Genomic DNA, 56762 nt, shown 5'->3' with positions numbered 1-56762 from the left:
CGCGCGGACCTGGTGCTGCTCGAGGATCCGGCCGATGCGGCGGGCGCCGGGCTCTTCGCCGACGTGCCGCGCGGCGCCGACGGGGTCTTCGTGGAGTCCGCGGCACGGGAGGCCGCCGCGCGTCTGCGGGAGGCGCGGCCGCTCGCGACCCTCGTCGACGGGCGGCTCGTCTTCTCGCGCTGAGCGCGGGGCGATCAGCGCCGGACGATCAGCGCGCGGCCCCTCCGTCGCCCCGTTCGAGAAGCGGCGCGAGCCGATCCACCGAGGCCTGCAGGCTCGCCTCGGTGGTGCGCCGGGCGCGCTCCTGGCGCACGGGGTCGTGCAGGTCGGTCCAGTCGTAGGTGTGGATGACGCGGGTGCGGCCCTCGCCCAGGGGTTCGAGGTCCCAGCGCCAGAGGTGGCCGGGCGGCTGCTCGCCCTCGGGCGCGGGGAGCCAGGCGATGCGCAGGCCCTCGTCGAAGTCGACCACGTGGTTCTCGCGCACGGCGCCCGTGGTCAGCGTCATCGCGAAGACGTCCCCGACGCCGCGCACGCGCTGGCCGGAGGCGGCCTCGGCAAGGTTGTCGTTGCCGTCCCATGCTGTCTGGAGCGCCGGGTCGGCGATGTGCTCGAAGATCTCGCCGGGAGCGGCCGCGATCACGCGGCTCGCGCTCACCACGCGCGGGGCCGCGTCGGCGGCATCGTTCTGGGTCTCGTCCATGGCGCTCATTCTGCCCTCCGGTTCTGCCCTCCGGGCGGCCCGTCGTCCCGTCGTGGTCTCCCCTGGGGAGTCTGCGTGTCCACTGTGCACACCATGTCGGCATCTTCCGGGCAAGGGGTCTACAGTGCCGCACTGTGACCCGGGTCGCCCTCCGCGGCGGCCCGCCCGCACCACAGCCACGACCGGAAGGAGTGTGCCCCATGGACACCACGACGGGCGCCAGCACATCGACGCAGCCCCTCACCCTCGAGCTGTCGAGGCTCCGGGGCTACCGGGTGCGCGAGATCGGGTTCGTGCTGGGGCGCCTGCGGATCCGCTTCGAGTCCCCCACGGGCTCGAGCGAGCAGCCGCTCCTGGAGTGCCTGGTGATGCCCACCGTGCTGAAGGAGCACTCGATCGTCTCCTCCGATGACGAGCGCTGGGCGGGCGCCCTGCGCGAACTCATCGGACAGGACGTCACCGAGACCTATGAGGAGCAGGGCATCGGGCTGCGGCTCGAGCTGACCTACGGCTCCCTGCGCATCCACCCGCGTCCCTCCCAGCGCGACGGCACCGCCGTCGCCCGTCTGAGCGACTTCGGGGACGGCGCGCGCAGGGAATGGACCTCGGGCGTCGACTGCTTCGCGGACCTGCACCGCGAGCTGCGCTGACCTCAGCGGCCCTGGGCCCCGGGACCGGCCCTCGGGGCTAGGTCGCCGGTGCTAGGTCGCCGGGGCTCGCTCGCCGCGGGGCGCGGTCCTGCCGAGCGTCCTGTCGGCCACCGAGAGCACGAGCAGGAGCACGGCCGCCGCGAGCATCACCAGTCCGAGGTCGTGCATGCCCCTGGTGTCGGCCTGTCGGCCGAAGAGCACACCGCTCGCCGAGGACGAGCCGATCGCGCCGAGGTACATGAAGGTGCGCAGCAGTCCCGCCGCCGCCCCCATCTGCTCGCTGCGCGCCTGCCGGTAGACGGCGTTCTGGTTGGCGAGGTTCAGCAGCCCCTGCGGGATGCCGAGCACGACGGCGATCCCGACCAGCAGCACGAGGGGCGAGCGGTCCCCGAGCGCGAGCACCATGGCGCACGCGAGGATCTGGGCGAGCGAGCCGACGATCAGCTTCCCGCGCAGCGCCTCGCGCCGTCCCGTGAGGGCGACGACCGCGATGCCGACGGCGAAGGTGGGCAGCAGCACGAGACCGGAGAGCGAGGGACTGAGCCCGCGCGCCTCCTGCATCCACTGCGTGAAGCCGTAGATGTACCCGTAGCTCACGAGCGCCGCGAGCACCGAGCGCAGGTAGGTGCGCACGAGGGCGGGACTCGCCCGCAGCATCCGCACGTCGATGAAGGGGTCGACCCGACGCAGCTCGCAGATCCAGAAGCCGGCGCCCGCCGCGAGGACGGGCACGAGCAGCCAGAGCCGGCCGACGGACGGGTCCATGACCAGGAGCAGAAGGCTCACCAGGGCGATCGTGAAGAGTACGATCCCGACCACGTCGATGCGCGCGCGGCCGACGGGCCGGCGGCTCGGCGGCAGATAGAGGCGGCCCAGCACGAGGCCCGCGGCGCCCAGCAGCACGTTGATCGCGAGCGTGCTGCGCCATCCGCCCACGTCGATGAGCACTCCCCCGAGCACCGGCCCGATCACCGAGATGGTCTGGGTGGTGATGCTGAGCGCGCTCAGCACGGCGGCGGGGCTGTCCACGCCGGTGCGATCGCCCTCGTCACGGATCAGGCGCATCGCCGAGGGATAGCCCGCGCAGGTCCCGAAGCCCAGCACGACGCGCGCCGCGACGAGCACCCAGATGTTCGGGGCGAAGGTGCCGATCACGCCGGCGAGCAGAGTCAGCGCGGAGCCGACGAGGAACATGCGGCGCGCGCCGTAGGCGTCGACGAGGCGCCCCATCAGCGGCTGGCCGACGGCAGTGGCGAGATACAGGCCCGTGATCAGCCAGGTCGTCTCCCACGCGGGAGCGCCGAGCGCGACGCCGATGGGCACCAGCGCGACGGCGATGATCGAGGAGTTGATCGGGTTCAGGATCGACCCGAGCATCATCGGGGAGAGCAGCCGGCGATCGAAGCGATCCGGTGGCGAGGGGCGGCGGGCGATCGCCGTCATCGCTGCAGCAGGCGCTCGAGGAGGGCGGCCGCGGCGATCAGCTGCGCGCGCTCGTCCTCCGTGAACTCCTCGGTGAGGCCCTGCTCGAGCCAGGCCTGGCGCATCCCGCGAGCCCCCTGCACGTAGTCGAGGCCCGCCTCGGTGACGGCGATGATCTGGCGACGGCCGTCGGCGGGATCGGCCGTGCGCTCGATGAGGCCGGCCTTCGCGAGAGCCGCCACCGTGACCGCAGCGGCCTGGGGCGAGATCCGCTCGGCCTGGGCGAGGGAGGCGCCGGAATCGGCGTCGCCGCGCACGAAGAGGGTTAGGGCGGAGGCCTGCGCGGGCGTGAGGACATCGCTGCCGGAGACCGCGAGGAGGCGACGCCGCAGCCGACCGACGACCCCGCGCAGGGCGTGCGCGGCCTCCGCCGAGGAGGCCGGACGATTTGCTGGATCCATACCGTCAACGTACATTGATCAATATTCGTTGAGCAAACGTGGGTCGTGCCCGTCACGACCACCGTGCCCACCACGACCGCCACGACCGCTGATCGCACAGACCGAGGAGCACTCCCCCATGACCGCACCCGCCACCGAATCCCGCGAGACCACGGGCTGCGCGGCGCGCACCGTCCTGCTCGCCATGGACTTCCAGCACGGCATCGCCGACCGCTTCGCCGGCACCGGCGTCCTCGAGCGCGCCCGAGCGGCCGTCGAGGCGGCGCGGGACTCCGGCATCCCCGTGGTGTGGGTGCGCGTGGCCTTCCGGCCCTGCTACCCCGAGATCGCGCCGACCTCGGGCTTCGCCGGCATCTCGGCCCGCGCGGGCGAGACGGGGATGACCGAGGACTCCCCCGCCACGGCGCTCCACGAGGCGCTCGCCCCGCGCCCGGAGGAGCCGGTCGTGATCAAGCGCCGGATCAGCGCGTTCACCGGCAGCGACCTCGAGGTGCTGCTGCGGGGCCCGCAGGCCGAGTCGCTCGTGCTCGCCGGGATCTCCACGAGCGGCGTCGTGCTCTCGACGCTGCGCCAGGCCGCGGATCTGGACTTCCGCCTCACCGTGCTCGCCGACGCCTGCGCCGACCCCGACGAGGAGGTGCACCGCGTGCTCACGCAGAAGGTGTTCCCGCGTCAGGCGACGGTGACCACCGTCGACGAGTGGGCCGAGGGGCTCACCGGGGCCTGAGCTCGCGCGCTCACACCTCGCCCAGGAGCGTCTCGGCGTTGCGTGTGGTCAGGCGCCGCCAGCTGGTCGCGCCGAGGGGAGGCTCCGCGCGGTCGATGCTCTCGATCTGCGCGTCGACCGCGGGCGCCGGGGTCCAGCAGGAGTCGCTGCCGTAGAGCACGCGATGGGATCCGGCGACGTCCACGAGCAGCGGCGCGGCGTGCGGGAAGGGCGTCCCTGCGAGGTCGAACCAGAAGCCGCGCAGCGCGTCGGCGAAGGGCGCGCCGCCCAGTCCGAAACCGTCCTGGAAGAGGGCGACACGGTCGGACAGCAGGGCCAGGGAGGCCCCGGAGTGCGGGACGATCACGCGCAGACCGGGATGGCGGTCCAGGGCGCCAGCGAGCACGAGGTCGACGATGCTGCGGGTCGAGTCGGCCATGAACTCGAGCATCGGGCGCGGACGGCCGAGGGCCGTCCCGTCGGCCCCGACGGGAGAGGTCGGATGCACGAACACGATCGCGCCCGCCGCCTCGAGCTCCGCCCAGAGCGGCTCGAGCACCTGGTCGCCGAGGTACTGGCCGCGCGCGTTCGACTCGAGGATCACGCCGCGCGCCCCGGGCAGCGCGAAGGCCCGACGTGCCTCGACGCGGGCCGCGTCGACATCGGGCAGGGGCAGGGAGGCAAAGAAGGAGAGGCGCTGCGGATGCTCGGCGACGAACGCGGCCGCGGCGTCGTTCACCGCGCGGGCGAGCGAGGCCGCGGACACGTCGTCGCCGAAGTGGACGCCGGGCGAGGATACCGAGAGCACCGCGTGCTCGATGCCGCGGCGGTCCATGTCCTCGATCTGCGCGGCGAGGTCCCACTGCGGCCATCCGGGCATGCCGTCGGGGTGCTCGATCCCCGCGGCGCGCGCGGCGTCGACGTAGTCGTCGGTGACAAAGTGGGCGTGGACGTCGATGAGGCGGTCTGGGGCTGTGGTCATGGCGGGCAGGGTACGCCCGCCATGACCACGGCCGCCGGGCGCCTCAGGCGGTGCGCGCGAAGAGGTCGAAGAACTCGTCGGCGAGCACGACCTCGACGTCCTCCGGGAGGCTCTCGACGAGCTCCTTCACGTCCGACGGTGTCCAGCTCCAGGCGTTGATGAGCCCCGCGATGAACAGCGGCCCGCCCTTCTCGTCGGCCCCTCCCGCGCCGCGCTCCTCCTCGATCTTCGCGAGCAGCTGCTCGCGGTAGGTCTCGACGCCGCCGGCGGGATAGAAGGTGCCCAGCAGCGGGACGGCGGCACCGGGGTCGCTGATCGCGCCCTTCTCGTCGGTCTGCATGATCCCGCGCAGCTCGACGTTCTTCGCATAGGACTCGAGGACCCAGTCGGGCAGGGTCGGCGAGGGCTTCCCGGACTCGGGCGTCGAGTACGCGTAGACCACGTCGAGCCCGGTGCGGGACTGGTAGCGGCCGGAGGCCTTCGTGAAGACGTCCAGCTGGTCCTTCGGCCAGGAGTCGCCGTAGGTATAGCCCGCGCCGGAGGGGCCGCACACCAGGAAGTCGTTCTCGGTGGCGGTGTGCTGGAAGTGGTGGAGCAGAGCGGGGCCGATGTCCTCGAGGAGAGGGGTGATGGTCCAGTTCATGGGCACGGCCCCGCGGGCGGGATCGTCCCAGAGCTCGCGCATGTGCCGCTCGCAGAACTGGATGTTGTCGCCCTCTCCGAAGGTGAGCGTGAGGTACGTGCGGTCCTTCACGCGGCCGCGCGAGGGCTTGGTGGGCCGGGCCCAGGTCGCGGCGGGGATGCCGGAGAGCACGCTGGCGTTCATGAAGTAGTCGGCGGCGACGACGATGACGCCGTGGGTGCTGCACAGCTCCACACCCGACCATTCGCCGTCCACGTCGTTCGCGAACCAGCCGGCGTAGACCGTTCCCGGGTCGACCTTCGCGAGCAGCTCGGAGAACTGGCTGCCGCTGTCGCCCGAGGGCGGGAGCCAGGTGATCAGTGCGCTCGTGGCGATCGCGAAGTCCCGGAAGGAGGAGAACGGCTCGACGCGGGTGGGCGCGGTCCCGGTCGCCGAGACCAGGTACTCGTTCTCGAGCTCGAGGTCGACGCTCACGTCGCCCGCTCCGTCCGGCACCTCGAAGCGGTAGATGAAGGAGGAGCCGCCGTCGGCGAAGCGCAGGCCGTCCTTGGTCTGGGAGCCGCTGCCGTCGAAGAGGAACTCGGCCTCCGCGTCGGTGCCGGGCACGAAGTCGGCGGCCTGCTCGCCGTCGACCGTGAGCGTCGCGTGGTGGAGGGCAGGGCCCCAGCCGTCCTCGGGGAAGGAGTCGGACAGGCGCACGAACACCTCGCCGTCGCCGACCTGACCGGCGAGGTCCACGGTCTGCGTGCCGAGGTTCGAGGAGTCGGTGACGCGCTCCTTCTCGCGCAGCAGCTCGGTCCATTCCACGCCGTCGACCTCGACCGTGTGGGTCGGCGGGAGGCCGACGAGGACCTTGTGGGTGCTCTTCCCCCAGAGGTGGTCGGTCGCGTACGCGTAGATGGCGGCGGGGTCGTCGTCGAAGCGTCCGCGCAGGTCCTCGACGACCCTGAGGCGGTGCTCGGAGGCCTGCTCGGCGGTGGCGACGACGGCGCCGCGCTGGGCGGCGATCGTGGTGGCGAGGTTGATGGTGTCCGGGGCGTCCATGTCGTAGACGACGGCGCCCACGATGCGGCGGCGGTAGCGGCCGACGAGATCGAGCGGGTGCTCCTCGTACCGGGTGCGCGCGGGCAGGTCGGGGATCCAGGTCTCGTCGACGTCGTCGGCGATGAGGTACAGCTCGGGGCGCTCGCGGTTCACCAGGCCCTGCAGGGTGATCAGCAGCAGACGGTCGAAGCCGTCGAGCTTCCGCATGTCTCCCACGCGCACCGTGCTCGCGGCGCGGTCGAAGGTCGGGAAGAGGTGCCCGCGCTCCCAGTGCACGGCAGGGGCCCCGCCGCCGGGGTGGCCGCCGTGGTGCCCGCCGGCAGGGGTGGGGCCCGCCGCGTCGGCCGACGGGGCGCTGATCGAGAGGGCAGCGGCGGCGCCCGCGGCACCGATGCCGCCGGCCAGCGCCGTGCGGCGGGTGAACGCGCGGGACGCCGAGCGCATCGGTGCTGTCGGCTCAGGGCGGGAGGAGAGGGCAGGGCGGGGCAGATCCACGGTCATCATCGACTCCTGTGGCGGTTGGGGATCTGCACTGTAACCGCGCGATGCTCACGTGGGAAGGGCGGGTCGGGGGCACGAGACGACAGGTGGGGCGGTTCGTCGGGAAGGTCCGTGTCGGCGGGCCGCGGACTCGCTCACCCCTTCATGCCCGAGTGGGCGAGGCCCTCCACGACGCGGCGCTGGAGGACGATGAACAGGATCATCAGCGGCAGCATCGCCATGAAGCTCGCGGCCATCATCACCGGGTAGTCCGTCGTGAACTGGCCCTGCAGGGACGTCAGTCCCACGGCGAGGGTGGTCTTCTCGTCGTAGGTGGCGGCGATCAGCGGCCACATGAGGTCGTTCCAGGAGGCGAGCGCGGTGAGGATCGCGACCGCGCTGAGGGCGGGCCCCGAGAGCGGGAACATGATCCGCCAGAACGTCTGCCACGGGTTCGCCCCGTCCAGGCGCGCCGCCTCCTCGAGGGAGGCGGGCATCGACAGGAAGTGCTGGCGCATGAGGAACGTGCCGAAGGCGCTGAAGACCCCCGGCGCGGCGATGCCGGCGATCGTGTTGAGCAGCCCCAGGTTCTGGATCACCCCGTACTGCGGGATGAGATAGATCTGGTACGGGACCATGAGGATCGAGAGCACCAGGGCGAACACGAGGTTCTTCCCGCGGAACGTCATCCGCGCGAAGGCGTAGCCGGCCAGGGCGCACAGCAGCAGCTGTCCGATGACGCGGGCGATCGTCACCAGCGCCGTGTTCACGAACTGGTGCAGGAAGGGAACCTGCTCGAAGACCGCGGGATAGTTCTTCCACTGCGGCGACGCGGGCAGCCAGCTGGGCGGGACCGAGGTGACCTCCGCCTGCGTGGACAGCGACATGTTGATCTGCCACAGGAACGGGAACACCATCAGGATCCCGCCGATCAGCAGCACCGCATGCGTCGCCCATCGGGGCCGACGCGCTCGGGTCCCGGAGCGGGCCCGATCGGCCGCCGTCGAGCGCGCACTCGTGCGTGCCGTCGTGCACTGGGTCGTGCGTGCGGACGTCTCACTCATAGTGGACCCACCTCCTCTGCAGGCGGAACTGCAGCAGCGTGAACGCTCCGATGATCGCGAGGATGAGCAGGGCGATCACGGAGGCGTAGCCCTGGTTGTTCTGGCGGAACGCCTCGGAGTAGAAGAGGTACACGAGCGACTGGGTGTCGGCCATCGCGGGGTTCGCCTGGCCCATCATCGCGAAGAGCAGGTCGAACAGCTGGAAGCCGTTGATGGCGGTGATGATGGACAGGAAGAAGATGCTGGGCGTCAGCAGCGGCACGGTCACCGAGAAGAACTGGCGCACGGTGCCGGCGCCGTCGAGCTGCGCGGCCTCGTACAGCTCGGCGGGGATGCCGCGCAGTCCCGCGCCCAGGATGATGATCGCGAGCGGCAGGCTCGACCACAGGCCCACGATCGAGATCGCCAGCAGCGACCACCAGGGAGCGGTCACCCAGTAGGGGCCGTCGATGCCCACGAGGGAGAGCGCCCAGTTGACCAGGCCGAACTCCTTGTTGAAGATCATCCGCCACACGAGCGAGACGGCGACGGGCATCGAGACGGCGGGCAGGAAGAACAGCACCTGGTAGAAGCGCGCGAAGCGCAGGCCCTTCTGGTTCAGCAGCGAGGCGATGCACACCGCGAGCGGGATGCCGCACAGCACGATCACCGTGTAGATGAGGGTGTTGAGGACGGCGCGCGAGATGAAGGAGTCCTGGAGCAGCTGCGCGTAGTTCTCGAGTCCGTTGAAGGTGCGCCCGCCGAATGGTCCGAACACCGTGAAGGAGTTGATGACCGTCGCGAGGATCGGCCAGAAGTAGAAGACGGCGATGCCGATCAGCAGGGGGCCGAGGAACACGAGCGGCCACCAGCCGTCGGCCCTTCGGCGCCTCCTGCGCGGCGCTGCCGCGGCGGTCTCATGACTCATCGGCGAGCACTCCGTCCATCCGATCGGCGAGGTCCTTAGCGGTCTCCGCCACGTCGCCGGGGCCGCCGACGATCTTGGGGAGCAGGAGCTCCTCGAGCTGGTTCCAGGCCGAGGTGTTCTGGGAGACCGGGTAGGGCAGGGCGGTCTCGGCGGCGTCGACGAAGAGTTCGAGGTCGAAGCCCGGGAGGGCGTCGAAGAAGCTGTCGTTGGTGCCGATGAACGCGGGGTTCGCGGCGCCCGCGGCGCCTTGGATGCGGGCCGCCTTCTCGGACCCCAGGAACGACAGGAACGCCGAGGCGGCGGGCTTGTGCGTTCCGTGCGCGCTCATCGCATAGCCGATGCCGTGGATGACGTTGCCCTCCTGCTTCCCGTGGATGAGCGGGGCGGCATCGATCTGCTCCTTGACCACGGAGTCCTGCAGCACGGCCGCCTGCCAGTTGCCGGAGGTCATGAGCGCCGCACGGCCGTCGCTGAAGAGGTCCTGCGGAGGGTTCTCGGTGGTGTACCGGACGTCGGGGGCGATGCCGTCGTCGATCATCCCGCGTAGGAAGTCGAAGGCCTCGAGCGTCCCGGGGTCGTCGTACCCGGAGGTCCTCTTGTCCTCGGAGACGATGAAGCCGCCGGCCTGCAGCGCGAGCGGGTAGATGTAGGCCTGGGTCTCGATGCCGCCGGGATTGCCCCAGATGCGGTCGGAGCGGAGCTTCCGGGTCACCTGCTCGGAGGCATCGCGGTACTGCTGCCAGCTCCAGGAGCCGTCGGGTGCGTCGACGCCCGCCCGATGGAGCAGCTCCCGGTTGTACCAGAGGCCGATCGTGTCGAAGTCCTTGGGGATCGCGCAGGGCTTCGCGTCGTAGGTGTAGAGGGCGATGAGGTTCTCGGGATAGTTCTTCGGGTCGAACCCCTCGAGATCGCTGAGGTCCTGGAGGAGTCCGTGGGAGGCGTAGAGCTCGAAGTTCGGGCCGTTGATCCAGAACACGTCGGGCAGGTCGTCGCCCGTGGCCTGGATGCGCAGGCGCTCGAAGTAGCTCGCATAGGCGGCGATCGACATCGTCACCTCGATGCCCGGGTAGTCCTCGTGGAAGGCGTCGATGATCTGCCGCATCGCGGGCGCCTGGGCGGCGTCCCAGATCTGGAAGCTGATCGAGTCCTTCGCGTTCTTCGCGGCCATCGCGCCGAGCTCCGGGGAGGCTCCGCCGCCTCCCGAGGAGCATCCGGAGAGCGCGAGCGCTCCCCCGGCCGCGGCGACGCCTGCGGCTCCTAGCAGGGTGCGTCTGCTGGTCACGCCCACTCCTTCGTGCTCATGGTCCGGCGCTCGCGAGGACGGCGCCGACGACGGATCCACCGTAGGGCATCACCGGAGTCCGCGTGAATCGCTTCACCTGTGGTGATACGGCCGGCTCCCAATAAATCTCTCGACCACGCTCCCCCGCCCGCCGTACGGTGCTGCTGAGCGTCGGCCGCCATGCGCCGACCCCGAGGGGAGGAGGACCCGATGGTTGTCACCGTGCTGACCCCTGCCGTCCTCCGCTCCACCTCGACCTGCTGACCCCGCAAAACCCCGCGCACGATGCGCTGCTCCGCGGTGAACCCCGCGCCGCCGGGCCGCAGGTCCCCACCTCGGGAGAACCCCACATGGCACCGTCCTTCGACTGGGACACCTTCTATACGACCTCTCTGGTCACCGCCGGCGTGACCGACGACGACCTTCCCTGCGACCCCGAGGGGCCCGGGCCCGACCAGCGCTGGTCCACCTGGCCCGAGACGGCCCACACCCTGGACCGCGGCCCGCAGCCGTTCCCCGCCTGGGTGGTCCAGCACGAGGGCGCGGTCGACACCGAGCTCGGCGTGCTGAAGACCGGCAAGGAGGCCGACGCCTTCCTGCTCGAGCGCGCCCTGCCGCCTGCCCTCCGCACGGGAGCGCCCGGCGAGGCCGCACTCATGGTCGCCAAGCGCTACCGCACCGACGAGCACACCTCCTTCCACCGCTCCGCGCAGTACACCGAGGGCAGGCGGGTGACCGATTCCCGCGAGGGCCGTGCGATCGCCCGCGGCAGCGCCTTCGGCAAGCGCGCGGCCGCCGGACAGTGGGCGCGCGCCGAGTTCGACACCCTCTCCCGGCTGCACGCCGCCGGCCTCACCGTCCCCTATCCCGTGCAGATCCAGGGCACCGAGGTCTGCATGGAGTTCATCGGGCTCGGCGGGGCGACCGGCCAGCCGGTCACGCCCGTCGCCGGTCCCCGCCTGCACGAGCGCCGACCGTCGGCCGAGCGCGCCGCGCAATGGGCCCGGGAGCTGCGCGACTTCGTGCTGCGCCTCGCGGAGCTGGGGCTCGTCCACGGCGACCTCTCGGCGTACAACGTGCTGGTCGATCCGCGCAGCGAGGACGAGCGCCTGGTGGTGATCGACGTGCCCCAGGTGATCGACCTGATCGCGAACCCCAACGGACCGGATTTCCTGCGCCGGGACTGCGAGAACGTGTGCACCTGGCTGCGCGCCCACGGAGCCGCCCCGCATGCCGCCGACGCCGAGGAGTGGTGGACCGGAGCGATGGAACGGCGCGGATGAGGCGCCGTGCCGGGGCGGCACCGACGGCACGCCGCGCCGCCGAGGCACGAGCAGAACGGAGACGAACATGCTGAAGGACGACGAACTGCACCGGATCGCGCAGCGGCTCCATGCTGTGGGCGGCGTCGAGGCCGTGGCGCTCGGGGGCAGCCGAGCCCGCGGAACCCACCACGAGGGGTCCGACGTGGACCTCGGCCTCTACTACGACGCCGAGCACCTGGACATGCACGCACTGCGGGAGGCCGCGTGCGAGATCGCCGATGCTCCGGTCGACGTCGCCGGCCCCGGCGGATGGGGCCCCTGGGTCGACGGCGGTGGGTGGCTCACCATCGAGGGCATCGCCGTCGACCTCATCCTGCGCGAGACCTCGCGGGTGCGCGGGCAGCGGGATCGGGCGATCCCAGGCGAGTTCGCCTTCCATCACCAGCTCGGCCACCCGCTGGGCTTCCTCGATATCGCGTACGCGGCGGAGGCCGCCGTCTGCATCCCGCTCGCGGATCCCGGCGACCTCGTCCAGCAGCTGCGCGAAGGCCTGGACCCCTTCCCGCGCGCGCTGCAGGATGCGTTCACGGCCCACCTGGTCAACGCGGAGTTCCTGTTGGGCGGGGCGGCCAAGGCGGCCGTCCGGGTCGATGTCGGCTACATCGAGCTGTGCTGCGCGTGCGCACTCCTGTGGTGCGCGCACGCGTGGTGCGCCGAGGCAGGCGTCTGGGTGACCAACGAGAAGGGCCTGATCCCCGGCGTCGAGCACCTCCCGATCGACACCCACGGCTTCGCGCCGCGCGCGACGGAGATCCTCGCGGGCATCGGCGCGGAGGGATCCGCGGAGGCCGGCGAGGCAGGCGGAACTCCGATCGACGACCGCGTTCCGCGCCTGGCGACTTCCGTCGTCGAGGCCACCGCACTCGTGCGCGAGACCCGGGAGCAGCTCGCCCGAGGATGACCGTCTGCAGATCGACGGGACCTTGTTGCCTGGCGGAACAGGCATCATGCTCGCTTCATGACGATGCCCATCGACCTGCGAGGCGGCCTCCGCACCCCGCTCCCCGCCGACGCACACGTCCACAGTGAGTGGTCGTGGGACAGCGGCTCCGATCCCGACGCAGCGGGGCGCATGGATCGCACCTGCGCGCAGGCGATGCGCATCGGCCTCCCGGCCCTCGTGTTCACCGAGCATGTGGACCTGGATCCGTGCTGGCGGGCCGAGCGAGGTGATCTCGGTGGACACGCCGACCGCCACATCGCCGACGACGGGTACGTGCACCTGCCACCCTTCGATCTTGAGGGCTATCTCGAGAACGTCGACCGGTGCCGAGTCCGGTTCCCCGAGCTCACGATCCTCACGGGCATCGAGTACGGGCAGCCGCACCTGCACGACGATCGTGTGTCCGGCCTCCTCACACGCGGCCGCTTCGACCGCGTGAACGGGTCGCTGCATACGCTCCCCTTCCCTGAGAGCGGCGGGACGGAGGATCGCACGGAGCCGACGACCCTCTACCGCCACCGCTCCCCCGCGGACGTCATGGACGCGTACCTCGCTGAGATCCCCCGCATGGTCGAGGGTTCTGGCACGTTCGAGGTGCTCACGCACATCGACTATGCGGTCAGGTCCTGGCCGGCGGAGGTCGCCGGCCCGTTCGATCCGCGCGAGTTCGAGGAGGGCTTCCGCTCGGCGATGCGGTCGCTCGCCGCGACCGGGAGGGCGCTCGAGATGAACACCCGGCGACTGTGGCCCTGGATCCCGCAATGGTGGACCGAGGAGGGAGGACGGGCCGTCGCCTTCGGCAGCGATGCGCACGTGCCGGCGGGCATCGCCGGAGGGTTCCACGAGGCCACAGCCATGCTCGAGCACTTCGGGTTCCGTCCCGGCGATCGCCCGTGGGACATGTGGCGACGCTGAGCGAGGCGCGAGGCCCGCACATCCGCGCGGGCGGCCCGCGCGTGCGCAGGAGCAACGGGACGACGGGGCGGACGGGCGCCCAGGACTCGGCCCGTCCTTGATGAAGCCATGGCGAAGGACCATGCTCATGGCATGAGGAGGCGCCGGCGCCCCCTCATCCGCGGGCCCGCCACGGCCAGCACCGCACGATCGAGACGACTCCGGCACAGACGCCGCCAGCACCCCCTTCGGAACGGAGCCCCGAATGCTCACCCGTCGCCAGACCCTGCTGCTCATGACCGCTCTGGGCCCGGCGTCGGCACTGAGCGCATGCGGTCCGAACCTCCCTTCGAGGTCGAACAGCGATCCGAACACCGTGCGCACCTACTGGTGGGGCGGGGACCTGCGCCACGAGCTGACGCAGACGGCGCTCGGGCTCTTCAAGGACGCCCACGGCGGCGTCACGGTCACGCCCGAGTACAGCGAGTGGACCGGGTACTGGGACAAGCTCGCGACCCAGACGTCCGGCGGAAGCATGCCGGACCTCCTGCAGATGGACGAGAAGTACATCGACTCCTACGGCACCCGCGGGGCCCTGCTCGACCTGGAGACTCTCCGGGACGTCCTCGACCTCTCCGGCATGGAGAAGAGCCTGCTCGACACGGGGCGCCTCGAGAACGGGACGCTCGTCGGCGCGCCGCTGGGCACGGGGATCCTGTCGGTCGGGGTGAACACCGACATCCTCGAGGCCTCGGGAGTCGATGCGCCCGAGGACACGTCGTGGACCTGGGACGACCTCATGCAGACGTCCGTGCAGATCAGCGAGTGGGCGGCCGACGAGGGCAAGGACATCGTGGGCCTGGACGGCTTCGGTCAGGGCGGCGACCAGCTCGCGGCGTGGGCGCGCCAGTCCGGCGAGCAGGTGTTCCCGCGATCCGACGAGACCCTGGTCAGCCTGGACACGATCGGCTCGTTCCTGGACTACTCGAAGAAGCTCGTCGACGCCCGCGCCGTCCCCTCCGTCTCGGCGCAGATCGAGGACACCGCGGCGGGCGTCGAACAGGGATTGTTCGGCACCGGCAGATCCGCATTCCACCTGCAGTTCCATACGCAGATCCAGACGTTCCAGACCTCGTCGAAAGCACACATGACGCTGTGGCGCCTGCCCGCCCTCACCAGCGGGAGCCCTCGCATGGTGAACAAGGCGTCGATGTACTGGTCGATCTCGTCGCGGTCCCGGTCGGCGCAGAACGCGGGCCTGCTCATGGACTTCCTGCTCACCGATCCCGGCGCCGCCAAGGCCCTGAAGATCGAGCGCGGGGTGACGGGATTCCCCGATGTGCAGGACGAGATCGAGCCCGACCTCGACGAGATCGAGACCATCTGCCTGGACTTCGCGCGCGACATGCAGAAGGAGGTCGCGCCCACTCCCCGGGTGACGCCGACCTCCGGTGTCGGCTTCTCCGACGATTTCACCCGGCTCTCGCAGGCCTACTACTTCGGGAACCAGTCACTCGACGACGCCGCCCAGGCGATCCTCAGCTCGGTGCAGGGCATGCAGTCCTGACCTCCGCCGCGACGGCACCGACCACACCGGGCGGGCGTCGCCTCGCTAGGCCTCTTCGGTCTCCCGTGGCGCTCCGGTCCTCCTGGGTCCTCCGGTCTCACCTGCCCCGCGGAGCTCCGCTGCCCCTCGGTTCTCCGCCGCTCCCGCCGCGCCGTGCGCCCGCGGGCGCGCTCGACCCGCGCCCCCTGTCCGCGAGATGACGACGACACCCATCGCCGCGAGCGCGGCCAGGCCCGCGCACCACTGCAGAGACCCCGGGGGCGCCGTCATCCCGAGGAGGGTCGAGACGACGCCGACGAGGATCGGGACGACGAGTCCCAGGAGCGCGTTGAAGGTCGCGCCCGCGCGCACGATGATCCGGTGCTGCAGCAGGTAGACCGGCACGTAGACCACGATCCCGAGCAACACCAGCACGAGCAGCGCGCGCAGGGTGAGGCGGTCGCCGCCGAGCATCGCCGCCGCGGCCCAGAGCATCAGAGGGATCACGCCGATCGCGTGGATCGGGAGGATCCTGCGCGCCATCGACCCGCTGAACCCGCGATTCGCTCGGGCGAAGGCCACGCCGTACCAGGAGATGAGGAGCATCGCCGCGAGGGCGCAGACCGCGCCGGCGAACGGATGCCCGCCGCCGGCCCCTCCACCGGGCCGCGCCGCGACGTAGAGAGCCGTGGCGGCGACCGCGGCGAGCGTCGCGACGACCTCGCGGCGGTGGGCGCGTGTCGACCCGCTCGCGGCCTCCATCGCCATCACCACGGCCGGACCGAGCGTGAGGATCAGCGCGGGCATGTCAGGACCGGCAAGGGCGATCGCCGCCGTCGAGGCGACCGTGTACCCGGTGACTCCGGTGAGCGCGAGCAGCACCGTGGTGCGGGCCGGCATCGCCGGCACGGCAGGCGCCGTCGGCACGGCGGGCGCTGCGTCCATGGACGACACGGCGGGGTCCTGCTCGCCGCCCGTCCGACCCCTGCGGGAGGCGAGCGACGCGAGCACGCCGAGACCCATGACGACGAAGACGCTGCGGCCTGCGGAGACGAGAGGGACCGGGGCATCCTGCAGTGCGATGGCGACGAGGATCCAGGTCGAGGCGAGCAGCACGACCAGCGCGAGTGCCGACAGCAGCAGTGCGCCGCCCACCTCGCGGTCGGTCCCGGGCGGCTCCGTGGCCCTCATGACGTCCCCGATCTCACGTCGGATCCAGCCTCACACCGCGCCCGCGCCCGCGCTCACGCCGTGCCGTCGCGCAGCTGCGCGACGACGCCGAGCAGACCCTGCATGGCTTTCGCGCGCACGGCGTCACCCGCCTGGAACGCGGGATCGAGGACGGCGTTGTAGTAGAGCCCGTCGCCGATCAGCATGATCGCCTCGGCCCGGGCGTCGTCGCCGACCTCCTCGCGGATCAGTGCGAGCCAGCCCTCGCGCATGTCAGCGAAGGCCTGGTGCACGGGGGCGTCGTCCCTGCCGGAGAGACGGGTCGCGGCCACGAGCGTGCGATCGAACGGGGTGTCCTCGAAGACGGAGGTGCGCACGAAGTAGGCGGAGGGGCCGTCGGACGCCTCGGCCATGAGCTCCACGTCCTGCGCGGCGCGCTCGCGCATCCGCTCGGCGAGACCCTCCACGAGGGCCCGCTGGGAGCCGAAGTGGTAGAGCAGCCCGCCCTTGGAGACCCCCGCCTGCGCGGCGACGGCGTCGAGGGTCGCAGCGCGCTCCCCGTCGCGGATGAGGATCTCCTCGAGGGCGTCGAGGACGTCTTCGCGTGCGGACATGACCCACACCATAGGCCCCGCTGTTTACTGTACCGTCTGGACGGTTTAGTCTGGAGTGGCCGGCGCGCGGCGCTCCGCGCCCGTCGGCCGTATCCCGCGCACAGCGCACGCCCGCGCATCCCCGGATTCCCGCACACGCGGCAACCCGCGCATCCACCGCATAGAAGGAGGAAGACCATGACCATCACGAGCCCCATCCCGGTGATCGGCACGTCGACCTCGCCGCGTCGGCGCTGGGCCGCCCTCGCGGTGCTGATGCTCCCCGTGCTGCTGGTGTCGGTCGACAACACCGTGCTGTCGTTCGCGCTGCCCGCGATCTCCGAGTCGCTGCGGCCCAGCGGGACGGCCCTGCTGTGGATCGTCGACGTCTACCCGCTGCTGCTGGCCGGTCTGCTGGTGCCGATGGGCAGCCTGGGCGACCGCATCGGCCGTCGCCGGCTGCTGCTCATCGGCGCCGCGGGCTTCGCGGCCGTCTCCGCGATCGCGGCCTTCGCACCCAGCGCCCTCGCCCTCATCGGGCTGCGCGCGGCGATGGGCCTGTTCGGCTCGATGCTCATGCCCGCGACGCTCTCGCTGATCCGGAACATCTTCGATGACCCGCGCGAGCGCCGCACCGCGATCGCGCTGTGGGCGGCCGGCTTCTCGGGCGGCGCGGCGCTGGGCCCGATCCTGGGAGGCTTCCTGCTCGAGCACCTGTGGTGGGGCTCGGTGTTCCTGCTGGCCCTGCCGATGCTGGTGCCGCTGCTCGTGCTCGCACCGATCCTCGTGCCCGAGTCGCGCGACCCGCAGCCGGGGCCCGTCGACCCGCTGAGCATCGTGCTGGTGATGGCGACCATGACCCCCTTCGTCTGGGCCATCAAGACCGCGGCCGACGCGGGCATCTCCCTCGCCGTCGTGCTGGCCGCGGGCATCGCGGTCCTCGCCGGCGTCGCCTTCGTGCGCCGCCAGGTCACCCGCGAGCAGCCCATGCTCGACGTGCGCCTGTTCACCATCCCGGCCTTCAGCGCCTCGGTCACGGCGAACCTGCTGAGCGTGTTCTCGCTGGTCGGGTTCCTGTACTTCCTCTCCCAGCACCTGCAGCTCGTGAGCGGCCGCTCCCCCATGCAGGCGGGTCTGCTCCTGCTGCCCGGGCTCGTGGTCACGATCGTGGCCGGCCTGCTCGTGGTGCGCGTGGTGCCGCGGGTCCGACCCTCTCACGCGATGGCGGCGGGCCTGCTCATGAACGCCGTCGGCTACGGGATCGTGCTGGTCACCGGCACGGCCGGGTCCGACGGGGCGCTCGTGCTCGCCTTCGCCGTGGTCGGCGCGGGCGTCGGCACCGCCGAGACCATCTCGAACGACGAGATCCTCGGCGCCGTGCCTGCACGCAGGGCGGGCGCGGCCTCGGCGATCTCGGAGACCGCGTACGAGACGGGGGCGGTGCTGGGCACGGCGATCCTCGGCTCGATCCTCAACGCGACCTTCCGCGCGCATGTCGAGGTGCCGACGGCGCTGAGCGGCGGGGCGGCCGACGCCGCCAGCCAGACCCTGGGCGGTGCGACCGATGCGGCCCGCTCGCTGGGCGGCGAGGCGGGCGAGGCTCTGCTGAGCTCGGCCCGGGAGGCCTTCGACTCCGGCGTCGCCTACACGGCGGGCGTGGGAGTCGTGCTGATGGTCGCCGCCGCCGCGATCGTGGTCATCGCGATGCGGGAGCGTCGTCCCGCGCGACGCTGAGCCCCTGGGCGACGAGCACGCCCTGCAGGGGCAGGCGCCCGACGGAGATCGCCCGGCGCAGCGCGGAGGCGTGCCGCGAGTCCCATGCCATCTGCAGGTTCGCGGGGAACACCGCGAGGAACAGCGCGACCGAGGCCGCCCCGCCGAGGCGCCGGGTGGAGGGGGCCGCCAGCATCCCGGCGACCACGAGCTCCGCGACGCCGGAGGCGTAGGTGTAGCCGCGAGCCGCGCCGGGCAGCGCGGGCGGCACGATGCTGTCGAAGGGCGCCGGCTTTGCGAAGTGCATGACTCCGGCTCCGGCGAGCAGGACGGTGAGGAATCGGCGGGTGCGCGCGGGGTGGCTCATCGCCCCAGGCTATGCCCGCGCTCTGACCCTGCGATCAGGCCGGCGCAGGGTTCACTCGGGCCTGGTCCATGCAAGGGTGTGGCGGAAGGCCAGGTGCCGGCGCGCCCTCAGCCCCGGGAGGATCGGGGCGGCCCGTCGCACGAGCTCGTCGAGAGGGATGCTGGGATCCTTGATCGGAGGAGCACCGTCGCTGGCGGCTCCCGGCCCCCGACGGGCGGGCCAGGGATGCTTCACGGCGCCGATCAGCGGGTTCGTCGCCATCGAGGCCATGTCCCAGGCGTGGTCGCGCAGCGACGCGGGCGGGGCGAGGCCCACGCAGAGGAAGCGCCCTCCGGGGGCGAGGAGGTCGCGCACCCGTGTCAGCGCCTGCTCGAGGTCCAGGTGGTGCAGTACCGCGATCATCGTGATCAGGTCGAAGGGCCCTGTGAGGTCCTCGAATCGCGTGTCCGGCACGTCCACGTGCGGAAGCTCCGCCGTGCGGCGCGCGGCGACCTCGCGCATCCCGGCGTCGCGGTCGATCCCCTCGACGCGGTCGAACCAGGGTGCGAGCTCGACGAGCAGCCCGCCGTGTCCGCAGCCGACGTCGAGCGCCGCGCGCCGACGCCCCGGCAGCTCATGCAGGATCCAGCTGTGGAAGTGGTCGTTGTGGCTCCACGGGTGCCGGGCGTTCAGGTCGTGCATCGCCCGCGACGCGGCGCTGCCGAGACGGGAGTCGAGATGATCGCGGATGCCCATGCGGCCCTACGCTATGCCCCGCCGCCCGCCGCCCGGTGCCCGTCCCCTGCCGCCCGGTGCCCGTCCCCTGCCGCCCGGCGCCCGTCGCCCGTCGCCCCCAGGCACGCGGAGCACAGCGCTCCGGCATACTGTTCCGAGCAGGGAAAGGGGGCTCGATGACGCATGACGCCGCGCTCCCTGACACCCCGACGCCTCGGCCCACGCGCCGCCGCGCGCTGCAGACCCTCGGCGCCGGGGGCGCCGTGATCGCCCTCGGCGGGCTCGGAGCCGGGGCGCACCGCCTGCTCGGCGCGCACCTGCCGGGCAACGCGACGATCTCCCTGTACTCGAGCACCGTGGCCGTCGACGGCAACGGCCGACGCTCCCTGCTCGCCCCGCCGTCGGACCCGGGCGAGACCTCGGACTCGACCTCGGGCACGGGCACCGCCTCGGGCTCCGCGTCGGCCGGATCCGCCGCCTCCTCGCCCCGCCTCGATCCCGGCACCCGGCTGCTCGCCGGCACGCCCGCCGACTCCCCCGCCGCCCGCCGGGCCGACGAGTTCCTGGCAGGTGCCGCGACCTGGCTCGCCGACGTTCCCGACGCGTTCGCCGATCTCGCGCGCAGCGCGGTCTGGGACCTCTGGACGCTCAGCGACGGCCTGCCCGCCCCGGTCGCCGGCTGGTCGACGAGCTGGCGTTATATCTGGCCTCGCGACACCGCCTTCTGCGCGGTCGCGCTCGCACGCATCGGCCATGCGGACACGGCCCTGGACCACCTCGCCCACCTGCAGGGTCTGCAGTCGGCCGACGGCTGGTTCGAGGCCCGCTACTCCCCCACCACCGGCGAGGCCCCCGACGAGCGGCCGCGCCAGTTCGACGGCACGGGCCTCGCGCTCTGGGCCGCCGCCGAGGTGATCGGCACGCAGTCCGGGAGCGCCCGGACGAAGGCGCGCCGCCGCCTCGCCCCCCTGCTCACCACCAGCCGTGACGCCCTGCTGCGCGCGACCGATCACGGCACCCAGCTGCCGCCGGTCTCCCCCGACTACTGGGAGGTCAGCGAGCGTGCGGTGACGCTCGGGATCATGGCCTCGACCCTCGCGGGCCTCGAGGCCGCCGGCCGGCTCGACGCCGCCGGGTCCGGGGTCGCAGCCGGGGCCGAGGAGAGCGGGACCGGCACCGACGACGAGGAGAGGGCCGAGGGGGCCGAGGCCTTCCGCCGCGTCCTCGTCACCTCCTTCGGCCCCCACGGTTTCCAGCGCCGGGCCCGCAGCGGCGGCGCCGACTCCGCCCTCGCCTTCCTCGATGCGACCGGGAGCCACGGCATCGTGGGGGCCGACCAGCTGCGCGCCCTGCGTCGAACGCTCGCGCGACCCGCGGGCGGCATCGCCCCCGGTGCGCGGTGGCGTCGTGACGGGGTCAGCTGGACGCCCTCGACCTCGCTGCTCGCCCTCGGCCTCGCCCGTGCGGGGGACGCCGACGGCGCTCGCGACCTGCTCGGATGGCTAGATCGGCACCGCACCGCGGACGGCTCCCTGCCGGAGAAGGTCCTCGCCGACGGGTCGCCGGCCGCGGTCGCGCCGCTCGCCTGGACCGCGGCGAACGTCCTGCTCACTCTCGACGCGATCCGCCGGGGCTGACCGGCCGGGCACGGGCCCGCATCCGATGCGTGGATCCGCGGCACGTCTTCGCAGCACGGATCCCGGGCACGGACCCGGGGCACGGGTGTCGGCACGGGTGCTGGCACGGATCCTGGGCGGCAATCCGCGTTGCCCGGCGTCCCCGCGGAGTGCTTCACTGGAGGTATGACTCAGGCCACAGACCTCATCGCTGAGGAGGCTGAACGCTTCGCCGACGCCCTCCGCGGACCGGACCCCTCCGCCCCCGTCCCCACCTGCCCCGACTGGACCTCCGTCGATCTGCTGTGGCACCTCACCGAGGTGCACGAGTTCTGGGCCGGCGTGCTGGGCACCGGCGCTCTCACCGAAGACGACGCCGACGCGGTCGACGCCGCGCAGGCGCCGCGCCCCGAGGGCCCCGGCGCCCGCAACCAGCTCGTCGAACGGCGGGAGCAGGCGACCGCCGCGCTCCTCGCGCAGCTCACCACCCGCGGCGGTGCCGAGGCCTGCTGGTCGTGGTTCCCCGCCGACCAGACCGTCGGCTTCACCCGGCGCATGCAGGTGCACGAGGCGACCGTGCACCGCGTCGACGCGCAGCTCACCGCGAACCTGCCCGTCACTGCGATCAGCGAGGACGTCGCGACCGACGGCATCGATCACGCGGTCGGCGTCATGTGGGCGGCGAGCTGGGACTGGATACCCGAGTGGGCGGAGGTCGAGCCGCTCGCCGTGCTCACCCTGCAGGTGCGCGACGGCCAGGACGACGGGACCGGCGCGGGCATCGAGGTCGAGATCGCGCGCTGGCACGGGACCCGCCCGCGCGACGGCAAGGAACTCTCGCAGCTGCTCGGCCGCCCGCTGCCCGCGGGGAGCCGGAGCAGTGGGGACGGGGACGCTCCGTCGGACACCGTCGACGCCCTCCCCCGCGCGGTCGCGAGCGGTCTCGCCCCGGCGCTCTACCTCTGGCTGTGGAGCAGGGAGCGCGCGCTCGACGTGCTCGAGGACGGCCCGCAGAGCGTCGAGCTCACGGGCGATGCGGAGGCCGTGCGGGCGGTGCGGGAGCGCGTCGCCCAGGGCGTGGACTGAGCGCGAGCGAGCGGGTTCACGCCCCCGCGGGCTCGGGGAGCAGGCTCTCGAGAGCCTCGGCGACGCCGTCGGCGCTGTTCTCCGCGCACACGCGATCGGCGACCGCGAGCACGTCCGGATGGGCGTTCGCGACGGCCCAGCCGGTGCCCGCCCACTCCAGCATGGGGATGTCGTTGGGCATGTCGCCGAAGGCCCAGACCTCTCCCGCTCTGATGCCCAGGTCAGCGCACCATGTCTCCAGGGCGCGCGCCTTGGTCACGCCCGACGGGCCGATCTCGGCGAGACCGCCCTCGCACGAGGTCGACAGCAACGCCATGTCCCCGAGCAGCACGCGCACCCTCGCCAGGAACTCGCGCTCCCCCAGCTCGTCGCTGCGGGCCAGGAGCTTGCCGACAGGACCGGGCACCTCCTCGATCGGGCCGACGGACGCCGCCTCCGTGCGCAGCACACCCGCAGGCGTGCCGCCCAGATAGTCGGGTTCGCGGTGCGCGCCGCCTGCGAGCTCGGCGCTGAAGCGGATGCCGGGGATCTGCCGCAGCCGCGCAGCGATCTCCTGCACCGTGCCCGGCGCGATCGCGTGGTGGCTGCGCACGCGCCGGTTCGCCGCGTCGTAGACGAAGGCGCCGTTCAGGCAGAGCACCACGCCGTGGGCGCCGGTGATCCCCGCCAGCGCGTCGACCCAGCGCGGCGGACGGGCCGTGACCAGCACGGTCTCGATCTCGTGGTCCCACAGGGCCCGCCAGGTGCGGGCGGTGCGCTCGGTGAGGGCGCCCGCGTCGTCGAGCAGAGTGCCATCCAGATCGGAGGCGACCAGACGGACCGGGGACATGCCTCGAGTCTACGGGCGACTACGGCCCGGCGGGGGTGCTCGGGAAGGTCTCGTGACCGGCGTCCCTCCGTCCCAGGATCCGGCGCCACCAGGAGGTTCGCCGTGGGGATGCGGTGGCCGACGCGCGATCGGCCTCGAGCTCCGCGTGCTCCTGCTCCGCGCGGGCCGCGCGCAGCTCCCGCCAGCGCGTCAGCGCCTCGTCGGTCTCCAGGGTCGGGGAGATCATGCGGGCCATGGGGTGCTCGAGCCGGTCGTCCATCACCCGCTTCGTGAAGTCCTCGGCGTACTCGCGCACAGCGGCCTCGTCGGGGAGCTCGACCAGGGTCTCGTCCCGCGCCGCGTACTCGCGTCGCAGCACCACCACGGTGGGCAGCATCGCCGACGGATCGACCTCGCCCTCGGCGATGCGCTGCTTGATCCACCAGTTGGGGTCGTGGTGGGTGGGCAGGTTCAAGGGCTTGCCGCTGCCGGGGAGGTCGTCGAAGTCGCCGCGGGCCATGGCCTCCTCGATCGCGCCGTCGACCCACTTGCCGTCCCGGATCATCTGAGCCTCCTCGCGGATGGATGCACGCTCTGCTTCTCGCGTCGCGTCGTCGCGCGCTCGGGCGCATCCTCGTGTCCGATCCTCTCGCGGCGTCGAGCCGGAGTCCAGGGCGGCCGGTCGAGGCACCGGTGAAGCGTGCGTCGGACGTCCGTCCGGTGCCTGCCGGGCAGGCGTCGAGCGGCGCGGGAACGCACCCGGCCGGATATCCGATGGACCCGCGACATGCGGGTCCGTAGCCTCCGCGGGGTGAGCGTGCACGAGGACGAGATCCCGCTGACGGCCGAGGTCGCCGCCGAGCGCGTCGTCGCCCTGCGACCGGATCTCGCGGGATGCAGGCTCCGGATCCTGCCCGAGGTGGGCACGACCAGCCACATCGTGCGGATCGGCGACTCCCTCGCGGCCCGTTTCCCTCGTCGGCGGGCCGAGATGGAGCAGGTGCGTCGGGTCCTCGAACGGGAGCAGCGCGCGATGACGGAGTTCGCCCGTGCGAGCCCGGTGCGCGCGCCCGTCCCGGAGGGGGTGGGAGACCCGGGACCGGAATTCCCTCTCCCCTGGTCCCTGCAGACCTGGGTGCCCGGGACCCCGGCGACGCCGCGCGGGGTCGAGCGCTGCGCCACCATCGCCCATCAGCTCGCCACGCTGATCGGGGCGCTGCGCGATGCGGACCCGGGCGAGCGCCGGTTCTCCGGTGGCGGCAGGGGCGGCCGCCTGACGGATCACGACGACTGGGTCGCCCACTGCCTGCACCGCAGCGAGCACCTGCTTCCCGTCGACGGGCTCCGGAGGATGTGGGAGCGCGCCCGCTGCCTCCCGCGCGAGGACCCCGACGCCCTGTGCCACGGCGACCTGATCCCTGCGAATCTCCTGGTCGACGGGGACGTCGCGGCCGACGCCCTCGACGGGACCGGCACCGCGCCCCGCCTGGTCGGTGTGCTGGACACCGGTGGATTCGGACCCGCCGATCCCGCCCTGGACCTCGTGGTCGCCTGGCACCTGCTCGACACCGAGAGAAGATCCGTGCTGCGCGAGCAGCTGCAGGCATCCGACCTGCAGTGGGCGCGCGGGGCCGCCTGGGCCCTCGAGCAGGCGCTGGGACTGGTCTGGTACTACGAGAGCACGCTGCCGGCGATGGCCGACCTCGGCCGCACGACGCTCGGGCGGCTGCTGGAGGACCCCGTGCTGGCGTGACGCGCGATGGCTCAGGCGAGGAGCCCGTCGCGCCGGGCGCGACGCAGCCCCTCCAGCCCCATCACGATGAAGGCCGGCTTGCGAAGGATCTGCTCCCCGGGCCGGTTGCCCTCGGCGGGCGCGAGGCGGGCCGCGAGATCGGGGCGCAGGGTGCGCAGGAACCCCTCGGCGCGCACGGAGTGCAGGGGATCGCTCGCGAGCACGATGCGATCCGCGTCCTCGAGCAGAGGGAGCACGTTGCGCACGTTCTGCCAGGTGGTGACGCTCTCGTCCTCGAGGACGAGGGGCCCGGAGTAGCCGCGCTCGGCGCGTGCGAAGCGGGCCATGTGCTCGGCCTCGGAGATCTCGCCGTGCACGGCGCCGCCCGCCATCACGAGCAGGCTCCTCGTGGCCTGCGGGTCGCGCGAGCGCAGGCCCACGTCGACCCGCCAGCGGTTCACCGCGTTGATGCGCCGGCCGGGGTTGCCGTACCCGAGCACCACGATGACCTCGCGGAAGGTCCCGCGCTCACCCGGCGCGCCATCGTCCGACGGGGCGTCGCCCGTCGGCCCGTCCCCCAGCTGCGCGCGCTCCGCGCGGGCCGCCCGGGCCGAGAGGATCTCTCCCGCGGCGAGGACACCGGCGCCGAGGAACACGAGTCCCGCGCCGACGAAGGGCAGGACCGCGACCGGCCGCGCCCCGACCGGGGTGCTGCGCAGCGCGCGCCGTTGCCGGCGGGCGCTGCGTCGGAAGCAGCGGGGGCGGACCTGCGATGCGGAGGGCACGCAGTGATCGTACGGTCGCGATCCGGGGCCGACGAGGGTGTTCAACCCTCGTTCACCTGTGCATCAGGAGCTGGTGGCGGTCGGGGTAACGGTGGTCTCAGCCGCGGACGGGAGAAGCTGCGGTGACGGGATCGCGAGGCTCGTCGCCCCGCTTCTCGTCGGCCCGTGTCTCGTCGGCCGGTGTCTCTTCGTCCCCGTCGACCCGCGCCTGGCCCTGGAAGCCGATCTCTCGGAAGGCGATCTCGTAGCCGAGCTTCTCGTTGATGCTGATCATCCAGGGGTTCACGTGCGAGTTCCAGGTGACCAGGCGCTCGAGGTCGGGGAACGCCTGCGTGAGCCGACGATGATTGGCGACCTTCAGCGCGAGGCCCAGGCGATGACCGCGGTGGCCGGGCATGACCAGCGTGTTCTCCTGCCAGCCGACCGTCGTCCCCGCCGAGCTCTGGACGTGGATCTCGCTGTGGGCGGCGATGGACCCGTCGGGCGCGAGGGCGACGGCGATCAGCGCGCGGGTGCCCGCGTCGGCCCGGCGCTTCTCGAAGGTGCGGATCCTCTCGGGCGTGTACTGCGGCGCCTCGTACTCGAAGTCCTCGTCGGGGTCGTCGAGGTCGAGCTGGCGCAGCACGACGCCGAACGAGGCGAGGTGCTCCTCGGGGACCGCGTCGTCCCACAGGCGGATCTCGTACCCGTCGGTCCTCTCGGCGGCCTCGGCCGCGAGCTCGTCGAGCAGGGCCGTCGGGACCGGGAGGGCGAGGGTGCGGCAGACGCCCATCGTCCGGCGCTCCAATCCGAGGCGCGCGGCGATGCGCCGGGTGGGCAGGGCCGGGTCGTCGGGGTCGCCCTCTGCGGGGATCTCGCCCCAGTACGACACCTGGTGACGGCCGGATGCGGCGATGGCTGGCAGCAGGGCCTGCTCGATCATGGCGGTCGCGACGCCGTGCCCGCGATAGGCGGGATGGACGACGAGCCCCAGGTCGACGGCGTCGAGGTTCTCCTCCCGTGCCAGGTGGACCGTGCACAGGCCGACGACGCTCGCGCCGCCGTCCATCGGCTCGACCTCGGCGACCCATCGATGCACGGTCCAGTAGGGGGTGTCGGCGAGGATCGCGCGGCGCTGGGCCACGGTGTGCTTGTCGACCGCGCCGAAGAGGTCACGGTCGTTGGCCTCGTCGAGCGCGTTCAGCTGCTCGAGCATGCCGGGCTCGTCGACGTTCAGCGGGCGGACGGTGATCTCCATGAGCGCCAGTCGACCATGCGGTGAGCAGGCCGTCCACGGAATAACGAGTCCGGTGCGGGCGCGGCATCTGCGGATGGAGCACGCGCCTGTGCGCCGGGAGGCGAATCGGGCTCGACCGGGGAGGCGAGTGGCGGGGCGAGGCAGACGGGGCGGGGGCAGGGCGAGGCCGACGGGGCAGAGCGGGACGGACCCGGATGGTGGAACGGCGCAGACCGGCGTGTCACGGCAGGGCTGATGGTGAGGAGCCGTGGCGATATCGCCACGGCTCCTCACCATCAGCCCGTGAACGACACGGAGGCACCTGACCACTCGCCTCCCGATGCACTCGCCGCAGGTAGCCTGTCCTGACGCCTGACGTCGTCGTCCAGACGTCATCACGTGCCGCCCCCACGTCGGACCACCGGAGGTCCCCATGCCCGAGCTCGCCCAGGGCTCCTTCCCGCATCTGCTCTCGCCCCTGGATCTGGGCCCGTTCACCGTGCCGAACCGGCTGGTCATGGGGTCGATGCACGTCGGCCTCGAGGACGAGGCGGCCGACGCCCCGAAGCTCGCCGCGCACCTCGCCGAGCGCGCCCGCGGCGGCGTGGGCCTGATCGTCACCGGCGGGTACTCGCCGAACCTCAGCGGACGCCTCACCCCGCACGGGGCGCAGGTCCGGCCGCGCCGGATGGACGCGCATCGCCTGGTCACCCGGGACGTCCACGAGGCGGGCGGACGCATCGTCCTGCAGCTCCTGCACGCGGGCCGGTACTCCTTCCACCCGCTCGCGGCGGCCCCGTCGGCCGGGAGGTCCCCGATCACCCCCTTCCGCGCGCGCGGCCTCACCCGCGCCGGGGTGCGGCGCACGATCGCCGACTTCGCGCGGGCCGCGCGGGCGGGCGTCGAGGCCGGGTACGACGGCGTCGAGATCATGGGCTCCGAGGGATACCTGCTCAACCAGTTCCTCGCCCCGCGCACCAACCGCCGTCGTGACCGCTTCGGGCGCACGGCCGAGGACCGCCGCGCGGTGCCGCTGGCCGTCGCGATGGCCGTGCGCGAGGCGATCGGTCCGCGCGCCCTGCTCACCTACCGCATCTCACTGCTCGACCTCGTGCCCGAGGGCCAGGACTGGGAGGAGACGCTCGCGCTCGCCCACGCGCTCGAGGAGATCGGCGTCGACGTGCTCTCCACCGGGATCGGCTGGCACGAGGCCCGCGTCCCCACGATCGCGACGTCCGTGCCGTCGGGCGCATTCGTCGAGGTCAGCCGACGGCTCCGCGAGAGCGTCGACGTTCCCGTGGTCGCCTCGAACCGTCTGCACGACCCGCACCTCGCCGAATCCGTGATCGCCGACGGCTCCGCCGACCTCGTCTCCATGGCGCGCCAGCTCCTCGCCGATCCGCAGCTGCCCGCGAAGCTCGCGAGCGGCCGCGAGCGCGAGGTCGTCTCGTGCATCTCCTGCAACCAGGCGTGCCTGGACAAGGTGTTCTCCGGCGAGCGCGCGAGCTGCCTGGTGAACCCGCGGGCCGCCCGCGAGACCGAGCTGACGCTGCTGCCCGTCCCGGTGCCGCGCCGGCGGAAGGTGGCGGTCGTCGGCGGTGGACCGGCGGGCCTGGAGGCCGCCGTCGCCGCGGCGGTGCGCGGCCACGTGGTCACCCTGTTCGAGGCGTCCTCGCAGATCGGGGGCCAGTTCCTGTTCGCCTCGCGCATCCCCGGCAAGGAGGCGTACGCCGAGGCGCTGCGCTCCTGGCAGTCGCGGCTCGTCGCCGAGGGCGTGGACGTCCGGCTCGAGACGCGGCCCGACGCGGGATCGCTGCGCGGCTTCGACGACGTGATCATCGCGACCGGCGTGCGTCCTCGCGTGCTGGATCTTCCCGGATTCGGGACGACGGCCGGACGGACGACGAGCCGGGCCGGGGCCGAGGAGCCCCAGGTGCTGAGCTACGCCCAGCTGCTGTCGATGCCGCGCCACGAGGCCCTCACGGCGGTCGGCGAGCGCGTCGCCATCATCGGCGCCGGAGGCATCGGCGTGGACGTCGCCGAGTTCCTCACCGCTCCCGAACCGTCCCTCACCGAGGACCCGCCCGCCTGGCGCGAGCGCTGGGGCATGGCCGACCCGGCCGCGTTCCGCGGCGGCCTCGCCGCGTCGGCCGCATCGACGCCGTCCTCCATGTCCGCAGCGCGGGCCCCGTCGGCCCTCGCCGTCGCGGCCCCTCCCGCGACGGAGACGCCCTCTTCCGTCCTGACCGATCCCCATGCAGCACCGGCCCGTCCCCGCGAGGTGCACCTGCTCCAGCGCAAGAGCTCGAAGATCGGGAAGGGCCTGGGTCGCACGACCGGCTGGGTGCACCGGGCCGAGCTTCGCCACGCCGGGATCATCGAGCACCGCGGCGTCGCCTATCGCAGCATCGATGCCGCCGGCCTGCACGTCACCGACGGGCAGCCCGAGGAACGGCCCGATGACCAGCCCGGAAGTCGGAGCGAGAACCGGGTCGAAGGACAGGATCCGGAGGCACGGGAGAGTGTGATCGCCGTGGACACCGTCGTGATCTGCGCGGGCCAGGTCTCCGAGCGCACCCTCGCCGACGAGCTGCTCGCCCTGCAGGGCGAGGACGCGCCGCGCGTGCACGTCATCGGCGGGGCCGACGTCGCCGCCGAGCTCGACGCCGAGCGCGCCATCCGCCAGGCCGTCGAGACCGCCGCCGCGCTCTGAGAGCGGCGGCGCCCGAACGAGCGCGGTCGGGTCAGGCGAGTGCGGCCGAGCCCGGCGCGCGGTGGTGCCCCGGCAGGCACGCCCGCCTCTTGCTACCGTGCTGATCGGCGCTCTCGCGCCGCATCCCGAATCCGTGGAGGAGTCCCCCATGCCCGCTGCCGCCTCCCCGCGGATCGTCCTCACCGACTTCGACGGCACCTTCGCCGACCACGGCGTGGTGCCCGAGTCCCACATCGAGGCGACCCGCCGGGCCCGCGCGAACGGGCACACGGTGCTGCTGAGCACGGGGCGTGCGATCTGCATGGTGCCGCGCGCGGTGCGCGAGCTCTTCGACGGCGCGATCACGGGCGCCGGAGCGGTCGTCGAGATCGGCGGCGAGCGCCTGTGCGACCACCTGGTGCCCGAAAACGTCGGCCGGCGCGCGGCAGAAGTGCTGCTGGGCCATGGCGTCGGCTTCGCCCTCGAGGCCTCCGACGCGATCTTCACGACCCCGCACACCGCGGAGGTGATGCGGGCGCGGCTCTCCGACGGCGGCCGCGCCGAGCGCAACGCGCGCGAGGTCCTCGCCTCCGTGCAGACCCCGGAGGACCTCACCGCCCACCGCTTCGCGAAGATCTCCGTGTGGGGCAGCCCGGTGCCGATGGAGGTGCTCGCGCGGGAGATCGGACCCGCCCTGCGGCCACTGCCGAACTCCGTGGCGACCGACGACTCCCACGCCGGGGAGCTCCAGCTGGTCGACGTCGACAAGGCCGACGGCATGCGGCTGATCCTCGCGCACCTGGGGGCCGACGTCTCCGCCGCGATCGCCGTGGGCGACGGCATGAACGACCTGGGCATGCTCGAGGCCGCCGGCACCGCGGTCGCGATCGACGGCGGAGCCTCGGCCCTGCTCGAGCACGCCGACCTCGTGGTGCCGCCCCCGAGCGAGAACGGCTTCGCCCTCGCCCTCGAACGGCTCGGACTGCTCTGACCGCCGGGCCCGTCGGCCCCTGCACCTCATCCCCTCCCCCGCCCCGTCCACCGAAAGGACCGGCCCATGCGCCCGCTGCACCTCGAGAACGCGACCGTGATGGTGACCGGCGCGAGCTCCGGCCTGGGCGTCGAGTTCGCCCACCAGCTGGCCGCCCGTGGCGCCGACCTCGTGCTCGTCGCCCGCCGCGCCGACCGCCTCGCCGAGGTCGCCTCGCAGATCGGCTCCGCGCACGGCGTCACCGTCACGACGCTGACCATGGATCTCTCGCGCGAGGGCGCCGCGGCCGCGCTGCGCCGCGACCTCACTCAGCGCGGCATCACTCTCACCGGGCTCGTGAACAACGCGGGCTTCGGGTACTCCGGCGCCCTGCACCGGGTCGACGAGGAGCGCACCCTCGAGATGGTGCGCCTGAACGTCGACGCGCTCGTGGACCTCACCACGACGTTCCTCCCGGACCTGCGGGCGAGCGGGAACGGGATCCTCGTGAACCTCGCGAGCCTCGCCGCCTTCCAGCCGAACCCCGGCCTCGCCGTCTACGGCGCCTCGAAGGCTTTCGTCCTGAACTTCACGCAGGCGCTGTGGGAGGAGTCGCGCTCCGCCGGTCTGCGCGTGCTCGCCCTCTGCCCCGGCCCCGCGAAGACCGAGTTCTTCGAGGTCGCGGGCGAGGCCGCCGCGGCGGGCCTGCCGCGCATGGAGCCCGACGAGGTCGTCGAGGCCGCCCTCAAGGCTCTCTCCCGGCGCCACCCGCCGTCGACCGTGGTGCCGGGGATGGCGAACACCGCGATGGCGCAGCTGACGCGTCGCGTGCTGCCCACGCGTCTGGTGGCCTCCACCGTGGGCCGGATGATGCGGCGCGGCGAGGCACGCGGAGAGGCGCGCGGCCAGGAGCGTTGACCCTCCCCTCGGGTCAGGGACCAGCGTGCGGGGTGCGGGAGATCCCCGCACCGGAGAATCCGGAGCATCACGCCCGGGCGCACCGCCCGGCACGACGAGGAGCCGCACGATGGGAACCGACGGACGGGACGCTCGCGGACGCATCGCACCCGAGGACTTCCTCGGCATCGGGGAGCTGGCGCGACGCAGCGGGCTCAGCCCGAAGGCGCTGCGTCTGTACGACGCCTCCGACCTGCTGCCGCCGCGGCACGTGGACCCGTTCACCGGGTACCGACGCTACGGCGCGGACCAGGTCGGGCGTGCCCTGCTCATCGCCCGTCTGCGGGGACTCGGCATGGGGCTCGAGCGGATCCGCGTGATCTGCGACCTCCCCGCCGACGCCGCCGGCCAGGAGCTGCGCTCCTGGTGGCTGCAGGAGCAGGCCGATGCCCGCACCCGCAGCACCGAGGTGGCCTCGCTGCTCACGGACCTCCGGACGCTCCCGACGGAGGAGAGTCCCATGACCACCGACCACACCGAACGCACCGCGCACACAGGGCACCCCGCGCACCCCGCGCACCCCGCGCACCCCGACGAGCGCAGCGCGACCGCATCCGCCGCCGTCCGCATCGCGCACGTCCTCGAGCAGGGCGGCGTGCGCGCGACGCAGCAGGACGCCGTGCACGTCCAGGACCTGCCGGGCGGCCGTCTCCTGCTCGCGATCGCCGACGGCTTCGGGGCCGACGACGACCTCTCCGGCCGCCTGCTCGACGCACTCGGCGAGGGCCTGCGCACGGCCCTCGACAGCGGCGCGGACGGGCCTCCCGCCTCCGATGTCCTCGCCGCGCTCGAGTCCGCGTGGGCCGCGCTCCCGGATCTGCTCCCGGCCGACGGCGCCTCCGGCGCGGCCCTCCTCGCGGCGGTCCTCGACGGGAAGCGCCTCGTGCTCGCCCATCTCGGGGACGGCCGGGCCCTGCTCGTGCGCGAGGGGCACGTAGAGCCGCTGACCAGGGATCACACGCAGGTCGCGTCGCTGGTGGCAGCGGGGCGGCTGACCGAGGAGGAGGCCGCGGCGGATCCCCGGCGCGCCGTGCTGAACCGCGCGCTCGCTGCCGGTGCTCCCACGGCGCCCGATCTCATCGTGCGCACGCTCATCGCGGGCGACCGGCTGGTGCTCACGAGCGACGGGATCCACGCGGTCCTGACCCCGGAGGCGCTCGGCGAGTCGCTGCTCGCCGGCTCCTCCTCGGAGCGGACGGTCCAGGACATCGCGCGTCGGACGCTCGAGGCGGGCGCTCCGGACAATCTCGCCGCGATCGTCGCCGACCTCGGCTGAGCGGGCGCGCGGCCGACGCCGCGCGCGCACGAGGCCGGCGCGGCCCCGCGCTCACCCCTGCTTCTGGGCGTCCTGCAGGACCTCCTTGGCGATGGGTCCGGCGGTGGTCGCACCGTAGCCGCCGTCCTCGACGAAGGCCGCCACGACCACATCGCCCTGGGCGACGACGACCCACGAGTGCAGCTTGTCGTCCCCGTTCTCGTCGGTCCACTCGGCGGTGCCGGTCTTACCGATGATCTGGTCGCCCTTCACATCCCCGAAGGTGCTCTTGAGCGTCCCCTCGGTGACCACGCCGTGGAGCATGTCCTGCAGCTGGGAGGTCTCGTCCTTCGTCAGCGGGTTGTCGACATCGGGGGCCTTCGAGTCGTCGTCCGCGAGGATGCGGGGACGCACGGTGGAGCCGTTCTGGATGCTCGAGAGCACGGTCGCCATGCTCAGCGGCGAGGTGAGCACGCGGCCCTGGCCCATCATGTCCGCGGCGTGCTCGACGCCCGAGTCGTCGGGGTCGACCTTCCCCATGAACGCGCTGCTGAGGCCCTCGGGCGCGTCCTGGCCGATGCCCAGTGTGGTCGCGGCGTCGGCCAGCTTCTTCTGGGAGACCGTGTCGTACTGCAGAAGCATCGCCGTGTTGCAGGAATGGGCGATCGCGGTGGCCAGGGACATCTTCCCGAACAGGCTCTTGTCCATCGAGTCGGCGTTCTTGAAGGACCGCCCCTCGACGCTCGCGGTCGCGGGGCACTCGACGGACGTATCGGGGGTGTCGCCCGCGCGCAGCAGGGACAGCGCGGTCACGGTCTTGAACGTCGAGCCCGGCGCGTACTGGCCCACGAGGCCCACCGGGTAGGACTGACCCGTCGGACCGAGCGCGGAGGCCAGGACGTCACCGGTCGATGGCTGCATGACGACGACGGCGCTCGCGGAGTCCTGGTCCGCGATGGCCTCGGTGGCCTTCTTCTGCAGGTCGGTGTCGAGGGTGGTCTGCACGTCCTTGCCGGCGGTCGCGTCCGTCGCGTGGAGCTTCCGCTCCTTGCCGGTCTTCGCGTCCGCCGCGACGACCTCGACGCCAAGGGTGCCGACGAGGGCGTCGCGCTCGGCCGCGGCGACCCCGCCGCTGCCCACCATGTCGCCCTCGACGATCTTCCCGTCGGACTCATCGATGTCCTCCTTCGTGGCCTCGCGCAGGGAGCCGAGGACACCCGGCGCGAAGTCCTTGGTGACCGCGAGCGGCTGGGTCTCCTTCTCCTCGTGGTACCCGGGGACGTCGGCCGCCTTCCCCAGCGGGTAGTCGTCCACGGCGCTCTCGCGGATCGTGAGGGCGGGGACGAAGGCCTTCTCCCCCGCGCTCTTCACGGAGGCGGCGAAGGTGTCGGCGTCGATGCCGAGGAGATCGGCGAGCTTCTTCGCGGCGTCCTGCTGCTGGTCGGCGTCGACCTGGGTCTTGTCGATGCCGAGCACACGGACCTCGCGCGGGCCGTAGAGGTCGTCGCCGTCGCGGTCGGTGATCGAGCCGAGGTCCCCCTGGACGGTGCGCAGCGAGACGGTCTCGTCGGCCGTGAGATCAGGGGCGAGCTCGGAGGGATCCAGGCTCGTCGCCCAGGTGTCCCCGTCCTCGGTGAGGGTCGCGGTGGTGGTGTAGTCCCAGGTCCCGGCGTCGTGCGGGAGGGTCCAGCTCCAGTCGAGGGTCGCCGTGCGCGTCCCGTCGTCCCCCTTCTCGACCTTCGAGACGTCGACGCTGGGTGCCTTCCCGGTGGCGTCCTGGAGGTCGCCGAGGGCTTTCTCGCGCTCCTTCTTCGCGCCGGCGGCATCGGTGCCCGTGAGCGTCACGCCGCTGAAGTCACCGCTCGCGAGGGCCGTGGCCAGCGCCTTCGCCTCCTTCGACCCGTCGCCCGCGCGATCGCGGACGATGAAGAAGGCGGCGATCAGGGCGAGGACCACCACGGCGGAGATCCCCGCGATGATCGGCCCGCGACGACGGCGGGTGGGTGCGGGCTCGGAGGGTGAGGAAGCAGACGCCATGCGGCCCATCGTCCTGCACCCTGCTGGGATCCGTCCACAGATGCACAGGACCTGCACGGCGCGGCGGATAGGTTGGAGGCGTGAGCGACCCCCAGCCGCCCCTCCGGTCCGCCGCCCTCCGGGCGGCGGTGCCCGTGGCGGCGCGCGCGATCGTCGGGACCCGTCGGCTCGTGCTGGCCGACGCGCTGGTCGGGATCACGCTCACCCTCGTCCTCGCGGTGCCCCTGGCCTCGGTCATCTCCATCGGCCTCTGGGGGGATCAGCTCACCGGCGAGCCCACCGGCAATCCCGACGACGGGGTCGGAGTGTTCCTCGCCTGGCTCGGCATGAGCCTGCTGGCCCTGGTCCTCGCAGCGCTCCTGGCGATCGCGGCGCTCGTGCTCGACATCCTGGTGCTGATCCGCACCCTCGAGCTCACCACCGGGCGCCTCGGAGCGGTGGTGCGCGGGGGTCGCCGACTGCTGTTCGCGCTGCTCGGCGCCTGCGGGATCGTCACGACCCCCGTCCTCGGCCTGCTCTGCCTGGTGCCCTCGCCGGTGCTCGGACCCGGGACGGCGACCGACTCCGTGCTGCTCGTCCTGCTGGGTCTCGCGTTCGTCGCGCCGATCATGTGCCGCCTGCTCATGATCGCGTCCTCCCACGAGCTGGCGATCGTCGGCCTCGCGGCGCCGCCGCGGGGGCGGCAGATCACCGCGGGCCCGCATCCCTAGACCGGAACCCGAGGATCCGCACCTGGACCGGCACCCTAGACTCGGGCCATGCCCCGCGTGCTGCACACCGCCCAGGCTCTCGTGGACCTCGTCGTCGAGGTGCCCGCGCTGCCGCCGCGCGGCGGCAACGTCAACGCCGCCGACGCCCATCGCTTCGCCGGCGGCGCGGTGAACATCCTGGTCGCGGCAGCCCGCGCCGGCGCCGAGGCCGTCCATGGCGGCGCCCATGGCACCGGACCGAACGGGGACCTGGTGCGCGAGGCCCTCGCGGCCGACGGGGTCGCTCTCGCGACCGGGCCGATCGCGGACAAGGACACCGCCGAGTGCATCGTCCTGGTCGAGCCGAGCGCCGAGCGCACCTTCGTCACCGGCTACGGCGCCGAGCGGCGCATCACCGCGGCCTCCCTCTCCCGGCTGGACCCGCAGCCCGGCGATCTGCTGTGCCTCTCGGGCTACAGCTTCTTCGCGCCCACCCGCGACCCGCTCCTGGAGTGGCTCGAGCAGATCCCGGACGGGGTCGAGGTCGTGCTGGACCCCGGTGCGCCCTTCGCCTCCTTCGACGAGGAGCTGCGCGAGCGCGTGCTGCGGCTCGTGACCGTGTGGACCTCGAACGCGGACGAGGCGCTCGCGCTCACCGACCGCGACGGCCTCGAGGACACCCCGGAGGCGCTCCACCGGCGGATCCGCCCGGGCGGCGTCGTGATCGTGCGCGACGGGAAGCGCGGCTGCACCGTGTTCCACCACGGCCGCGGCACCTCGCTCCCCGGATTCCCGCAGACCCCCGTGGACACCAACGGCGCGGGCGATACCCACACCGGCGTGCTGCTCGCGGAGCGCGCCCTCGGTGCGGACTGGGAGACCGCGGCGACCCGCGCGAACGCCGCCGCGGCGATCAAGGTGACCCGGCGCGGGCCCGCGACCGCGCCCACGCGCGCCGAGGTCGACGCCTTCCTCGCGTGAGCGGGTTCCTCGCGTGAGCGGACGCGCGGGCTGCGTGACGGGACGGGCGGGCGGACGGCGCAGGCGGGCGGAGCGATCCCGGCTGAGCGCGTCGGCCGACCGGCGCTCCCGCCGGCCGGACGCACTCAGGTTCTGTGGAGTGGGACACGTTACGATGGCGTAGCCCGATCGCGGACGCACGCGTAGGCAGCCCCCACTCTCGACATCCTCCGCGGTGCTGACGCGCCGTCGGCCCTCGCGCGCCGAGGTGACGCTCCTCGCCGCGGACGCCTCACCGGCCCGCCCACCGCACGCCCATCGCCCCACGCCACATCACGTCACCACGCCCCGTCGCCCATCACGCGACCACGCCACCACGTCCTCGAGGAGGAGCACCCATGGCGGCACAGCCCGACCTCCATGCGTCGTCCCCGCGCACCCTCACCCTGCACGACTTCACCGCCACCTCGATCACCGGCGAGGAGGTGCCGCTCGAGCGGTACCGCGGGCAGCTCGTGCTCGTGGTGAACACGGCCTCTCGCTGCCTGTTCACCCCGCAGCTGCGCGACCTCGAGGACCTGCACCGCAGGCACCACCACCAGGGCTTCTCCGTCCTCGGCTTCCCCTCGGACCAGTTCCACCAGGAGCTCGAGGGGGACGAGCAGATCGAGGTGTTCTGCTCCGACAACTTCGACGTCACCTTCCCGATGTTCTCGACGGTGAAGGTCAACGGCCCCGAGGCGCACCCGGTGTTCTCGTGGCTGCAGACGCAGAAGGGCGGCCTCATCGGCGGCCGCATCAGCTGGAACTTCACGAAGTTCCTCGTCTCGCCCGAGGGCCGGGTACTGCGCCGCTACGCGCCGCCCGTGCCGCCCTCGCGCATCGAGCGCCGCATCCGCGAGGAGCTCGGGGCCGGGGTCGACGGGGCCTGACGCGACCTGGGCCGATCTCCTCCCCACTGGTAGCGTGACCTGAGTCCCATCCGGCGCGATCGCGCCGGATGCACACGCACAACGAGAGGGGATCCCATGGAGGGGGCCATCGCCGTCCTCATCGTGATCGTCGTCCTGGTGGTCGTCCTGGCCATCCTTGCGGCGCTTCTGTTCGGGGGCCTGCGCACCAGCATCATGTTCACGGTGCACACGCAGGAGAACGTGATCGTCGAGCGCTTCGGGAAGTTCAAGCGCGTCGCCACGCCCGGCCTGAACGTCAAGGCGCCGTTCGTCGATTCCACGACCCGGCCGATCTCGCTGCGCATCCAGCAGCTCGAGGTCAACATCGAGTCCAAGACCAAGGACAACGTGTTCGTGACGGTGCCGGTCGCGGTGCAGTACGTCATCAAGGAGGACCAGGTCGTCGACGCCTATTACCGGCTGTCGAACCCTGAGAACCAGATCCGGTCCTATGTCTTCGACACGGTGCGCTCGGCGCTCTCGGGCCTCGAGCTCGACGCGGCCTTCGAGTCGAAGGACGACATCGCCCGCAGCGTCGAGAACACGCTGAGCGAGCGCATGCGCGAGTTCGGCTTCAACATCGTCAACACCCTGGTCCAGGACATCTCTCCCGACCAGCGCGTGCGCGACTCGATGAACTCGATCAACGCCGCCCAGCGCGACCGCGTCGCCGCGCAGTCCCTCGCCGAGGCCGACAAGATCAAGCGCGTCACCCAGGCCGAGGCGGAGGCCGAGTCCAAGCGCCTGCAGGGTGAGGGCGTCGCCGCGCAGCGCAAGGCGATCGCCATGGGCATCGCCGAGCAGTACGAGATGCTGCGCAAGGTGGGCATCGAGTCCAGCGCGGAGCAGCTGCTGCTGATGACGCAGTACTTCGACACCATGCAGGACGTGGCCCGCAACGGCCGCTCCAACGTGCTGTTCCTGCCCTCGAACCCCGGCACCGTCGGGTCGATGGGCGACGAGATCCGCACCGCGATGCTCCAGGCGCAGGCCGCGCAGGATGCCTCGGACGCCGGCGCGGGCGACGCCTCCGCGGAGGCCGACGAGAGCCGCCGTCAGCGCGCCGAGGCCGCCCGTCGGGCAGCCGCTCAGCGGGCCCAGGAGGCCAAGGCCGACGCCCAGCGCGCCGCGCAGAACGCGCAGCAGCAGGCGCAGGGGAACGGCGGCCAGGGCGGCCAGCAGCCGCCGTGGGCGCACCCCGGCCAGCAGGGCTGATACGACGGGAGCGGGTCCGCGCCGCCCGCTCCGCCCCGGTCGCGGATCCGGTATCCCACCGGGGCGAGCATTCGGCGTAGCAGGAGGTCGGGTCGCGTGCCATATGGCGCGTGGCCCGACCTCCTGCTACGTGAAGTGCACGCCCTGCCTGGATGGAGACGGCCCCGCCGCGCAACCTCCCCTTCTACCGCCGGCTCGGATACGAGGTCGTCCACGAGGCGCCCTTCGCCGGCGGCACGACGACCATGACCCGACTGGTGCGCGACACAATGGCCCCATGACACCGTCGTCCATCGAGCCGACCGCGCCCCTCTCCCGACCCAACCTGATCCTGGTCTGCGTCGACCAGATGCGCGCCGACGCGCTGGGGATCAGCGGCAACGAGCACATCGACACCCCGTACCTCGATCAGCTCGCGCGCGGAGGCTTCCGCTTCACCAAGGCCTACTCGGCGACCCCCACGTGCGTTCCCGCGCGGGTCGCGCTGCTGACGGGCAAGAGCCAGGAGGCGCACGGCCGTTACGGGTACCGCGAGGGGATCGACTTCCCCGCCGCGTATCCCACGACCCTCCCCTCCGCCCTGCACGATGCCGGCTACCAGACCTACGGCGTGGGGAAGATGCACGTCTTCCCAGAGCGCGCGCGATGCGGCTTCGACGACGTCCTCCTGCACGACGGCTTCCTGCACACCTCGCGCAGGCTCTCGTCCGGCCCGTCGGGCGCGATCGACGACTACGTCGATTGGCTGCGCCGGGCGACCGGTGATCCGCGCGCCGACTACCAGGACACGGGGATCGGCTGCAACGCGATGACCGCGCGACCGTGGGAGCGCGAGGAGCGGCTGCACCCCACCCGCTGGGTGGCCGACGAGTCCTTCCGATTCCTCCAGCGACGGGATCCGACGCGCCCGTTCTTCCTCTACATGGGGTTCCATCGGCCGCACGCGCCCTTCGACCCGCCCGGCTGGCTGTGGGAGAAGTACCGCTCGCGCCCGCAGGTGCGAAGGCCGATGGGCGCATGGGTCTCCCGCTTCGACCGCTTCCGCCGGGACCACGAGGTGGAGGCCGAGTTCGGCGCGCGCAAGGAGTCGGTGCACCAGGACGTGCGCGCCGGATACTTCGGGAGCATCGAGTTCATCGACCTGCAGATCAACAGACTCATGGAGAACCTCAGCGATCTCGGACTGCTGGAGACCACGGCGATCGCCTTCGTCTCCGACCACGGCGAGATGCTCGGCGACCACGACATGTACCGCAAGTCCGTCGCCTACGAGGGATCCGCACACATCCCCTTCCTGCTGCACGTGCCCGCCGCCCTGCGCGAGGACGGGGCTGCGCCGCGCGCCGTCGACGAGATCGTCGAGCTGAGGGATGTCATGCCCACCCTGCTCGACCTCGCCGGCGTCGCGATCCCCGAGGGCATCGACGGGCAGAGCCTGCTCCCGGCGCTGCGGTGCGGGGCCGAGGTCGACTCCGATGCCGATGCCGACGCCCGCCCCGGCACCGACACCGCCGAGCCCGTGCGCGACCACCTGCACGGCGAGCACGTGATCGGCTCCCTCGGCCACCATTCGATGCAGTGGATCCGCACCCCGAGGTTCAAGTACATCTGGTTCTCCGGCGACTGCCACGAGCAGCTCTTCGACCTCGCGGCGGACCCGCACGAGCTCACCGACCTCGCGTCGGACCCCGCCCACGCCGAGGAGCTGTCCCGGCACCGGGAACTGCTGGTCACGGCGCTCACGGGCCGTGAGGAGGGGTACGTCGAGGACGGCCGCCTGGTGCCCGGGCGCACCCCTCGCTCCGAGGCGAGCTGGGTGCGGGAGTTCGCGCGACTGTGAGGGCCCGGAAGCGGTCGCCGAGCCCGCAGGACGGTTCACCGGTCCTCCCCACATCCCGTCCATGCACATCGTGGCGCGGGATGTCGTCCTGCTCCCCTACTGTGTGAGCGGAAGGAGGTGCACATGGAGATCGAGTTCGGATGGACGGCCGACGGCGCGGACTGGGCGAGCGCATCCGCGCATCGCGCACGGAGCACGTCGACCGACGACCCGGCGGGCGAGAACGACGCCGCACCGGACGCGCGCCTGGGCCCGCGCGGCCTCGTGGCCCTGCTGCAGGGGCGCCTCGCACTCACGCACCCGCCCGTCGAGCAGGCCGTGCGCATCGCGCAGACCATGCGCCTGATCGGCGACATCATCGCTGAGCGGGAGGGCGCAGGCGCAGGCGGAGTCCAGCGCAGCGCCACCCGAGATGACACCGAGGAGTTCTGGCCGGAGCGCTCCTTCGCCGTCGACCCCTGGAGCACCGCCGCCCATCTCCTGCGACTGCGCGACGCGAGCATCGAGGCCGGCTGGAACGCGCCGGATCCCGTCCATGGACTGCCCGCACGGCTCGCCGCGGTGCGGGACCTCGAACACCGTGCAGTGGTCGGCATGCCCGGGACCTGCGGCGACGGCGGCCGCCCGGCATCCCTCTCCCCCGGGCCGGCCGATGATCTCCGGGACGTCATCGCCACCCTCGTCGAGCTCGACTCCCTGGGCGTCACGTGGCCGCTCGGGATCGACGCCATCACGCTCGCGGAGTACCCGACCGCGCTGCCCGGCCTGTGGCCGCGGCTGTTCGAGCTGCTCGACGCCGCCGGGGTGCGCCTGCGCCATGCGGGCACCGGGCCGCAGCATGCCCCGGACCTCGAGGTCGTCCAGTGCCTGGACGAGTGGAGCGCGGCGGACGTCGCCGCTCGGTTCCTCTCCGCCCCCGCGGGCCCCGATCCGACCGGGTCCGACCAGGTTCCGCTGAGCGTCCTCGCGACGACCGACACCACCGTGCTGGACCGTGCCCTGCATCGTCGGGGCATGCCCGCTCTCGGCGCCGTCGAGCCGTCCACCGACCGCGCCCATCACCAGGTGCTCGGGCTGTTCCTCGACGTCGCGACCGCCCCTGTGGACGTCCACCAGCTCGCGGCGCTGCTGGACCTGCGGGTGCTCCCGGGCATGCACCGGGACGACGAGCCGATCGGACTGGTCCCGGCCCCCGTCCGCCGGGAGCTGCTGCGCGCCCTCACCCGCGAACCCGGCATCGGACCGGCGTGGCGCGAGGCCCTCGCGAGACTCGAGGAGAAGTCGGCGTCGGCCCCCGCGGAGAGCCGTGACCGGGAGCGTCGGGCGCTCGAGGCCGCGCGCGGCATCGATCGACTGGTCCGCGACCCGCTGCCCGCCGACGGCCTGCTCCCCGGCGCGATCGCCGGGCGCCTCGACCTGCTCACCGAGCGCCTGCGCGCCGTCGCCCGCGGCGAGGGGGACCTGCTCGCAAGCCTCGCGCAGGTCACGGCGCTGCGCGAGGTCCTCGGGATGCTCGGTCCGGGCGCCCCGCTGAGCCGCCGCACCCTGCAGCAGGTCATCGACGCCTGCGGCGGCGCAGGCCGCTCCCCGCTCGCCCGCGCGGAGGTCGCCCCGTGGGCGGTCACGACCCGACCCGCGCAGCTGCACGCCGAGGGCGGCACCGTGCTGTGGTGGGGCCCCGCCGAGGATGCTCTGCCCTCCCCGATGCTCTGGGACCCGGACGAGGTGCAGACGCTCGAGGAGTTCGGCGCCCGCCTGCTGCCGCCGGCGCAGGAGTCCGCACTGCACGTCGGCGCCGCCCTGCGGGCGCTGCGCGGCGCGAGCCGCCTGATCGCCGTGCTCCCCGGGCGCCGTCTCGAGAAGGAGCCGACCCCCAGCGGTCTGCTGACACACCTCGAGTCCGCGGCCGGGCGGTCGGCGAAGGACCGCCTCACGCCCGCGCAGCTCGTCGACGGGACCACCTGGTCCCTCGCCGGTCGCAGCCTGCCCCTGCGCACGCCCGATCTGCAGAAACTGTCCTCGCAGCAGCTCACGTCCCGCAGCGCGGGGCACCGCCTGGACCACCTCCTGCCCGAGCGCATGTCCTTCACACAGGCTCAGGCCCTCCTGGAGTGCCCGCACCGCTGGCTGCTCGAGTACGCCCTGGGGATCCGCCCCGCGCAGGTCGCCTCCCTGCCTACCGGCCCCCGGATGATCGGCACCCTCGTCCACGCGGTCGTCGAGACCCTGGTGGACGAGCGCATGGACCCCGGGCTCGGCGGCGCGTCCCTCGAACCGCCGGACCCCGGGCGCATCGGCGAGGTGTTCGACGCCCTCGTCCCCCAGCTGGCCTCCGAGCTGGACCTGCCCGGGCGCGCCTTCGAGCGCACCGAGGTCCGCGACCGGGCAGTGCGCAGCCTGCGCGAACTCTTCGCCGGGCTCGCGGACGCCGGTCTCCGGGTCACCGGCACCGAGTCCGAGTTCTCCCGGCCGCTGACTCTCCGGCTGGCCCGAGGGCCCCACGAGGTGGTGTTCGGCGGCAGCCGCGACCTCGACGCGCAGGACGCGGAGGGCCACCCCACCGTCATCGACCTCAAATGGTCCTTCTCCCGCACCCGCTACGGCGACCTCTTCGACACCGGCGAGGCCATCCAGCTCGCCTCCTACGCCTGGTCGCTCGCCGAGGACCCGGACTCACTGGCCGACGCCGATCATCCGGCCGACGTCGGCTACTTCCTGCTGCGCAGCGGGGAGTTCGTGAGCGCGAACCGCTCCCTCGACGCCCACCGCCGCACCCCGATGGACGTGGCCGACGCCTGGCGCCGACTCGTCGAGGGCGTGCAGCAGCGGCTCGACGAGATCGCCGGCGGCACGGTCGCCCTGGGCTGCCAGCAGCTGCTCGAGGCCGCAGGCATCCCCGCCGACGCCGAGTACAGGCCGCGCCAGAAGGCCGTGGCCGCACAGCGCGACCTCGCCCGCGCCGAGGGAGGCATCCTCGTCGAGGACCACTGCGCCCGCGGCGACTACGCCCAGCTGTGCCTGCTCACGGGAGGGAACTGATGAGCTTCACCCTGATCAACGCCTCCGCCGGCTCCGGGAAGACCCACACGCTGACCCAGGAGATCGCCGACAGGATGGGCGCTGGCCTCGAGCCCTCCCAGCTCATCGCCACCACCTTCACGGTCAAGGCGGCCGACGAGCTCTCCGATCGCGTGCGCCGCACGCTCCTCGAGCGCGAGCAGACCGAGGCCGCCCGCGGCATCGACAGCGCCCTGATCGGCACCGTCAACGCCGTGGCGGGAGAGCTCGTGCGCGAGTTCGCCCTCGATGCCGGGATCTCGCCCGACGTGCAGGTTCTCGACCAGGACCGTGCCTCCGCGGCCTTCGACGCCGCGATCGACGAAGCCGTCGCCCGCGCGGGCGACCGTGCGAGCGACCTGCTCGCGCGCACCGAGCACGACGGCGAGAAGAGCGCCGCCAACCCGTTCGCCCCGTCCTCGTTCTGGCGCGATCACGTGCGGGACCTCGCCTCCCGCGCGCGCACCAACGACGTGGACGCCGACCAGCTGCGCCGGAGCGCCGACGCCTCCTGGGACGACTTCCGCGCCGCGGCGCTGCCCGAGCCCGGCACCGAGGATCGTCGCCGCGCCTGGCTCGGCCGTCTCGACACCGTGCTCGACGGGCTCCAGGCCGAGGTCGACGGCGCCTCCGGCGGGACGCCGCAGGAGCAGAAGAGCGCCGGCGTCATCGCCAAGAGGCTCGAGACCCTGCGCCAGCTGCGCCGCACCCTCGGGCAGGGCGCGCGCACCCCCTGGTCGGCCTGGGCGAAGCTCGCCCGCGTCGCCGCCGGCAAGGCCGCCGACCCCGAGGGCGGCGGCAAGTACGTGTACAGCAAGGACGTGGACACGGCCCTCGTTGGGCTCGCCCTCGAGATCGCCGAGGAGCTGCCCGCGCATCCCGTCATGCAGCGCGACATCCGCGGGCTCATCGAGCTGGTCGTCACCACCGCCGCGGACTCCCTCGAGGCCTACGCGCAGTTCAAGAACGAGCTCGCCCTCATGGACTTCATCGACCAGGAGGGGCTCGCCCTGCACCTGCTGCGCACGAGCGAGCGCGCCCGCTACGCGATCGGCGCCCGCTTCCGCCTGCTCGCGGTCGACGAGTTCCAGGACACCTCCCCGATCCAGCTCGCCCTGTTCCTCGAGCTGGGCCGCCAGATCGAGGACCTGATCTGGGTCGGCGACCCCAAGCAGGCCATCTACGGCTTCCGCGACGCCGACCCCGACCTCATGCGCGGCGTGCTCGAAGCGGTGAGCGAGGGCGTCACCGAGCTCGGCGAGGGGACCATCCGCGATCTCGAGCATTCGTGGCGCTCCCAGGAGCAGGTCCTCGACCTCGTCAGCGCCGTCTTCCCGCAGATCTTCCCCGACCTGCCGCGCGAGCGCGTGGTCCTCACCGCCGCCCCCGGGGCCGCGGCGCGCCGGGCCGAGGCCGGCCGGACCGACGGCCGGATCGAGGCCTGGGTCCCCGCCTTCAGCAGCCGGCACAAGAGCGCCTCCGAGCACGCTGCCGCGATCGCCGACGGCGTGGTGCGCATGCTCGCCGAGGACGAGGTCGGTCCCGGCGACATCGCGGTCCTCGTGCGCAGCAACGCGCAGGCCGCCCAGGTCGTCTCCTCCCTGCAGGCGCGGGGCGTCCCCGCCTCCGGCCAGGGCGGCCCGATCCTCGGCACCCGGGAGGGGCGGCTGGTGCGGGCCGCTCTCGCGGTCACCCTCGACGTCTCCGACTCCCTCGCGCTCACCGAGCTCGTGGACCTGCTGCCCGACCATCCGGCGCATGAGAACTGGTTCGGCGACCTCACCGCGCCGAGGGACCGCGAGGGCCGCCGCGCTGTGCTGCAGTCGTGGTGGGAGGCCGATGTCCTGACCGGGCTGCGCGCCCTGCGCGAGGACTGCATCGCGCTCAGCCCCGTGGAGATGATCGCCGCGGTCATCGACGCCCTCGACCTGACGGAGCGGCTGCGCTCCTGGCCCCTGCCCGAGCAGCGCCTGCGCACCCTGGACGCGCTGCGGCGCCTCGCTGCCGACTATGCGGACCAGGCGCGCTCGGCCTCGGTGCCCATCACCCTCACCGGGCTCCGGGCCGTGCTCGACGAGACCGATGCGGGCCCCGACCTCACCGGCATCCCCGACACCGTGTGGGTCGGCACCATCCACGGCGCGAAGGGGCTCGAGTGGTCGCGCGTGGTCGTGATGCTCCCGCCGAAGGCGACCGAACGCGCCCACACCGGTGGCGTGTTCGTGGTCCCCGCCCCGGAGCTCGACGCGCTGCGGCCCCTCGACGGCCGCTCCCTGCGCTACTGGCCGCGTGTGCTCGACGGCTACGCACCGCTGCAGGAGCTGCTCGCCGAGGCCGAGCATCCCCGGCGCGCGGCCCGCAAGGAGCGCGAGGAGGCCGGCCGTCTGCAGTACGTGGCCCTCACCCGCGCGGCCGACGTCACCGTGCTGAGCGGCGACGGCACCGGATCGGCTCTCGATGCGCTCGTGGACGGCGACGCCCCTCTGCTCACCTGGGAGGCCGGGACCGACACGGTCCACGTCTCCGGCCACGGCGACCTGCCCGCGCGCGTGCGCACCACCGCGATCGACGGAGCCGCTGAGAGTGACGGTGCCTCCTCCCGCAGCGGCTCGCGCAGTCCGCTGGCCGCGACCGATCTGCCCCTCGGCCCCCGCGCCGGGGACGAGGGCCCGGGCGCGGGCACGTCCGCCCGCTTCCAGGCCTCTGGCGTCGCCTCCGACGAGTCACTGGGCACCGTGCACCCGCCCCGGAGCATCGGCGCCGCGCTGGTCAGCGGCGGCGGGCGGGACTGGAACCGCGTGGGCGAGGCCGTCCATGCCTTCCTCGCCCTCCCGCTCGCACAGCTCACGCCCGCCCTGCAGGAGCAGGCGGCGCTGCGGCTCGTCGAGCGCTGGGCCGTCTCGCGCGCCGTCGGCGCCGAGACCCTGCTGGCCGCCGGCCGCGCCTGGCAGGAGTTCCTCGCCGCCGAGTTCCCCGGGGCCCGCGTGCTCACCGAGCAGCCGATCGCCTGGTGGAACGAGGAGGAGCAGGTCATGGAGGGCTGGATCGACGCCCTCCTGGCACTGCCCGACGGCTCCCGCGTGCTCGTGGACCACAAGACCTATCCCGGCTCCGACCCCGTAGGCCACGTGCGCGAGCACTACCTGGGCCAGATGGCGACATACGCGGCCGCGCTCGAGGCCACGGGCGGCGCCCCCGCGCGCATCCTCATCCACCTGCCCCTGCGCGGTGAGGTCCTCGAGGTGACGCTGCGCGAGCAGACGTCGAAGGCGGCGCCTGCTCTCGGGGCGGAGCCGGCCACCGATCCCGCGCAGGGCAGGGCGCATGTCTGAGCCCGCGGCATCCACCGACGCGGCACCCGGCGTCCGAGAGCGAGCGGCCGACGACGCGCCCGTCGTCGTCCCCGAGTCGCAGGCCGTGCAGGCCGCACGCGTGCTGCTCGACCAGGCGCGACGCAGCGGCGGGCGCCGCCTCCTCGGCATCGCGGGCGCACCGGGCGCCGGCAAGAGCACGCTGACCGCGCTGCTGGCCGAGGAGCTGCCCACGGGCAGCTGCGTCGTGGTCCCGATGGACGGATTCCACCTGGCCGACGTCGCCCTCGAGCGTCTGGGGAGACTGGATCGCAAGGGCGCCCCGGACACCTTCGACGCCGCCGGGTACGTCGCCCTCCTGCAGCGGCTGCGCACCGCTCGTCCTGAGGATCCGCCGGTGTGGGCGCCGATGTTCGAGCGCGACCTCGAGCAGCCCCTCGCCGGGGCGATCGAGGTGCCCGGCGAGATCCCGCTCGTGATCACCGAGGGCAACTACCTGCTGATGACCGAGGGGCCGTTCGCCCCGTTGGGCGCGATGCTCGACGCCCGCTGGTTCGTCGAGACGGACGAGGACGTGCGCCACGAGCGGCTCATCGCCCGCCACGAAGCGTTCGGGAAGTCTCCCGAGGCCGCGCGCGCCTGGTCTCTCGGCCCCGACGAGGCGAACGCGCGCCTCGTCGCGGCGACGAGGGCACGCGCCGACCTCGTGGTCCGCGCGAGCTGACGAGCCCGTCGGCGCCGCAGGTCCGGACCGGGATCCGGCCCGGGCCACGAGCCTCGATGCGAGCACGGACCTCGACCCGCGCGCGTGCCCGTGCCTGCGCCTGCGCCTCCGCTCAGCCCAGGATCGAGTTCAGATCCTCGACCTCCGCGGTGGTCAGCTGGAGGGACGGCGCCTGCGCCGAGTCGATGACGGAGGCGGGACGCGCCGCACCGGGGATCGGCACCACGTGCGGGCCCAGGCTCAGCTCCCAGGCGAGCACCACGCGCTGCGGGCTCACGTCATGGGCCTCGGCGACACGGGCGATCTGCGGGAACTTCTCGCCGACGGCCGCCGCGCCGCCGCCCGCACCGCCCAGCGGGCCCCAGGGCACGAACGCGGCGCCGATCTCCCGGCAGCGGCGCAGCTCGCCGAGGCTCGTGTGGAAGTACGTCGGGCTGAACTGGTTCTGCACCGCCGCGAGGTTCCCCGCACCCAGCACATCGAGCGCCACGTCGATCTCCTCGACGTTGGCGTTGGAGATGCCGACCTCGCGGATCAGCCCCTCCTGCTGCAGTGTCGCGAGAGCCTCGACGCCCTCCGCATAGCGGATGGAGCGGTCGGGGCGGTGCCAGTAGTACAGATCCACGGAGTCCTGGCCGAGGTTCGCGAGAGTCTTCTCGAGCGCCGAGCGCAGGTAGGCGAGCGAGCCGTCGCGCCCCTTGGACTCCTCCTGACCGTCCTTCCCCGGGCCGCGCACGATGCCGCCCTTGGAGGCGATGACGACCTTCCGCGCATCGCCGGACCAGGTGCGCACACCCTCGGCCACGAGCTCCTCGTTGTGGCCCATCGTGTCCCAGCTGGGGGCGTACATGTCGGCGGTGTCGATAAGCGTGATGCCCGCGTCGAGCGCCGCATGGATCGTCGCGATCGCTTCGTCATGCGTGGGCGGGTTCTGGCGGCCGTAAGACAGGGGCATCGCCCCGTAGCCGATGGCCGAGACGGACAGGGAGCCGATGCGTCGCGTGATCGCAGTCATAGGGACAGGGTAACGCCGCAGGTGAGAGCGCGGCCGAGCCGTCCAGCAGACGACCCGAGACCCGCGCGGGAAACTTTTCGCAACACAGGGCTTGCGAAACCCGAGACGGCCCGGATAACGTAGTGCTCGCACCGAACGGAGCGTGTCGCAGTCGCTCCCCAGGTGCCACGGATGTCGCTGACGCGGTGGGAACCCGCCAGCAGTCGCGACCTTCACGCGCCGCTGATCGGAACATGGGGCGAACAAGTTCCGATCGGCGGCGCGTTCCGTCTTCCGGGGGCATGCGCACCACGAAGGTCTCGCACACCTCGAGAATCTCGACCCCACAGGGATCGGCACTCCTCACGGACCGCGGTGCCGAGGGCCGCTCAGCCCTCCCGGCGGCGCGTGGACTCCCGCTCGAGGATGCGCGGGCGCAGCAGGATCGTCGAGGGGTCCTCCCCCGGCTCCTGCATGCGCTGGCCGAGCAGGCGCGCGGCCGTGCGGCCCGTCGCGCGGATCGGCTGCTGGACCACAGAGACCGAGGGCGTGACCAGTCGGGTCCAGAGGTCGTCGTCGGTCGCGAGCAGACCGGGGACCCCCGCCCCACCCAGCGGGGCCGCAGCACCCGCCGCGTCGGCCGCGCCCGCGCGATCGAGTCCGCGCATCGCCTCGAAGGCCCCGGCCGACATCCGGTTGTTCGTCGCGTAGACGACGTCGGCCCAGCCCTCGGCGAGGACGGCCTCGGTGGCCTCCCGCCCCGAGTCGAGATGCAGGTCGCCGCGGATCACGCGCGGCGTCTCGAGCGCACCGGCGCGCGACGACCCGGGGGCATCGTCGGCCGCAGCCCCGAGCGCATCACCACTGGTCGCCCCGACCCGCGACCACTCGGCGAGGAAGCCGCGCACGCGGTCCTCCGTCGAGGTCAGCCCCTCGGGACCGGTGAGGACGACGGGCCGGCGGAATCCCTGCTCGGCGAGGTGCTGGGCGCCTCGGCGGCCGGCATCGAGGTTGTCGGTGACCACGAGGTCGACGTCGGCCCCGTGGACGCGGCGGTCCACGAGCACGAGCGGCGTCTCGGCCGCGAGCAGCGGCGTCACGTCCGAGAGGTTCTCGTCGACCACGGTGAGGATGACCCCGGCGATCTGGCGGCTGACCAGCTGCGGGAACACCTCGCGCTCGCGCTCGAGGTCGTCCTCGGTGTGGGCGACCATCACCGAGTAGCCCTGGCCGCGCGCCATCCTCTCGACCTCGCTGATCACCCGCGTGAAGTAGGGGTTCTCGGCGTCGGGCGTGACGACGGCGACCTGGGCGGAGGCGCCGCTGCGCAGGGATCGTCCCGCGGCGTTGGGCACGTACCCGGTGGCGCGCACGGCAGAGCGCACGCGCCGCGAGAGCTCCTTGTCGACGTTCTGCGCGCCGTTGATGACGCGCGAGACGGTGGCCGTCGAGACCCCGGCAGTGCTCGCGACGTCGAGGATCGTCGGTCGGCGCACGTTCATCGCGGGGCTCATCTCGGGTCGGTCCGACGGGTGGCGGGGCGGGTCAGCTCTGGAGGACGGTGGCGTCGCCGCAGAGGTGGACCTGCACGCCGAGGCGGTCGAACATGGCGGCCTTCGCGGTCAGCGCCCGGTCCGCCGCAGCGGCGCTGTCAGCGTAGACCAGCTGGGCGTGGTTGGCCTTGTGGCGTGCCATGAACTGATCGCGGGAGACGCCGTCCAGGACCACGCTCGCGATCGGCCACTCCGGGTTCGTGGACTCCTTGCGCCGCGTCACCTCCGCCTCCGGGAGCTCCACGACCCGGCAGCGGCCCACGTCCGCGTGCAGCGCACCGCCCTCGATGTACACGCGGGACCACACGATCTCCCCGGGCCGCGAGACCCCGTTGATCGTGGACCCGCCCGCGGGGAAGAACGTCGGCCCCTGACGCCAGCCCTCCGCGCCCGCATACCCGCCGGGCAGATGGCTGGGCGGCACGGAGCCGGAGATCTCGTAGACCCACACGTACTCGCCCTCGAAGTCCTCGCCCCAGCGCACGTCGTGCAGGGTGGTCGCCGGGTCCATGCCCATCGCCGACCACACCCGGTTGGTGATCAGCGCGTCGACCGCGACGCCCTCGTCGACCTCGTTGAAGTTCGGCAGGGCCTTGCCCTCCCACAGCACCCGCTCCCCGTCGCGGCTGGTGACCTCCGGGCGCTCGAGGTTGTTCAGCAGTCCCTCGACGAGGTCCGAGGCCGGGCACACGTCCTTCAGCCCCTGCTGGTACTGGATGCCCACCGCGTCCAGCCCGAAGTCGTCGCTGATCCGCAGGGCCGCGATGTACATCTTGTACTGCCAGCGCAGCTGGTTCTCCGTCAGCTCCGTCGCCTCGTCCGTGCCCAGCCGGAACGTCATCCCCGCATCGGTGAGCCAGCGCCCCACCGCATCGGCCTCCGCATCGGAGACGGTCTGCATCTCCGCCCACAGCGCCGACTGGGACAGGCGCTCCTTGAAGATGCCCAGCGGGTTCAGCAGCTCGTCGTCGATGATCGCGTTGTACATCCCCATGCAGCCCTCGTCGAAGATCCCGATGATGGCCTTGTCCTCGAGCAGCTGCTCCGCGAGCGCCGCCCCGAGACGCGACTCCGGGGTGTCCGCGAGAGCCGGCAGGTCCTTCACGTGCGAGGCATCGTGCTCGAGCGCGCCCGTGCGCGCCCACGTCGCGACGCCCTCGCGGAACCAGTCGTCGGTCCCGTCGACCGTCCAGATGCTCGAGTACTCCCGGCCCATCTTCGTCAGCCCGCCGTTGAGGTTCAGCAGACCCACCAGGCCCGGCCACTCGGGCGCGAAGTTCGCGACCGTGAGGATCGGCCCGCGGTGCGTGCGCAGACCCGCCAGGACGTGGTGGCTGTACTGCCAGTTCGCGGTCGCCACCACGAGCGGGGCATCCGTCGGGATCGAGCGGAACACCTCCATGCCCATCCGCTGCGAACGGATGAACCCGTGACCGAACTCAGGATCCGCCTCGAACGCGCGCCGCACCCTCGCGCCCGCGGCCTCGAACGCCTCGGTCACCTGCCGCTCGAGCTCCTGCTGCGCACCCCACGACTCGGTGTTCGCGCTCTCGCGCAGGTCACCGCTCGGGATCAGCCACACCTCCCCCTCGGCGGCCGACGGGCGCTGCGCGCGCTCGGGCAGGGCATAGGTGCGGGACTCGGTGGCGTCTGCGGTGGCGGTCATGATGGCTCCTTCGAGTATGGTGCGCGAGCGGAGGGTGCGTGCGGGTGCGTCGTGGGGATGCGTCGTGCGGGTGATGGGCGCGGCAGGCCGGGCGGGTGCGCTCAGTCCTGCGGGTCCCGGGGAGGGGTGGCGCCGATGTCGGGCACGGGGCCGGAGGCCAGGTGCACCTCCATGGCGTCGAAGTCGGGGGCGGGCGGGCGCTGCGTCGTCGGCCGGTCCAGGTAGAACAGGGCGGTCGAGGCGATGTCGTCGCGCAGCGGCAGGTAGCGCCAGCCGGAGCGCCAGCCGAGGGCCTGGATGTCGACCTTGGGCAGGCCGGTCGCGAAGTGGATCGGGTCGGCCACGTGCCAGCGGTACATCCCGAAGCGCTGCTGGGAGGAGTACAGGCCGTCGGGCCGGATGACCTGGGGCATGCCCAGGTAGGGGGTCGAGAACGCGGTGTACCCGCGGCCGGGGACATCGAAGTTCCAGGCGCCGCCGAAGTAGTCCTCAGTGCCGGTGCCGCAGATGGTGGGGTGCTCGGTGTCGTCGTCCATATAGAACTTGATCTCGCCCTCGCCCCACCAGCCGTTGGAGTTCACGCCCCAGGCGATGTAGGTGCCCACGTACTGCCCCTGCCCCTCGACGCCCTCGAGGAGGACGTGCGGGGTGCGGTCAGGCAGCGGGTTCGAGCGCCGCCACTGGGCGTGGAAGTACCCGTCCCGGCTGTGGTCGCCGCCGACCTCGTAGGTCACCTGGTAGTAGACGCGGGCGTCGACCCCGGAGGTGTTCTCGATGGTCAGGCGCGCACCGTCGCGAAAGGGCATGGGCCAGTAGGAGTTGAAGCCGCCGTGGGGGTTCGCGGCGATCATCTGGGAGTCGACCTGGGCGAAGCTGCTCCAGCCGCTGCAGAAGAAGTCGCCGTAGGGGACCTCGACGGCGGGCTCCTCGGCCCCGTCCCAGTAGGCCCGCAGCACGAGGGTGCGCCAGTTGTCCGTGTGCGTGGTGATCCAGATGTGGGTGATGACGCCGGCGCCGTCGATGTCGGCGAGATCGAACGTCTCCCCCGCCCTCACGTCGACGCTCGGCGAGACCTTCCAGCCCACGCCGAGGTCGCGGGCGTTCGCCGCCCCGGTCCCCTCGCTCGCACGGGCGCCGCCTCCGGCGGCCCCGTCGAAGTTCTCCGGGCTGATGGAGCGGGTGAGCACGGGACGCAGGCGGGCGAGGCCGGACGAGGCCGGGGCGGCGGGGGAAGCACCAGAGGGGTCGGACACGGGGTCACTCCTTCGTGAGCCGGGGGCCGACGGCTCACGAGCGCTCGGGACCCTCGTGAGCGCACGGCGGTGCGGACAGTGCGGGCCGACGCAAGGAGTCGTCGGACGAAAAACGTTTACTCGGACTGTACGGAGGTGCGTCCGGCAGGTCAAGGCGCCGACGCGATCCGGATCCACCGGAGATCTGCAGGAGAAACGCGGGGTCGACGTGCCGCGCTGCGGTCGCGACGCACCCGGGACGAAAGGACGATTGACGTGACCCGGACGCATTCGTACGGTGTCCGGTAATCGTTTCCTCGCGGAGTCGATGCCGCGGCGCTCTCGGGGCTCACGAGCGCGGACCGCGCCCGAGCATCACCGATGCCGGCCGCCGGCACTGCTGCGAGGAGCACACGCCGGCGGAACCGATGCCGCCGCGCCGTCGACGCGGTTCGAGGAGGAACCCCGTGCCATCTGCCCTTCCCCACCGTCGGCCCGAACCGCCGCCCGCAGGACACCCGCAGCGACGCCCGCACGGACGCCCGCAGCGCTCGGCCGGACGGATACCCCGGCGCTCCCTGCTGGCGGGAGGCGCCGCCGCGGCGGCGAGCGTGCCGCTGCTCGGCGCGTGCGGGCGTGCGGAGGCCGATCGCCCGCTGACCTTCTGGAACTTCTACAGCCCAGCGCCCCAGCAGGATCCGAACCTCGTCGCGCAGTCGGACTGGTTCCAGAAGGCGATCGACCGCTGGAACCACGCGGGCGAGCACGAGATCAACTCCGTCTACATGACGAGCGACCAGATGAACCAGCGCATGCCGGTCGCCTTCGCCTCGGGCGACGGCCCGGACATCTTCCTCATCTCCCCCGGCGACTACCTGCGCTACGCCAACGGCGGGGTGCTCGTGGACCTCGCCCCGTACATGGAGCAGGAGGCGATCGCGGACTACTTCCCCGAGGCGCTCACCACCCGGCGCGACGGCGACCGGATCTTCGGACTGCCCATGGAGCAGGAGCCCCTGGCCCTCTTCTACGACCCGGACCTGCTCGAGAAGAAGGGGATCTCCGAGGGCGACCTGCCGAAGGACTGGGACGAGCTGCTCGAGCTCGCGGCATCCCTCAGCACGGGCTCCACGACCGGGCTCGTGCTCGACGTCGACCCCGGCTACTACCAGAACTTCACCTTCTACCCGTGGGTGTGGCAGACCGGCGGGGACGTCATCGACCCGACGACGCAGCGTCCGGTCTTCGACGCCGACGGGCCTCGCGCGGCGCTCGAGCTCTGGGGCCGCGCCGTCTCCACGGGCGCCACGCCCCGCACCCGCCCCGCCAACGGCGACATCGTCTCGGCCTTCACCTCGGGCTACGCGGCGTTCTGGGAGACGGGCGTCTGGGACGTCATGAACCTGACCCAGAACGCACCGGACAAGAGATTCGGCGTCCTGCCGCTGCCGCCTCCCCCGGGCGAGGAGTCGAGCACGATCCTGGGCGGCTGGGCCTGGTGCGTGAACGCGCGCGGCGCCGACCCGGAGGCCGCCGCCCGCTTCGTCGTGCAGACCCTGGGCTCCATGGACGAGCAGTCCATCGACCACATCGCCACCTGGAACGGACCCGCCAAGGGGAACATGCCCGCGCGGCGCTCGGTCGACGCGAAGCTGCAGGCCGACGACGCCTACGCGGAGGAGCACCAGAAGATCTTCCACGACGAGATCCTGCCGACCGGACGCGGCGAGCCCCGCTTCCCGCCCGTCGTCTACAAGGCCGTCTCCGACGCCCTGCAGTCCGTCGAGCTGGGCGGCGGGGACCCGGGCGAGGAGTCCGCGCGCGCCCAGCAGACCATCGAGAGCTACCTCGAGACCTATGAAGGAGGCAGCCTCGTATGAGCGCCGCCGCAGACGTGAACGCAGACGCCGGCCCGGGTCCGGGCCAGGGCGCCGGCCCGGGCGCCGATCCCTCCGCGTCCGCCGCACCAGGGCCCAGGTCCCGTGGGGGCGGCCGGGGGCGGAGGCGCGCCCGCAGCCGAGCGCAGCGGGAGACCCGCGCCGCCCTCTTCTTCCTCGCCCCCGACGCCATCGGCCTGCTCGTGTTCGTCGCGATCCCGATGGCCCTCTCGGTGGTGCTGGGGTTCTTCTGGATCGACGGGTTCGGGAACTTCGAGTTCATCGGGATCGACAACTACGTGCGCATGGTGAAGGACCCGCAGTTCTGGAACAGCGCCCGGGTCACGCTGCTGTACCTGGTGGTGCTCGTGCCGCTGATCTACGTCGTCGGCCTGGGGCTCGCGCTGCTGGTCCAGCAGAGGTTCCCGGCCGTCGGCATCATCCGCTCCGCACTGTTCCTGCCCTACGTGATCAGCATCGTCGTGGTCGCGATGGTCTGGCAGTTCATGCTCACCGACCGCACCGGCGTGATCGCCTCGCTGCTCTCGATCGTCGGCCTCGACGGGATCTCGTTCCTGGGCGATCCGAGGTTCGCCCTGGGCACGGTGATCGCGGTGACCGTGTGGCTGCAGATGGGCTACTACATGATCATCTTCCTGGCCGGTCTCCAGGACATCCCCGGTGAGCTCTACGAGGCCGCCCGCATCGACGGCGCGAGCGCCTGGCAGCGACTCCGGCGCATCACCCTGCCGCTGCTCGCCCCCACGAGCTTCTTCGTGCTGCTGACGTCGATGGTCGCGGTCGTCACCGGCGGCCTCGACATGATCTTCGTGCTCACCAGCGGCGGGCCCGCGAACTCGACCTCCCTGCTCATCTTCTACATCTACCAGCAGGCGTTCCTCTTCGGAGATCTGGGATACGCGGCGGCCGTGGGCTCCGTGCTCGTCGCGTTCCTGCTGCTCTTCTCCGGCGTGATGTTCCTGCTCACCCGAGGAGGCCGGTTCTCCCATGACGACTGACACCCGCACCCAGGCCGCGCCCGTCGACCGTCCGGGGCTGCGCCCGGGACCGCGCCGTGGATCGCGGAGCAGCCGCCTGCGCTGGCTGCTCTTCGCGATCGGCCTGGTCCTCGCGCTCGCGACCGTGTTCCCGCTGCTGTGGATGGTGCTGGGATCCTTCAAGACCGCCGAGGAGGTCAACTCCCCGCAGCTGATCCCGAGCACCTTCACCCTGGACAACTACGTCTACGTGTTCTCGCAGGTGCCGTTCGCGCGCTACCTGTTCAACAGCTTCTTCGTCTCCGCCGCGGTCACGGTGATCGCGCTCTGGTTCCATTCGATGGCGGCCTACGCACTGGCGCGTCTGCGCTTCCCCGGCCGCGAGAAGATCTTCCTGGGGATCTTCGCGACGATGCTGGTGAGCGCCCCGGTGACCATCATCCCCACGTTCATCATCGTGCGCACGCTGGGGATCGTGGACAGCTACGCGGGACTCATCGTCCCCGCGATCTTCAACGCCTTCGGCATCTTCCTGCTGCGCCAGTTCTACGTCTCCCTGCCCGACGAGCTCGAGGAGGCGGCGCTGGTCGACGGCGCGAGCTACTGGAAGATCTACTGGTCGATCGTGCTGCCGCTCTCCCGGCCGATCCTCGCGGCCCTCGCGGTCTTCTTCTTCCTCGCGAACTGGAACTCGTTCGTGTGGCCGATGACCGTGACCTCGGATCCGCACCTGCGCGTGGTCCAGCTGGGGATCCAGAGCTTCCAGCAGCAGTACGCGGCCGACTGGAACTACATCCTGGCCGCCGCGACCGTCGCGGCCCTGCCCACCCTGGGGATCTTCTTCGTCTTCCAGAAGCAGATCGTCGCGTCCATCAAGACCTCCGGCCTGAAGTGAGGGCCCGGGGTGGGGGGGGGGGGGGGGGGGGGGGGGGG

General features: G+C 72.5%; 48 protein-coding genes (1 of these 48 running past the window's edge). 27 read left to right on the top strand and 21 right to left on the bottom strand.

What is annotated here, in order from left to right; translation table 11 throughout:
- Positions 1 to 183: the end of an amidohydrolase family protein gene (locus I8D64_RS10245; RefSeq protein ID WP_200502456.1), read on the top strand. Its footprint begins 1395 nt before the window's first position; only the last 183 of its 1578 coding nucleotides appear in the window; its start codon lies off the left edge, out of view; its stop codon occupies positions 181 to 183.
- Positions 184 to 208: 25 nt separating this feature from the next.
- Here the strand turns inward: I8D64_RS10245 and I8D64_RS10240 are convergent, their stop codons facing one another.
- Entirely contained in the window at positions 209 to 700 is a 492-nt protein-coding gene (locus I8D64_RS10240; RefSeq protein WP_200502454.1) for an SRPBCC family protein, read from the bottom strand.
- A gap of 200 nt (positions 701 to 900) precedes the next feature.
- Between I8D64_RS10240 and I8D64_RS10235 the strand changes: the two genes are divergently transcribed.
- Positions 901 to 1350 (top strand): hypothetical protein, encoded by a 450-nt coding sequence (locus I8D64_RS10235; RefSeq protein ID WP_200502452.1) that lies wholly within the window; start codon positions 901 to 903, stop codon positions 1348 to 1350.
- 51 nt (positions 1351 to 1401) lie between these two features.
- Here the strand turns inward: I8D64_RS10235 and I8D64_RS10230 are convergent, their stop codons facing one another.
- Both I8D64_RS10230 and I8D64_RS10225 read right to left on the bottom strand, forming a co-directional pair.
- Positions 1402 to 2793, bottom strand: a complete 1392-nt coding sequence (locus I8D64_RS10230; protein WP_200502450.1) for an MFS transporter — start codon at positions 2791 to 2793, stop codon at positions 1402 to 1404.
- Positions 2790 to 3233 carry a MarR family winged helix-turn-helix transcriptional regulator gene (locus I8D64_RS10225; RefSeq protein ID WP_200502448.1) on the bottom strand — a complete coding sequence of 148 codons (444 nt, stop codon included), beginning with the start codon at positions 3231 to 3233 and terminating at the stop codon, positions 2790 to 2792. The genes I8D64_RS10230 and I8D64_RS10225 overlap by 4 nt, the downstream gene beginning before the upstream one ends.
- A 118-nt stretch (positions 3234 to 3351) precedes the next feature.
- On the opposite strand from I8D64_RS10225, the gene I8D64_RS10220 reads away from it, so the two are divergent.
- Positions 3352 to 3960 (top strand): cysteine hydrolase family protein, encoded by a 609-nt coding sequence (locus I8D64_RS10220; RefSeq protein WP_200502446.1) that lies wholly within the window; start codon positions 3352 to 3354, stop codon positions 3958 to 3960.
- A gap of 10 nt (positions 3961 to 3970) precedes the next feature.
- Here I8D64_RS10220 and I8D64_RS10215 read toward each other — a convergent pair whose 3' ends face one another.
- The 5 genes from I8D64_RS10215 to I8D64_RS10195 all read right to left on the bottom strand — a co-directional run bounded on the left by I8D64_RS10215 (position 3971) and on the right by I8D64_RS10195 (position 10341).
- Positions 3971 to 4921, bottom strand: a complete 951-nt coding sequence (locus I8D64_RS10215; protein WP_200502444.1) for an amidohydrolase family protein — start codon at positions 4919 to 4921, stop codon at positions 3971 to 3973.
- A 43-nt stretch (positions 4922 to 4964) separates the two neighbouring features.
- Positions 4965 to 7112 (bottom strand): GxGYxYP domain-containing protein, encoded by a 2148-nt coding sequence (locus I8D64_RS10210; RefSeq protein ID WP_214651181.1) that lies wholly within the window; start codon positions 7110 to 7112, stop codon positions 4965 to 4967.
- Positions 7113 to 7243: 131 nt separating this feature from the next.
- On the bottom strand, positions 7244 to 8152 hold the full coding sequence (locus I8D64_RS10205) for an ABC transporter permease subunit (protein WP_200502440.1): 909 nt from the start codon (positions 8150 to 8152) through the stop codon (positions 7244 to 7246).
- On the bottom strand, positions 8145 to 9059 hold the full coding sequence (locus I8D64_RS10200; protein ID WP_200502438.1) for a carbohydrate ABC transporter permease: 915 nt from the start codon (positions 9057 to 9059) through the stop codon (positions 8145 to 8147). The genes I8D64_RS10205 and I8D64_RS10200 overlap by 8 nt, the downstream gene beginning before the upstream one ends.
- Positions 9049 to 10341, bottom strand: a complete 1293-nt coding sequence (locus I8D64_RS10195) for an extracellular solute-binding protein (RefSeq protein WP_200502436.1) — start codon at positions 10339 to 10341, stop codon at positions 9049 to 9051. The genes I8D64_RS10200 and I8D64_RS10195 overlap by 11 nt, the downstream gene beginning before the upstream one ends.
- Positions 10342 to 10691: 350 nt before the next feature.
- Between I8D64_RS10195 and I8D64_RS10190 the strand changes: the two genes are divergently transcribed.
- The 4 genes from I8D64_RS10190 to I8D64_RS10175 all read left to right on the top strand — a co-directional run bounded on the left by I8D64_RS10190 (position 10692) and on the right by I8D64_RS10175 (position 15070).
- Positions 10692 to 11624 (top strand): serine protein kinase RIO, encoded by a 933-nt coding sequence (locus I8D64_RS10190; protein ID WP_200502435.1) that lies wholly within the window; start codon positions 10692 to 10694, stop codon positions 11622 to 11624.
- A 67-nt stretch (positions 11625 to 11691) separates the two neighbouring features.
- Positions 11692 to 12567, top strand: a complete 876-nt coding sequence (locus I8D64_RS10185; protein ID WP_200502432.1) for a nucleotidyltransferase family protein — start codon at positions 11692 to 11694, stop codon at positions 12565 to 12567.
- A gap of 57 nt (positions 12568 to 12624) precedes the next feature.
- Positions 12625 to 13524: a PHP domain-containing protein gene (locus I8D64_RS10180; RefSeq protein ID WP_246482954.1), complete on the top strand. Its 900-nt coding sequence runs from the start codon at positions 12625 to 12627 to the stop codon at positions 13522 to 13524.
- Positions 13525 to 13768: 244 nt separating this feature from the next.
- The gene (locus tag I8D64_RS10175) at positions 13769 to 15070 is read left to right on the top strand and encodes an ABC transporter substrate-binding protein (protein ID WP_200502431.1); all 1302 of its coding nucleotides are present in this window, start codon (positions 13769 to 13771) and stop codon (positions 15068 to 15070) included.
- Positions 15071 to 15115: 45 nt separating this feature from the next.
- Here I8D64_RS10175 and I8D64_RS10170 read toward each other — a convergent pair whose 3' ends face one another.
- Positions 15116 to 16240, bottom strand: coding sequence for a hypothetical protein (locus I8D64_RS10170; RefSeq protein ID WP_200502430.1), 1125 nt, complete (start codon positions 16238 to 16240; stop codon positions 15116 to 15118).
- A 53-nt stretch (positions 16241 to 16293) separates the two neighbouring features.
- Complete coding sequence (locus I8D64_RS10165) at positions 16294 to 16833, bottom strand: TetR/AcrR family transcriptional regulator (protein ID WP_246482953.1); 540 nt, start codon at positions 16831 to 16833, stop codon at positions 16294 to 16296.
- Between the two features lie 177 nt (positions 16834 to 17010).
- On the opposite strand from I8D64_RS10165, the gene I8D64_RS10160 reads away from it, so the two are divergent.
- Positions 17011 to 18546, top strand: a complete 1536-nt coding sequence (locus I8D64_RS10160; protein ID WP_200502428.1) for an MFS transporter — start codon at positions 17011 to 17013, stop codon at positions 18544 to 18546.
- On the opposite strand, the gene I8D64_RS10155 is transcribed toward I8D64_RS10160, so the two are convergent.
- Together I8D64_RS10155 and I8D64_RS10150 are read right to left on the bottom strand one after the other, a co-directional pair.
- Positions 18509 to 18892 (bottom strand): DoxX family protein, encoded by a 384-nt coding sequence (locus I8D64_RS10155; RefSeq protein ID WP_200502426.1) that lies wholly within the window; start codon positions 18890 to 18892, stop codon positions 18509 to 18511. The two genes, I8D64_RS10160 and I8D64_RS10155, sit on opposite strands and share 38 nt — an antisense overlap.
- Positions 18893 to 18943: 51 nt before the next feature.
- Positions 18944 to 19627, bottom strand: a complete 684-nt coding sequence (locus tag I8D64_RS10150; protein ID WP_246482952.1) for a class I SAM-dependent methyltransferase — start codon at positions 19625 to 19627, stop codon at positions 18944 to 18946.
- A 155-nt stretch (positions 19628 to 19782) separates the two neighbouring features.
- On the opposite strand from I8D64_RS10150, the gene I8D64_RS10145 reads away from it, so the two are divergent.
- Together I8D64_RS10145 and I8D64_RS10140 are read left to right on the top strand one after the other, a co-directional pair.
- Positions 19783 to 21243, top strand: a complete 1461-nt coding sequence (locus tag I8D64_RS10145) for a glycoside hydrolase family 15 protein (protein ID WP_200502424.1) — start codon at positions 19783 to 19785, stop codon at positions 21241 to 21243.
- A gap of 165 nt (positions 21244 to 21408) precedes the next feature.
- Positions 21409 to 22308 carry a maleylpyruvate isomerase N-terminal domain-containing protein gene (locus I8D64_RS10140; protein WP_200502422.1) on the top strand — a complete coding sequence of 300 codons (900 nt, stop codon included), beginning with the start codon at positions 21409 to 21411 and terminating at the stop codon, positions 22306 to 22308.
- Between the two features lie 16 nt (positions 22309 to 22324).
- On the opposite strand, the gene I8D64_RS10135 is transcribed toward I8D64_RS10140, so the two are convergent.
- Both I8D64_RS10135 and I8D64_RS10130 read right to left on the bottom strand, forming a co-directional pair.
- Positions 22325 to 23137 (bottom strand): HAD family hydrolase, encoded by an 813-nt coding sequence (locus tag I8D64_RS10135; protein ID WP_200502420.1) that lies wholly within the window; start codon positions 23135 to 23137, stop codon positions 22325 to 22327.
- 19 nt (positions 23138 to 23156) lie between these two features.
- Entirely contained in the window at positions 23157 to 23681 is a 525-nt protein-coding gene (locus I8D64_RS10130) for a DnaJ family domain-containing protein (protein WP_200502417.1), read from the bottom strand.
- Between the two features lie 246 nt (positions 23682 to 23927).
- On the opposite strand from I8D64_RS10130, the gene I8D64_RS10125 reads away from it, so the two are divergent.
- Positions 23928 to 24869 (top strand): phosphotransferase, encoded by a 942-nt coding sequence (locus tag I8D64_RS10125; protein WP_343068532.1) that lies wholly within the window; start codon positions 23928 to 23930, stop codon positions 24867 to 24869.
- An 11-nt stretch (positions 24870 to 24880) separates the two neighbouring features.
- Here the strand turns inward: I8D64_RS10125 and I8D64_RS10120 are convergent, their stop codons facing one another.
- Positions 24881 to 25633, bottom strand: coding sequence for a YdcF family protein (locus tag I8D64_RS10120; protein ID WP_343068531.1), 753 nt, complete (start codon positions 25631 to 25633; stop codon positions 24881 to 24883).
- A gap of 97 nt (positions 25634 to 25730) precedes the next feature.
- Positions 25731 to 26870, bottom strand: a complete 1140-nt coding sequence (locus I8D64_RS10115) for a GNAT family N-acetyltransferase (RefSeq protein ID WP_200502416.1) — start codon at positions 26868 to 26870, stop codon at positions 25731 to 25733.
- A gap of 412 nt (positions 26871 to 27282) precedes the next feature.
- On the opposite strand from I8D64_RS10115, the gene I8D64_RS10110 reads away from it, so the two are divergent.
- The 4 genes from I8D64_RS10110 to I8D64_RS10095 all read left to right on the top strand — a co-directional run bounded on the left by I8D64_RS10110 (position 27283) and on the right by I8D64_RS10095 (position 32744).
- Complete coding sequence (locus I8D64_RS10110) at positions 27283 to 29562, top strand: NADPH-dependent 2,4-dienoyl-CoA reductase (protein ID WP_200502411.1); 2280 nt, start codon at positions 27283 to 27285, stop codon at positions 29560 to 29562.
- A 148-nt stretch (positions 29563 to 29710) separates the two neighbouring features.
- Positions 29711 to 30532, top strand: coding sequence for an HAD-IIB family hydrolase (locus tag I8D64_RS10105; RefSeq protein WP_200502410.1), 822 nt, complete (start codon positions 29711 to 29713; stop codon positions 30530 to 30532).
- A 66-nt stretch (positions 30533 to 30598) separates the two neighbouring features.
- The gene (locus tag I8D64_RS10100; protein WP_200502409.1) at positions 30599 to 31429 is read left to right on the top strand and encodes an SDR family NAD(P)-dependent oxidoreductase; all 831 of its coding nucleotides are present in this window, start codon (positions 30599 to 30601) and stop codon (positions 31427 to 31429) included.
- A 109-nt stretch (positions 31430 to 31538) separates the two neighbouring features.
- Positions 31539 to 32744: a MerR family transcriptional regulator gene (locus tag I8D64_RS10095; protein WP_200502407.1), complete on the top strand. Its 1206-nt coding sequence runs from the start codon at positions 31539 to 31541 to the stop codon at positions 32742 to 32744.
- A gap of 51 nt (positions 32745 to 32795) precedes the next feature.
- On the opposite strand, the gene I8D64_RS10090 is transcribed toward I8D64_RS10095, so the two are convergent.
- Positions 32796 to 34760, bottom strand: coding sequence for a penicillin-binding transpeptidase domain-containing protein (locus I8D64_RS10090; protein WP_200502405.1), 1965 nt, complete (start codon positions 34758 to 34760; stop codon positions 32796 to 32798).
- Between the two features lie 80 nt (positions 34761 to 34840).
- Between I8D64_RS10090 and I8D64_RS10085 the strand changes: the two genes are divergently transcribed.
- From I8D64_RS10085 to I8D64_RS10050, 9 genes are all read left to right on the top strand, one after another.
- Positions 34841 to 35470: a hypothetical protein gene (locus I8D64_RS10085; protein ID WP_200502403.1), complete on the top strand. Its 630-nt coding sequence runs from the start codon at positions 34841 to 34843 to the stop codon at positions 35468 to 35470.
- A gap of 48 nt (positions 35471 to 35518) precedes the next feature.
- A complete protein-coding gene (locus tag I8D64_RS10080; RefSeq protein WP_200502401.1) occupies positions 35519 to 36430 on the top strand; it encodes a PfkB family carbohydrate kinase in 912 nt (303 codons plus the stop codon).
- 377 nt (positions 36431 to 36807) lie between these two features.
- The gene (locus I8D64_RS10075) at positions 36808 to 37341 is read left to right on the top strand and encodes a glutathione peroxidase (RefSeq protein ID WP_200502399.1); all 534 of its coding nucleotides are present in this window, start codon (positions 36808 to 36810) and stop codon (positions 37339 to 37341) included.
- 96 nt (positions 37342 to 37437) lie between these two features.
- Entirely contained in the window at positions 37438 to 38577 is a 1140-nt protein-coding gene (locus tag I8D64_RS10070) for an SPFH domain-containing protein (RefSeq protein ID WP_200502397.1), read from the top strand.
- A gap of 152 nt (positions 38578 to 38729) precedes the next feature.
- Entirely contained in the window at positions 38730 to 38858 is a 129-nt protein-coding gene (locus I8D64_RS17620; protein WP_267061763.1) for a hypothetical protein, read from the top strand.
- A complete protein-coding gene (locus tag I8D64_RS10065; protein ID WP_200502395.1) occupies positions 38855 to 40417 on the top strand; it encodes an arylsulfatase in 1563 nt (520 codons plus the stop codon). The genes I8D64_RS17620 and I8D64_RS10065 overlap by 4 nt, the downstream gene beginning before the upstream one ends.
- A 123-nt stretch (positions 40418 to 40540) precedes the next feature.
- Positions 40541 to 43456, top strand: a complete 2916-nt coding sequence (locus tag I8D64_RS10060) for a PD-(D/E)XK nuclease family protein (RefSeq protein WP_200502393.1) — start codon at positions 40541 to 40543, stop codon at positions 43454 to 43456.
- Positions 43456 to 46806 (top strand): UvrD-helicase domain-containing protein, encoded by a 3351-nt coding sequence (locus I8D64_RS10055; protein ID WP_200502391.1) that lies wholly within the window; start codon positions 43456 to 43458, stop codon positions 46804 to 46806. Before I8D64_RS10060 ends, I8D64_RS10055 begins: the two co-directional genes overlap by 1 nt.
- Complete coding sequence (locus tag I8D64_RS10050; RefSeq protein WP_200502389.1) at positions 46799 to 47509, top strand: nucleoside/nucleotide kinase family protein; 711 nt, start codon at positions 46799 to 46801, stop codon at positions 47507 to 47509. Before I8D64_RS10055 ends, I8D64_RS10050 begins: the two co-directional genes overlap by 8 nt.
- Before the next feature lie 112 nt (positions 47510 to 47621).
- Here I8D64_RS10050 and I8D64_RS10045 read toward each other — a convergent pair whose 3' ends face one another.
- The 4 genes from I8D64_RS10045 to I8D64_RS10030 all read right to left on the bottom strand — a co-directional run bounded on the left by I8D64_RS10045 (position 47622) and on the right by I8D64_RS10030 (position 52975).
- Positions 47622 to 48524, bottom strand: a complete 903-nt coding sequence (locus I8D64_RS10045) for an aldo/keto reductase (protein ID WP_200502387.1) — start codon at positions 48522 to 48524, stop codon at positions 47622 to 47624.
- Between the two features lie 368 nt (positions 48525 to 48892).
- Positions 48893 to 50005 carry a LacI family DNA-binding transcriptional regulator gene (locus tag I8D64_RS10040; RefSeq protein WP_200502386.1) on the bottom strand — a complete coding sequence of 371 codons (1113 nt, stop codon included), beginning with the start codon at positions 50003 to 50005 and terminating at the stop codon, positions 48893 to 48895.
- Between the two features lie 43 nt (positions 50006 to 50048).
- A complete protein-coding gene (locus I8D64_RS10035) occupies positions 50049 to 51722 on the bottom strand; it encodes a fucose isomerase (protein ID WP_200502385.1) in 1674 nt (557 codons plus the stop codon).
- Between the two features lie 101 nt (positions 51723 to 51823).
- Positions 51824 to 52975, bottom strand: a complete 1152-nt coding sequence (locus I8D64_RS10030) for a DUF2961 domain-containing protein (protein ID WP_200502384.1) — start codon at positions 52973 to 52975, stop codon at positions 51824 to 51826.
- Between the two features lie 446 nt (positions 52976 to 53421).
- On the opposite strand from I8D64_RS10030, the gene I8D64_RS10025 reads away from it, so the two are divergent.
- The 3 genes from I8D64_RS10025 to I8D64_RS10015 are packed head-to-tail and all read left to right on the top strand — an operon-like array spanning position 53422 to position 56724.
- Positions 53422 to 54834, top strand: a complete 1413-nt coding sequence (locus tag I8D64_RS10025) for an extracellular solute-binding protein (RefSeq protein WP_200502383.1) — start codon at positions 53422 to 53424, stop codon at positions 54832 to 54834.
- The gene (locus tag I8D64_RS10020) at positions 54831 to 55850 is read left to right on the top strand and encodes a carbohydrate ABC transporter permease (protein ID WP_200502381.1); all 1020 of its coding nucleotides are present in this window, start codon (positions 54831 to 54833) and stop codon (positions 55848 to 55850) included. Before I8D64_RS10025 ends, I8D64_RS10020 begins: the two co-directional genes overlap by 4 nt.
- Positions 55840 to 56724, top strand: coding sequence for a carbohydrate ABC transporter permease (locus I8D64_RS10015; protein ID WP_200502380.1), 885 nt, complete (start codon positions 55840 to 55842; stop codon positions 56722 to 56724). The genes I8D64_RS10020 and I8D64_RS10015 overlap by 11 nt, the downstream gene beginning before the upstream one ends.
- Positions 56725 to 56762 lie beyond the last annotated feature (38 nt).

Source organism: Brachybacterium halotolerans, from assembly GCF_016623465.1.
GTDB classification, from domain to species: domain Bacteria; phylum Actinomycetota; class Actinomycetes; order Actinomycetales; family Dermabacteraceae; genus Brachybacterium; species Brachybacterium halotolerans.
The sequence above is the reverse complement of the archived record's forward strand: the minus strand, read 5'-3'. Positions and strand labels throughout refer to the sequence as shown.

Coding starts and splice junctions, on each gene's coding strand:
- I8D64_RS10110 (WP_200502411.1), top strand. CDS start 27,283: ATGCCCGAGCTCGCCCAGGGCTCCTTCCCGCATCTGCTCTCGCCCCTG.
- I8D64_RS10240 (WP_200502454.1), bottom strand. CDS start 700: ATGGACGAGACCCAGAACGATGCCGCCGACGCGGCCCCGCGCGTGGTG.
- I8D64_RS10140 (WP_200502422.1), top strand. CDS start 21,409: ATGACTCAGGCCACAGACCTCATCGCTGAGGAGGCTGAACGCTTCGCC.
- I8D64_RS10060 (WP_200502393.1), top strand. CDS start 40,541: ATGGAGATCGAGTTCGGATGGACGGCCGACGGCGCGGACTGGGCGAGC.
- I8D64_RS10175 (WP_200502431.1), top strand. CDS start 13,769: ATGCTCACCCGTCGCCAGACCCTGCTGCTCATGACCGCTCTGGGCCCG.
- I8D64_RS10040 (WP_200502386.1), bottom strand. CDS start 50,005: ATGAACGTGCGCCGACCGACGATCCTCGACGTCGCGAGCACTGCCGGG.
- I8D64_RS10230 (WP_200502450.1), bottom strand. CDS start 2,793: ATGACGGCGATCGCCCGCCGCCCCTCGCCACCGGATCGCTTCGATCGC.
- I8D64_RS10045 (WP_200502387.1), bottom strand. CDS start 48,524: ATGACTGCGATCACGCGACGCATCGGCTCCCTGTCCGTCTCGGCCATC.
- I8D64_RS10180 (WP_246482954.1), top strand. CDS start 12,625: ATGACGATGCCCATCGACCTGCGAGGCGGCCTCCGCACCCCGCTCCCC.
- I8D64_RS10065 (WP_200502395.1), top strand. CDS start 38,855: ATGACACCGTCGTCCATCGAGCCGACCGCGCCCCTCTCCCGACCCAAC.
- I8D64_RS10075 (WP_200502399.1), top strand. CDS start 36,808: ATGGCGGCACAGCCCGACCTCCATGCGTCGTCCCCGCGCACCCTCACC.
- I8D64_RS10190 (WP_200502435.1), top strand. CDS start 10,692: ATGGCACCGTCCTTCGACTGGGACACCTTCTATACGACCTCTCTGGTC.
- I8D64_RS10095 (WP_200502407.1), top strand. CDS start 31,539: ATGGGAACCGACGGACGGGACGCTCGCGGACGCATCGCACCCGAGGAC.
- I8D64_RS10225 (WP_200502448.1), bottom strand. CDS start 3,233: ATGGATCCAGCAAATCGTCCGGCCTCCTCGGCGGAGGCCGCGCACGCC.
- I8D64_RS10150 (WP_246482952.1), bottom strand. CDS start 19,627: ATGGGCATCCGCGATCATCTCGACTCCCGTCTCGGCAGCGCCGCGTCG.
- I8D64_RS10220 (WP_200502446.1), top strand. CDS start 3,352: ATGACCGCACCCGCCACCGAATCCCGCGAGACCACGGGCTGCGCGGCG.
- I8D64_RS10100 (WP_200502409.1), top strand. CDS start 30,599: ATGCGCCCGCTGCACCTCGAGAACGCGACCGTGATGGTGACCGGCGCG.
- I8D64_RS10080 (WP_200502401.1), top strand. CDS start 35,519: ATGCCCCGCGTGCTGCACACCGCCCAGGCTCTCGTGGACCTCGTCGTC.
- I8D64_RS10090 (WP_200502405.1), bottom strand. CDS start 34,760: ATGGCGTCTGCTTCCTCACCCTCCGAGCCCGCACCCACCCGCCGTCGT.
- I8D64_RS10015 (WP_200502380.1), top strand. CDS start 55,840: ATGACGACTGACACCCGCACCCAGGCCGCGCCCGTCGACCGTCCGGGG.
- I8D64_RS17620 (WP_267061763.1), top strand. CDS start 38,730: ATGGAGACGGCCCCGCCGCGCAACCTCCCCTTCTACCGCCGGCTCGGA.
- I8D64_RS10130 (WP_200502417.1), bottom strand. CDS start 23,681: ATGATCCGGGACGGCAAGTGGGTCGACGGCGCGATCGAGGAGGCCATG.
- I8D64_RS10145 (WP_200502424.1), top strand. CDS start 19,783: ATGACGCATGACGCCGCGCTCCCTGACACCCCGACGCCTCGGCCCACG.
- I8D64_RS10155 (WP_200502426.1), bottom strand. CDS start 18,892: ATGAGCCACCCCGCGCGCACCCGCCGATTCCTCACCGTCCTGCTCGCC.
- I8D64_RS10165 (WP_246482953.1), bottom strand. CDS start 16,833: ATGTCCGCACGCGAAGACGTCCTCGACGCCCTCGAGGAGATCCTCATC.
- I8D64_RS10050 (WP_200502389.1), top strand. CDS start 46,799: ATGTCTGAGCCCGCGGCATCCACCGACGCGGCACCCGGCGTCCGAGAG.
- I8D64_RS10115 (WP_200502416.1), bottom strand. CDS start 26,870: ATGGAGATCACCGTCCGCCCGCTGAACGTCGACGAGCCCGGCATGCTC.
- I8D64_RS10055 (WP_200502391.1), top strand. CDS start 43,456: ATGAGCTTCACCCTGATCAACGCCTCCGCCGGCTCCGGGAAGACCCAC.
- I8D64_RS10035 (WP_200502385.1), bottom strand. CDS start 51,722: ATGACCGCCACCGCAGACGCCACCGAGTCCCGCACCTATGCCCTGCCC.
- I8D64_RS10215 (WP_200502444.1), bottom strand. CDS start 4,921: ATGACCACAGCCCCAGACCGCCTCATCGACGTCCACGCCCACTTTGTC.
- I8D64_RS10135 (WP_200502420.1), bottom strand. CDS start 23,137: ATGTCCCCGGTCCGTCTGGTCGCCTCCGATCTGGATGGCACTCTGCTC.
- I8D64_RS10105 (WP_200502410.1), top strand. CDS start 29,711: ATGCCCGCTGCCGCCTCCCCGCGGATCGTCCTCACCGACTTCGACGGC.
- I8D64_RS10170 (WP_200502430.1), bottom strand. CDS start 16,240: ATGAGGGCCACGGAGCCGCCCGGGACCGACCGCGAGGTGGGCGGCGCA.
- I8D64_RS10185 (WP_200502432.1), top strand. CDS start 11,692: ATGCTGAAGGACGACGAACTGCACCGGATCGCGCAGCGGCTCCATGCT.
- I8D64_RS10205 (WP_200502440.1), bottom strand. CDS start 8,152: ATGAGTGAGACGTCCGCACGCACGACCCAGTGCACGACGGCACGCACG.
- I8D64_RS10160 (WP_200502428.1), top strand. CDS start 17,011: ATGACCATCACGAGCCCCATCCCGGTGATCGGCACGTCGACCTCGCCG.
- I8D64_RS10235 (WP_200502452.1), top strand. CDS start 901: ATGGACACCACGACGGGCGCCAGCACATCGACGCAGCCCCTCACCCTC.
- I8D64_RS10020 (WP_200502381.1), top strand. CDS start 54,831: ATGAGCGCCGCCGCAGACGTGAACGCAGACGCCGGCCCGGGTCCGGGC.
- I8D64_RS10200 (WP_200502438.1), bottom strand. CDS start 9,059: ATGAGTCATGAGACCGCCGCGGCAGCGCCGCGCAGGAGGCGCCGAAGG.
- I8D64_RS10210 (WP_214651181.1), bottom strand. CDS start 7,112: ATGATGACCGTGGATCTGCCCCGCCCTGCCCTCTCCTCCCGCCCTGAG.
- I8D64_RS10070 (WP_200502397.1), top strand. CDS start 37,438: ATGGAGGGGGCCATCGCCGTCCTCATCGTGATCGTCGTCCTGGTGGTC.